The 57671-nt window shown below is 30.3% G+C and carries 52 protein-coding genes, 2 riboswitches and 2 other annotated features (1 of these 56 running past the window's edge); of the genes, 42 read left to right on the top strand and 10 right to left on the bottom strand.

Features of this window, described 5'->3' with window-relative positions:
* From IO99_RS08655 to IO99_RS08615, 9 genes are all read left to right on the top strand, one after another.
* A protein-coding gene (locus IO99_RS08655; RefSeq protein ID WP_035132471.1) for a heavy metal translocating P-type ATPase crosses the window boundary here: on the top strand, positions 1–263 show its 3' end. The gene continues 2173 nt to the left of window position 1, outside the view; the window shows 263 of its 2436 coding nt (coding positions 2174–2436); its start codon lies beyond the left edge, outside the window; it ends in the stop codon at positions 261–263.
* Between the two features lie 164 nt (positions 264–427).
* Positions 428–631: a heavy-metal-associated domain-containing protein gene (locus IO99_RS08650; protein WP_035132469.1), complete on the top strand. Its 204-nt coding sequence runs from the start codon at positions 428–430 to the stop codon at positions 629–631.
* A 286-nt stretch (positions 632–917) separates the two neighbouring features.
* Positions 918–1328, top strand: a complete 411-nt coding sequence (locus IO99_RS08645; protein WP_035132467.1) for a hypothetical protein — start codon at positions 918–920, stop codon at positions 1326–1328.
* Between the two features lie 68 nt (positions 1329–1396).
* Positions 1397–1621 (top strand) — a binding site (T-box leader).
* Between the two features lie 103 nt (positions 1622–1724).
* The gene (gene tyrS / locus IO99_RS08640; protein ID WP_035132465.1) at positions 1725–2954 is read left to right on the top strand and encodes a tyrosine--tRNA ligase; all 1230 of its coding nucleotides are present in this window, start codon (positions 1725–1727) and stop codon (positions 2952–2954) included.
* Positions 2955–3055: 101 nt separating this feature from the next.
* On the top strand, positions 3056–4693 hold the full coding sequence (locus IO99_RS08635) for a hypothetical protein (protein WP_035132463.1): 1638 nt from the start codon (positions 3056–3058) through the stop codon (positions 4691–4693).
* Positions 4694–4709: 16 nt separating this feature from the next.
* Complete coding sequence (locus tag IO99_RS08630; RefSeq protein WP_035132461.1) at positions 4710–4976, top strand: EscU/YscU/HrcU family type III secretion system export apparatus switch protein; 267 nt, start codon at positions 4710–4712, stop codon at positions 4974–4976.
* Between the two features lie 41 nt (positions 4977–5017).
* A complete protein-coding gene (locus tag IO99_RS08625; RefSeq protein ID WP_035132459.1) occupies positions 5018–5707 on the top strand; it encodes a metallophosphoesterase in 690 nt (229 codons plus the stop codon).
* 102 nt (positions 5708–5809) lie between these two features.
* Positions 5810–6598, top strand: a complete 789-nt coding sequence (gene yjbM, locus IO99_RS08620; RefSeq protein WP_035132458.1) for a GTP diphosphokinase — start codon at positions 5810–5812, stop codon at positions 6596–6598.
* 65 nt (positions 6599–6663) lie between these two features.
* Positions 6664–7074: a carboxypeptidase-like regulatory domain-containing protein gene (locus tag IO99_RS08615; protein WP_051824013.1), complete on the top strand. Its 411-nt coding sequence runs from the start codon at positions 6664–6666 to the stop codon at positions 7072–7074.
* Positions 7075–7108: 34 nt separating this feature from the next.
* Here the strand turns inward: IO99_RS08615 and leuS are convergent, their stop codons facing one another.
* The 5 genes from leuS to IO99_RS08590 form a co-directional block, all read right to left on the bottom strand.
* Complete coding sequence (gene leuS / locus IO99_RS08610) at positions 7109–9547, bottom strand: leucine--tRNA ligase (protein ID WP_035132456.1); 2439 nt, start codon at positions 9545–9547, stop codon at positions 7109–7111.
* A 65-nt stretch (positions 9548–9612) separates the two neighbouring features.
* Positions 9613–9815: a binding site (T-box leader), on the bottom strand.
* 67 nt (positions 9816–9882) lie between these two features.
* Positions 9883–10389 (bottom strand): hypothetical protein, encoded by a 507-nt coding sequence (locus IO99_RS08605; protein WP_035132454.1) that lies wholly within the window; start codon positions 10387–10389, stop codon positions 9883–9885.
* A 12-nt stretch (positions 10390–10401) separates the two neighbouring features.
* A complete protein-coding gene (locus IO99_RS08600; RefSeq protein WP_035132452.1) occupies positions 10402–11022 on the bottom strand; it encodes a J domain-containing protein in 621 nt (206 codons plus the stop codon).
* Positions 11015–11887, bottom strand: a complete 873-nt coding sequence (locus IO99_RS08595; protein ID WP_035132450.1) for a DUF5685 family protein — start codon at positions 11885–11887, stop codon at positions 11015–11017. Before IO99_RS08595 ends, IO99_RS08600 begins: the two co-directional genes overlap by 8 nt.
* On the bottom strand, positions 11887–12435 hold the full coding sequence (locus IO99_RS08590; protein WP_035132448.1) for a class IV adenylate cyclase: 549 nt from the start codon (positions 12433–12435) through the stop codon (positions 11887–11889). Before IO99_RS08590 ends, IO99_RS08595 begins: the two co-directional genes overlap by 1 nt.
* A 183-nt stretch (positions 12436–12618) precedes the next feature.
* On the opposite strand from IO99_RS08590, the gene IO99_RS08585 reads away from it, so the two are divergent.
* Positions 12619–13659 (top strand): nucleoid-associated protein, encoded by a 1041-nt coding sequence (locus IO99_RS08585; protein WP_035132446.1) that lies wholly within the window; start codon positions 12619–12621, stop codon positions 13657–13659.
* A gap of 45 nt (positions 13660–13704) precedes the next feature.
* Here the strand turns inward: IO99_RS08585 and fba are convergent, their stop codons facing one another.
* The 3 genes from fba to IO99_RS08570 form a co-directional block, all read right to left on the bottom strand.
* On the bottom strand, positions 13705–14652 hold the full coding sequence (gene fba / locus IO99_RS08580; RefSeq protein WP_035132444.1) for a class II fructose-1,6-bisphosphate aldolase: 948 nt from the start codon (positions 14650–14652) through the stop codon (positions 13705–13707).
* Positions 14653–14765: 113 nt separating this feature from the next.
* Positions 14766–15146: a DUF4363 family protein gene (locus IO99_RS08575; protein WP_035132442.1), complete on the bottom strand. Its 381-nt coding sequence runs from the start codon at positions 15144–15146 to the stop codon at positions 14766–14768.
* Positions 15147–15163: 17 nt separating this feature from the next.
* On the bottom strand, positions 15164–15874 hold the full coding sequence (locus tag IO99_RS08570; RefSeq protein ID WP_035132440.1) for a DUF421 domain-containing protein: 711 nt from the start codon (positions 15872–15874) through the stop codon (positions 15164–15166).
* A 226-nt stretch (positions 15875–16100) separates the two neighbouring features.
* On the opposite strand from IO99_RS08570, the gene IO99_RS08565 reads away from it, so the two are divergent.
* The 4 genes from IO99_RS08565 to cax all read left to right on the top strand — a co-directional run bounded on the left by IO99_RS08565 (position 16101) and on the right by cax (position 20812).
* A complete protein-coding gene (locus IO99_RS08565; RefSeq protein WP_035132438.1) occupies positions 16101–17756 on the top strand; it encodes a nucleoside kinase in 1656 nt (551 codons plus the stop codon).
* Between the two features lie 288 nt (positions 17757–18044).
* Positions 18045–18725, top strand: coding sequence for an L-serine ammonia-lyase, iron-sulfur-dependent subunit beta (gene sdaAB / locus IO99_RS08560; RefSeq protein WP_035132436.1), 681 nt, complete (start codon positions 18045–18047; stop codon positions 18723–18725).
* A gap of 5 nt (positions 18726–18730) precedes the next feature.
* Positions 18731–19609: an L-serine ammonia-lyase, iron-sulfur-dependent, subunit alpha gene (gene sdaAA, locus IO99_RS08555; RefSeq protein WP_035132434.1), complete on the top strand. Its 879-nt coding sequence runs from the start codon at positions 18731–18733 to the stop codon at positions 19607–19609.
* Between the two features lie 117 nt (positions 19610–19726).
* The gene (gene cax / locus IO99_RS08550) at positions 19727–20812 is read left to right on the top strand and encodes a calcium/proton exchanger (RefSeq protein ID WP_035132432.1); all 1086 of its coding nucleotides are present in this window, start codon (positions 19727–19729) and stop codon (positions 20810–20812) included.
* Positions 20813–20874: 62 nt separating this feature from the next.
* On the opposite strand, the gene pssA is transcribed toward cax, so the two are convergent.
* Positions 20875–21387, bottom strand: coding sequence for a CDP-diacylglycerol--serine O-phosphatidyltransferase (pssA, locus tag IO99_RS08545; protein WP_035132430.1), 513 nt, complete (start codon positions 21385–21387; stop codon positions 20875–20877).
* A 238-nt stretch (positions 21388–21625) separates the two neighbouring features.
* Between pssA and IO99_RS08540 the strand changes: the two genes are divergently transcribed.
* Positions 21626–22513 (top strand): YegS/Rv2252/BmrU family lipid kinase, encoded by an 888-nt coding sequence (locus IO99_RS08540; protein ID WP_035132428.1) that lies wholly within the window; start codon positions 21626–21628, stop codon positions 22511–22513.
* Between the two features lie 65 nt (positions 22514–22578).
* Positions 22579–23241 (top strand): hypothetical protein, encoded by a 663-nt coding sequence (locus IO99_RS08535; RefSeq protein WP_035132426.1) that lies wholly within the window; start codon positions 22579–22581, stop codon positions 23239–23241.
* An 81-nt stretch (positions 23242–23322) separates the two neighbouring features.
* On the opposite strand, the gene IO99_RS08530 is transcribed toward IO99_RS08535, so the two are convergent.
* The gene (locus IO99_RS08530; protein WP_035132424.1) at positions 23323–25254 is read right to left on the bottom strand and encodes a YgiQ family radical SAM protein; all 1932 of its coding nucleotides are present in this window, start codon (positions 25252–25254) and stop codon (positions 23323–23325) included.
* A 487-nt stretch (positions 25255–25741) separates the two neighbouring features.
* On the opposite strand from IO99_RS08530, the gene IO99_RS08525 reads away from it, so the two are divergent.
* The 26 genes from IO99_RS08525 to eno all read left to right on the top strand — a co-directional run bounded on the left by IO99_RS08525 (position 25742) and on the right by eno (position 57578).
* On the top strand, positions 25742–27004 hold the full coding sequence (locus IO99_RS08525) for a magnesium transporter MgtE N-terminal domain-containing protein (protein WP_035132423.1): 1263 nt from the start codon (positions 25742–25744) through the stop codon (positions 27002–27004).
* A 140-nt stretch (positions 27005–27144) separates the two neighbouring features.
* A complete protein-coding gene (locus tag IO99_RS08520) occupies positions 27145–28494 on the top strand; it encodes a VanW family protein (protein WP_035132422.1) in 1350 nt (449 codons plus the stop codon).
* 137 nt (positions 28495–28631) lie between these two features.
* A complete protein-coding gene (locus IO99_RS08515; protein ID WP_035132421.1) occupies positions 28632–29588 on the top strand; it encodes an AAA family ATPase in 957 nt (318 codons plus the stop codon).
* On the top strand, positions 29575–30744 hold the full coding sequence (locus tag IO99_RS08510; RefSeq protein WP_035132420.1) for a DUF58 domain-containing protein: 1170 nt from the start codon (positions 29575–29577) through the stop codon (positions 30742–30744). The genes IO99_RS08515 and IO99_RS08510 overlap by 14 nt, the downstream gene beginning before the upstream one ends.
* A gap of 4 nt (positions 30745–30748) precedes the next feature.
* Positions 30749–33151 (top strand): transglutaminase-like domain-containing protein, encoded by a 2403-nt coding sequence (locus tag IO99_RS08505; protein WP_035132419.1) that lies wholly within the window; start codon positions 30749–30751, stop codon positions 33149–33151.
* Positions 33151–33972 (top strand): Cof-type HAD-IIB family hydrolase, encoded by an 822-nt coding sequence (locus tag IO99_RS08500; RefSeq protein ID WP_035132418.1) that lies wholly within the window; start codon positions 33151–33153, stop codon positions 33970–33972. Before IO99_RS08505 ends, IO99_RS08500 begins: the two co-directional genes overlap by 1 nt.
* Positions 33973–34076: 104 nt before the next feature.
* Complete coding sequence (locus tag IO99_RS08495; RefSeq protein WP_035132416.1) at positions 34077–34544, top strand: tRNA (cytidine(34)-2'-O)-methyltransferase; 468 nt, start codon at positions 34077–34079, stop codon at positions 34542–34544.
* Between the two features lie 514 nt (positions 34545–35058).
* A riboswitch (glycine riboswitch) is annotated at positions 35059–35164 on the top strand.
* A gap of 3 nt (positions 35165–35167) precedes the next feature.
* Positions 35168–35222: riboswitch (glycine riboswitch) on the top strand.
* Positions 35223–35300: 78 nt separating this feature from the next.
* Positions 35301–35678, top strand: coding sequence for a GrdX family protein (locus IO99_RS08490; protein ID WP_035132414.1), 378 nt, complete (start codon positions 35301–35303; stop codon positions 35676–35678).
* A 15-nt stretch (positions 35679–35693) separates the two neighbouring features.
* Positions 35694–36617 (top strand): thioredoxin-disulfide reductase, encoded by a 924-nt coding sequence (gene trxB / locus IO99_RS08485; RefSeq protein ID WP_035132412.1) that lies wholly within the window; start codon positions 35694–35696, stop codon positions 36615–36617.
* A 72-nt stretch (positions 36618–36689) separates the two neighbouring features.
* A complete protein-coding gene (locus tag IO99_RS08480; protein WP_035132410.1) occupies positions 36690–37019 on the top strand; it encodes a thioredoxin family protein in 330 nt (109 codons plus the stop codon).
* A 100-nt stretch (positions 37020–37119) separates the two neighbouring features.
* Entirely contained in the window at positions 37120–38406 is a 1287-nt protein-coding gene (locus IO99_RS08475) for a glycine/sarcosine/betaine reductase component B subunit (RefSeq protein WP_035132408.1), read from the top strand.
* Positions 38407–38471: 65 nt separating this feature from the next.
* A complete protein-coding gene (gene grdA, locus IO99_RS08465) occupies positions 38472–38939 on the top strand; it encodes a glycine/sarcosine/betaine reductase complex selenoprotein A (RefSeq protein ID WP_084178130.1) in 468 nt (155 codons plus the stop codon).
* A gap of 86 nt (positions 38940–39025) precedes the next feature.
* Positions 39026–40330 (top strand): glycine reductase complex selenoprotein B, encoded by a 1305-nt coding sequence (gene grdB, locus IO99_RS08460; protein WP_084178129.1) that lies wholly within the window; start codon positions 39026–39028, stop codon positions 40328–40330.
* Positions 40331–40505: 175 nt separating this feature from the next.
* On the top strand, positions 40506–42044 hold the full coding sequence (gene grdC, locus IO99_RS08450) for a glycine/sarcosine/betaine reductase complex component C subunit beta (protein ID WP_035132397.1): 1539 nt from the start codon (positions 40506–40508) through the stop codon (positions 42042–42044).
* A gap of 100 nt (positions 42045–42144) precedes the next feature.
* The gene (gene grdD, locus IO99_RS08445) at positions 42145–43308 is read left to right on the top strand and encodes a glycine/sarcosine/betaine reductase complex component C subunit alpha (protein WP_035132395.1); all 1164 of its coding nucleotides are present in this window, start codon (positions 42145–42147) and stop codon (positions 43306–43308) included.
* A gap of 217 nt (positions 43309–43525) precedes the next feature.
* A complete protein-coding gene (locus IO99_RS08440) occupies positions 43526–44626 on the top strand; it encodes a BMP family lipoprotein (RefSeq protein ID WP_035132393.1) in 1101 nt (366 codons plus the stop codon).
* A 229-nt stretch (positions 44627–44855) separates the two neighbouring features.
* The gene (locus IO99_RS08435; protein ID WP_035132391.1) at positions 44856–46385 is read left to right on the top strand and encodes an ABC transporter ATP-binding protein; all 1530 of its coding nucleotides are present in this window, start codon (positions 44856–44858) and stop codon (positions 46383–46385) included.
* A gap of 1 nt (position 46386) precedes the next feature.
* Positions 46387–47463 (top strand): ABC transporter permease, encoded by a 1077-nt coding sequence (locus tag IO99_RS08430; protein WP_035132389.1) that lies wholly within the window; start codon positions 46387–46389, stop codon positions 47461–47463.
* Positions 47456–48397 (top strand): ABC transporter permease, encoded by a 942-nt coding sequence (locus IO99_RS08425; protein WP_035132387.1) that lies wholly within the window; start codon positions 47456–47458, stop codon positions 48395–48397. Before IO99_RS08430 ends, IO99_RS08425 begins: the two co-directional genes overlap by 8 nt.
* Positions 48398–48562: 165 nt before the next feature.
* Positions 48563–49948, top strand: coding sequence for an RNA polymerase factor sigma-54 (rpoN, locus tag IO99_RS08420; protein WP_035132385.1), 1386 nt, complete (start codon positions 48563–48565; stop codon positions 49946–49948).
* Positions 49949–50171: 223 nt separating this feature from the next.
* A complete protein-coding gene (locus tag IO99_RS08415; RefSeq protein ID WP_035132383.1) occupies positions 50172–51212 on the top strand; it encodes a sugar-binding transcriptional regulator in 1041 nt (346 codons plus the stop codon).
* 220 nt (positions 51213–51432) lie between these two features.
* A complete protein-coding gene (gene gap / locus IO99_RS08410; protein WP_035132381.1) occupies positions 51433–52440 on the top strand; it encodes a type I glyceraldehyde-3-phosphate dehydrogenase in 1008 nt (335 codons plus the stop codon).
* A 103-nt stretch (positions 52441–52543) separates the two neighbouring features.
* Positions 52544–53740 (top strand): phosphoglycerate kinase, encoded by a 1197-nt coding sequence (locus tag IO99_RS08405; protein WP_035132379.1) that lies wholly within the window; start codon positions 52544–52546, stop codon positions 53738–53740.
* Between the two features lie 182 nt (positions 53741–53922).
* Positions 53923–54669, top strand: a complete 747-nt coding sequence (gene tpiA, locus IO99_RS08400) for a triose-phosphate isomerase (RefSeq protein WP_035132377.1) — start codon at positions 53923–53925, stop codon at positions 54667–54669.
* A gap of 20 nt (positions 54670–54689) precedes the next feature.
* Positions 54690–56216, top strand: a complete 1527-nt coding sequence (gene gpmI / locus IO99_RS08395) for a 2,3-bisphosphoglycerate-independent phosphoglycerate mutase (RefSeq protein WP_035132375.1) — start codon at positions 54690–54692, stop codon at positions 56214–56216.
* Positions 56217–56282: 66 nt separating this feature from the next.
* Entirely contained in the window at positions 56283–57578 is a 1296-nt protein-coding gene (gene eno, locus IO99_RS08390) for a phosphopyruvate hydratase (protein WP_035132373.1), read from the top strand.
* The last annotated feature ends 93 nt before the right edge of the window (positions 57579–57671 follow it).

Genomic DNA, 57671 nt, shown 5'->3' with positions numbered 1-57671 from the left:
AATCAGCAGATATAGTTCTTATGAGAAGTGATTTAATGGATGTAATATCAGCAATAAAACTAAGCAAGGCAACTATTAAAAATATAAAGGAAAATTTATTCTGGGCCTTTGGTTATAATGTATTAGGAATACCGGTAGCTATGGGAGTATTACACATTTTTGGTGGGCCATTATTAAATCCTATGATAGCTGCAGGAGCTATGAGTCTAAGTTCAGTATCAGTATTATTAAATGCATTGAGACTTAGAAGATTTAAAGCTTAATATTCCTATTTATATAGGAAACTATATAAATATTAAGCTATATAAATAGGAAACTATATAAATAGTTAACTATTTGTTCTGTTTATCAGGGTTTAAAGGCATTTGATAATTTTAATGATAATATTAAATTATCATACTAATATATATTTTAGGAGGAGAAAGTAATGAAAAAGAAAATATTAATTGAAGGAATGAGCTGTAAAAACTGTGTAGCTCACGTAAAAAATGCTCTAGAAGAGTTAGCTGGAGTTTCAGAAGTAGAAGTTAATTTAGAGGGGAAATACGCTTTAGTAGAAGCTACTGAAAGTAATGATGTTTTAAAAGCTACTATAGAAGAAGAAGGATATGATGTAGTAGGCATAGAATAAAATTACCATAATGTATATAATAGAAAAATAATAAATGTCTTAAAGTGTACTAGATTTTTATGAAAGTAAACTTTAAGGCATTTTTATTACTTAAAGTTTTAAGAAGGTATATTTAAGAATAATCTATTATGTATATAAAATAATAATAATGTGATAATTATTCACATATAATTAAAATAACAGAAATATATAAGTTAATAGGAACTATTGATTAAATATTCTGAATATTATATAATATAACTATTAAAGTTAATGTATTTTATTAAAAAGTTTGGGGGCGTTTAAAATGATTCAAGTATTTTGTAAAGAAAAAGGCTCTGGGAAAACAAAAGCATTAATGAATTTAGCTAATTCAAAGGTAAGTAGCTCAAAAGGAAATCTAGTGTATATCGATGATGACACAAGAGGACTCCTACGTATTCATAAGAACATAAGGTTTATATGTTCTAAAGACTTTAATATTCATAATTATAAAGATTTTTACGGTTTTATATGTGGCATAATATCTAAAGACTATGATGTGGAAAGTATATTTATAGACGGTATTTTGAGTGACATATGTAATGATGCGGATGATTTTAGTTCAATACTAAATAAATTAGAATATTTATCAGAAAAATTTAAAGTTGACTTTTATGCCAACGTTAGTTGTGAAGAAAATAATATACCAGATACTATTAAAAAATATGTTGTTTAGAGAAAATTAGTATTTACTCTTGAAAAATGATAATAATAATAGTAATATGTATTTAAAATAGAATATAGTAAGAGACGATGAAGAAAAGAAGTAATTAAATGAATTTTAAAGAGAGCTGATGGGTGGTGTAAATCAGTAAAGGATTTTAATGAAATACATTTTAGAGTCTTAGGTCGAAGTAGTAGTAGGCTGTTACGGTTTCCTAACGTTATTAAGGAAGAGAATAATTTAAATGCTTTTAAAGATTTTAAATTATAAATTTGGGTGGTACCACGGAAATTTTCGTCCCTAGTATTTTTATACTAGGGACTTTTTTAGTTTCTTAATTATATTTGTTAAAATTGAAATCATAGCCGAAGATTAAAGTAAAAAAACTATAAGATGTTGGAGGAAGTTATGGAAAATTACAATGTATATGACGTTTTAAAGGAACGTGGATTTTTAAAACAATTAACACATGAAGAAGAAATGAAAGAAATATTTGCAAAGGAAAAGGTAACTTTTTATATAGGATTTGATCCCACAGCAGATAGTCTTCATATAGGACATTTTATTGCTATGATGTTTATGTCTCATATGCAAAAGGCAGGGCATAGACCAATAGCTTTAGTTGGTGGTGGTACTGCAATGATAGGTGATCCATCAGGTAGAACAGATATGAGAAAAATGCTAACTAAAGAGGAAATTGATCACAATATATCTTGTATAAAAGGTCAACTTTCAAGGCTAATAGACTTTAGTGATGATAAAGCAATACTAGAAAATAATGCAGACTGGCTTTTAGATTTAAATTATGTGGATTTTATAAGAGATATAGGTTCACACTTCTCAGTTAATAGAATGCTTACTGCTGAATGTTTTAAACAAAGATTAGAAAAAGGATTATCCTTCTTAGAGTTTAACTACATGTTAATGCAAGGATATGATTTCTATGTATTGAATAAAAAATATGATTGCACAATGGAATTAGGTGGAGATGACCAGTGGTCAAATATCTTAGCAGGAATGGAACTTATCAGAAGAAAAGAAGGTAAATCAGCTTATGGTATGACATGTTCACTACTTACAAATAGTGAAGGAAATAAGATGGGTAAAACAGCCAATGGAGCAGTATGGCTTGATCCTAATAAAACATCACCATTTGAATTCTACCAATACTGGAGAAACATTGATGATGCAGATGTAGAGAAGTGTCTATGCCTACTAACATTTGTTCCAATGGATGAAGTAAGAAGACTTTCAGCTTTAGAAGGAGCAGAAATTAACGAAGCTAAAAAGGTTCTTGCTTATGAGGTTACAAAACTTATCCATGGAGAAGAAGAAGCAGAGGGAGCTAAAAAGGCTGCAGAAGCTCTATTTAGTGGTGGAGTAGACATGAGCAATGTACCTACAGTAGAAATTGCTGAAGATATGAAAGCTGCTTTAATTCTTGATATAATAGCACAAACAGGTATTGTTCCATCTAAGAAAGAAGGAAGAAGACTTATAGAGCAAGGTGGACTTACTATAAATGATATAAAAATAGAAGATGTTAATGAAACATTTAATGAAAGCTACCTAGAAAAGGATGGATATGCCTTAATAAAAAGAGGAAAGAAGAAATTCTATAAATTAGTGATAGCTTAGTAAAAAAATTTATGAGTATGCCTAATGGTATACTCATTGTTTTTGTAATATACTTCACTAAACTGAAAATGATACGATTAGTTTAATAGGGGGTGAAGTCTATGTCAAATGTATGGAAAATTAATATGGTACAAAACTATACAACAAGAGATGATTTTAACAAGCTCACCTTTAAAAAAGGAGATTCATTTTCTGCTAGAATTTTAAGGTTAGAGGGAAGTACAACTGATGTTATAATAAAGTTACTTGATGGAAGAGTATTTCCGGCAAGGGTAGATGGAGATATACTTCAAGAAAATTTAGATGATTATATGTTTAAATTTCAACTAGATGGATTTGAAGGAGGAAAATTTCTTCTTAGAATATTAGAATCAAATGTTATAGATAGCCTTGGGAACAATGGTGACTCAGCTATTAAAGATCCATTAATGGAAGAATTACTTAAAAACTTAGATTTTCCAGTAGGCAAAGAGGATGTGCCTATATTAAAATCTATGCTTAAGAACAATATTCCAATTACAGAAGAAAATCTTTTAGAAATTAAGGGACTTAAGGAGTTTATAGATCAAAGCAATAATTCTCCTAAGGAGTTAAATAAATTCATTGATAAATTTATAGAAGCTAAAGGAATACAAAATAATAGTTCTGAAGCTGAACAAATAAAAGCAACTTTAGGTAGAGTTTTAAATGAAATTAAGAACTTAAAGATAGATGACGTATTTGTTATGAAAGCTCTGGATATAAAGCTAAATGAATATAATATCAAAGCTTTTTCAAAGGTTATCTCTAATGAATACAGTATTTTACCAGAGATAAAGGAAACTACCAATGTTATTAAAGAGCAGATTATTGGCAATATTAATAAAGATACACAAGGAGAAGTTATTGTTAATAGAAATTCAACTATTAGTGAAGGTGATAAATTAATATATTCTGAAAAAGATAGTTCTCAACCTATGGTATCAATAAAGGAAAGCTTAGAAAATAAAGAAGCTATATTATCTTCAGAAAAGATGGTAAACAAAGAAGGAAAGCATTCTAATGATATTATAAATGAAAGAACAATAGGAATAGTCAATGATGAAGAGGATCTACTGGGGAAAATGGCATCCCACGGCAAGGACGAAGTAGATAGCACTAATAAACTCTTTAAGCAGCTTAAATCAGATATCATGGTAGATAGAAGTATAACTAGCACTATGGTAAAGGATGAATTAAGAGAAAAGATATCCTTTATAAAAAATGATTTAATGGAATTAATTAAGTTATCCCAGAAAGAAACTAGTACTTTTAATAATGTGATTCAAAACTTAGAAACTAAGTTTCAAGAGTTTAAAATGTTTAATACAATAAATAATAATTATTATTTTCTCAATGTTCCACTGGATATGAAGGATAAGGAATATGATTGTAAGCTGATTATTAAGGATGAAAGAAGTAAAGGAAAAAAGTTAGATACTGAAAATATTAAAATAGCGGCTAGTGTAGCCACTGTAAATATGGAAAAGGTAGATGCTTATTTAACCGTGAATAAAAATTCGGCCACTATTGAAATAGAAAGTGAAGCCACATATGTAAAGATATTAGAAAGATTTAAGGGAAAGTTAATTAATGACTTAATGGATAGTAAGTATATGTTTAATATTTTTATAAAAGAGAAAAAACATGATTTTTCTTTTTCAAATTGCAGAAGTTTCTTTGAAGATGATGATTTCACTACAATTAATACTAGAGTTTAGCTAGGAGTGTGCTTATATGGAAGATAGAAAGAGAAAAAAAGCAGCAGCTTTAAAATATGAATATGGGCAGAATGCTCCAAAGGTTACAGCAGCAGGTATGGGTAATGTAGCTGATAAAATCCTTGAAGAAGCAGAAAAAAGTGATGTACCTATTGTATATAATGAAGAACTTTCAGATATGCTTACTAAAGTGGATATAGATAGTGAAATTCCTTATGAGCTTTATGATGTAGTGGCAAAGGTTATAGCCTATGTTATGGAGATAGATAATAAGTACAAATAAATTTAAATAAAAAGATTATGAAATAGATAGTAGGTGGTTAAGTGGCATTATATGCAATTTCAGATCTTCATCTAGCCTCCACAGGAGAAAAGCCTATGGATATATTTGGGGAAAAATGGAGCAATCATGATGAAAAAATAAAAGAAAATTGGATTAGAGTTGTGAAAGATGAAGATACAGTATTAGTAGCAGGAGATATTTCATGGTCTATGAATATGGAAAATGGCAAGGCTGATTTAGAATTTATAAATAATCTTCCGGGGAGAAAAATATTTGTTAGGGGAAACCATGACTATTGGTGGACTGGAATTACTAAGCTTAATTCTATGTTTCAGAGGATGGAGTTTATCCAAAATAATTTTTTCGTATATGAGGATTATGCTATATGTGGAAGTCGGGGATGGATTTTAAAGAATAATCCCAAATTTAATTCTCACAATAAAAAAATCTATGATAGAGAACTTATAAGATTAAGATTTTCCATAGATGCAGCAATAAAAAGTGGTTTTAAAAAAATAATATGTATGATTCATTATCCACCTATATTTCCTAATATGCAGGAAAATGAATTTTTAGAAATGTTTAAGGAATATAAAGTGGATAAGGTAATCTATGGACATCTTCATGGTGGAGGACTTTTAAATATTTTTGAAGGAGAAAAAGATGGGGTTGAATATATTTTAACATCCTGTGATTATATAGATTTTACTCCTATTAAGATTTTAGATTAATAAAAAATTCAATAAAAGTCATATAAAATACCATAAAAAATACCATTATATGATATAATTAAATACGGATTAATAGAATTGGTTAGTAAAGGAATGACATATATGGCAGTTATTGAGTGGAAGAGTTTTTTAATTCCATACGACCAAGCAGTAGAGGAATTAAAAGTAAAGTTTAGAAGTATAAGAAGAGAATTAAGAAAGAAAAATGAATACTCACCTATTGAATTTGTAACGGGTAGGGTTAAAGAGGTTTCCAGTATACTAGAGAAAGCTAATAAATTTGATATACCTTTAGATAGAATCCAGTATGAAATGGAAGATATTGCTGGACTGAGAATCATGTGCCAATTTGTAGATGATATAGATAAAGTAGTAAATATAATACGTGAAAGAAAAGACATGCATATAATTTATGAAAAAGATTATGTTACTAATGTAAAATCTAGTGGTTATAGAAGTTACCATATGATTATAAAGTATCCAGTAAATATGGCATCTGGAATGTGTGAAGTGCTTGCTGAATTTCAAATAAGAACTTTGGCAATGAACTTCTGGGCTACAGTGGAACATTCTTTAAATTATAAATATAAGCATGCTATACCAATAGACATTAAAGGAAAGCTTAAAAGTGCAGCAGATGCAGCCTTTAACTTAGATACAGAAATGTTAGCAATAAAAGATGAAATAAAGGATGCTCAAAAGCTATTTGAGGTAAAATCTTCTTTAGTAAGTAATATAGTGGAAAATATATTAACTATATCTTCCCTAGGGAAAACTGGAGAAGCATCAAGGTTTACAGAAGAGCTTAATAAGTTATTAGAAGTAGGAGATGTATTTGAACTTACAAGCCTATTAGAAGAAACTAAAAAGGTTCTTGAAAGGTACAAATAATTCATTGGTACAAAAGTTTTATATTCCTCATATGATGATATAAGCAATATTTCATGAGGTATAAAATGAGTGAGCAATTAATTAAATTTCAATCAACTACTTATGGAGATAAGTATGTAGATGCTAAGGTTGAAACTGGTGATGATAACAGAGGTGTTATCTATGGTAGAGTAATTGATAAAAATAATAAACCAATTAGTGATGCAGTAGTAAAGTTAATCATACTTGAAGATCCAAATGACCCATTAAGTATACTACCTATAACCCATACTTTTACAGATGAATATGGTCAATTTTTATTTGGTCCATTACCACCAAATAAGACATATCTAATAAAAATATGGCATGATGATATTTATGTTAGGCCAGTTACCATAAAAGATAAAGAAGCAAGACATAGTTGCATAACCATAAGAGAAGGTAAAAATTCTGATAATGATGAAAGAAAATTACCGATAAATCATAGTGAAAAATAAAACAGAGGAGATTTTCCTCTGTTTTTTAATTAGGTTAATTAGCTACTATATTTACAAGTCTACCTTTAATAACTATAACTTTTCTTACAGTTTTTCCTTCAAGGTTAGATTTTATCGTTTCATCATTTAAAGATGCTTCTTTTATTTCATCCTCAGAAGAAGAAGTTGCAACATTTATTTTTGCTTTAATCTTACCATTAATTTGAATAGCGATTTCTACTTCATCTTTAACTAAAGCAGCTGGATTAAATTCTGGCCATTTTTCATTAAATACTGAGTAACCCATTCCAAGGTTTTCCCATTGTTCTTCACTGAAGTGAGGAGCAAAAGGAGCTAAAAGCTTAATATAATCAACTAATACTTCTTTTAAGAAATCAGTATTTTTAACAGCTTCATTTAGATATTTATTAAGAGCATTGGTAAGCTCCATAAGTCTTGCAATGGCAGTGTTAAATTGAAGCTTTTCAGCATCTTCACTAACACCTCTAATTGCAAAGTGTCTCCAATAGTTAAGTTCTTTTTCAGGTGCTTCCATAGAATCTTTAGTAGCTTTATTACAGTTGATTTCTGAAATTGATGTATCAAGAGTTCTTTCAATTCTATCTACAAATCTACCGATAGATTTTAGTCCATCATCACTCCAAGCACCGCCATCAGTGTATCCAAATCCAAACATTAGGTACATTCTAAATACATCAGAACCATATTCTTTAATGTAGTCATCAGGAGATATTGTATTTCCTTTAGATTTACTCATTTTTTGTCCATCAGGTCCTAGGATTAAGCCTTGGTGAGTTAATGATAGGAATGGTTCATCAAAGTTTAGAAGACCCATATCTCTAAGAGCCTTAGTGATAAATCTTGCATATAGAAGGTGCATACAAGCATGTTCAGGACCGCCTACATATTTATCTACTGGAAGCATCTTATTTATTATTTCACTATCAAAAGCTTTGTCACTATTTTTATTATCTGCATATCTTAGATAATAGAAAGATGAGCATACAAAGGTATCTAAAGTATCTGCATCACGGTGTGCAGCACCTCCACACTTAGGACAAGTTACATTTATGAAGTCTTCAGATTTTGCAAGAGGAGATTTTCCGTCTGGTGCAAATTCTACGTTGTATGGCAGTTCTACAGGCAATTGAGCTTCTGGCACTGGAACAGTTCCACACTTGTCACAGTGAATCATTGGAATTGGAGCACCCCAGTATCTTTGTCTAGAAACTAGCCAGTCACGTAGTCTGTAGTTAACTTGTTTTTTACCAAGACCCATTTTTTCAAGATCTGCTACTACTGCATCCTTAGCTTCTTCTCCCTTAAGCCCATCAAACTTTCCACTATTCATCATTGGACCATATTCAGTGAATGGGAGAGTATCTCCACCTTCTATAACTCTTTCTATAGGAAGATTATATTTTTGTGCAAAAGTATAGTCACGATCATCATGAGCTGGAACCGCCATTACTGCACCTGTACCATAGGTATTAAGTACATAGTCTCCAACCCAGATTGGAATAACACGGTTGTTTATTGGGTTTATAGCATAGGATCCGGTGAATACTCCTGTTTTTTCTCTAGATATAGATTGTCTTTCTATATCAGTTTGCTTTGCGGATGCTTCTTTATAAGCTTCAACAGCAACTTTATTTTCTTCTGTAGTAAGCTTTTCAACTAATTCATTTTCAGGAGCAAGAACAACGTAACTAACTCCAAATAAAGTATCAACTCTTGTAGTAAATGTACTGAATTCAATATTAGAATCCTTAACTTTGAAAGTTACCTCAGAACCAGTTGATCTACCAATCCAGTGTTTTTGCATAGATTTAGTTTTTTCTGGCCAATCAAGATCATCAAGTTTTTCTAAAAGCTCATCTGCATAATCTGTGATTTTAAGGAACCATTGAGTTAAGTTTTTCTTTGTTACTTCACTTTCACATCTTTCACAATGACCTTCTACAACTTGCTCATTTGCAAGCACTGTGTTACAGCTAGGGCACCAGTTTACTGGAGCATTCTTTCTGTAAGCAAGATCTTTTTCATATAATTTTAGGAATAACCATTGAGTCCATTTATAATAATCTGGTCTACAAGTAACAACTTCATTTTCCCAGTTGAACATTGCTCCCATTGCTTTAAGTTGTTTTTCCATAGTTTCAATGTTTTTATCTGTGGAATCTTTAGGATGTATTCCAGTTTTAATTGCATAGTTTTCTGCTGGAAGACCAAAAGCATCAAAGCCCATTGGTTGGAATACGTTATATCCTTGCATTCTCTTCATTCTAGCCCATGAATCTACAGGTCCGTAGTTAAACCAGTGTCCTGCATGTAATTGGCTTCCTGATGGGTATGAGAACATTTCAAGGACGTATAATTTTTTATCCATATTGTTTTCATCGAATTTATATAGGTTTGTTTTTTCCCATTTTTCCTGCCATTTTTTATCTATAGCAGTTCCATATCTAGCCATAGTAATCCTCCTTGTTTGATAAACATCAAATATTATTTTAAATAAAAAAAGTCTTCATCTCTTATGAAAGAGACGAAAACTATAATTCCGCGGTACCACTCTATTTAGACCATAAAGGTCTCCCTTGATAATATAACGGTTAAATCCGTACTTGCTTTTAACAAGTAAGCTCCCAGGCAAGTTCATATAAGCTTATTACTACATTACACCAAGCTGTAGCTCTCTTTAAATAAGTAATTATATTACTACTCCTCATCACTGCAATAAATAATTAAGTTTTTAAAAATTATACATTAAGAGTGAAGTATATGTCAAGGTATTTAAATATTATGTCCTTATATTTTAAATTTTTTAGTTCTCACACTATTTATGAATACTGTAAGAACATAGTCAAATATAAAGAAGGATACATTTCCACCTATAAACATAATTATTAAAGGATATCGTAGTTCAATAGTAGGCATAAATAATTGTTTATATAAAAGAAATGATATAAGGGTTATCACATTAAAATAGACTAGTTTTAATATGATTTCTATAGGTGTATTTCTTTTTTGCTCTATAAAAAATTTTACTATGCCATAGGGACCAAAGATTAGCACATAAAAAAGACAAAGAGTTTTGTCTGGAATTATGAAATAAGCTAATACAGAGGAGCCTATATATACTAATAAAGTAGTTTTCATATCAGCAATAAGTATTCCCAGGGGAATAAGTGCTGAAGCTAAGCCTAATAAAAATAAAGTGTTAAAGGTAATAAAATTAGCGGCATACAAGATAATAAGAGTAAAAGCAATAAGCATACCGCCCTTTGCCATATTCGAAGCCTTATTTTCTTTCATAGTAACCTCCTTTTAACAACAACTAATACAATCTCCACCCATACATTCACAACAAGTATCTAACATCCAAATATTTAAGCAAGTACTGCACATATCATTAGAACTATTTCTTTGACCATAATAGGTACTTCTATAGTTATTTTGTGTATGATTTAATTGATTAAGCATTTGTCTATATTCAAAGTTATTAGGATCCATTCTACAAGCTGTATTTATTAAATTATTTGCGCTGTCATACCAACCTTTTCTAAGATGTACAACTCCCATTAAAAAGTTCCATTCAGCAGTTCTATTAGTCATTGCATTAAGTTTTGCTTCTGCGCCGCCTATATTTCCTCTATTAATATCCATTCTAACAGATTGAAGATTAGGATCATTGTAGCTGTTAGAACTTCCACCATAGCTTGAAGAAGGATTTCCATAGCTAGAAGATCCATTACTAGTATTACCTTTTTTACTCAATACGTCATAAGCTTCGTTTATCTCTCTAAGTTTTTCTTCTGCTAAATCTTTTAGCGGGTTGTTAACATACTTGTCTGGATGATATTGTTTTACTAGCTCTCTATAAGCTTTTTTGATTTCATCTTGAGAGGCATTTTCTTTAACTCCAAGTACTTCATAAGGATTATTCATGTTTCTTGTCACTCCTTGATTTTATAGTTTCTATTTTATTCATAAGTCCTAGTTGTAATATATTAAATAGTAAATCTTTATTTTTATTTATAGGAAGTTTATCTAAAGCTTCAACGGTGGTATTTGCACTCATTAATAGGTTAAATTCAATTCTATTACCTTGATTAATAATTAACTCTTCATAGGATAGGTTTTCAGTATTAAAGGCTTTATTGATAGCGTTAAATTTATGCTTTTCCATATCTTCCTTTAAATCATCAAAGGCATCTATTATATAAATCCATCTCCCTAGATTATATCCTAAATTATATAGTTCATTATAAAAGTTCTCATCTTTATAATAGTAAGATACTATAAAAGCTGTTAAAGATGCAAAAGGGTCACTGAGTTCATCAATAGATATGATTTCTCCGGATTTCTCAAGGAAGCTTAACTTCTTTATATTTTCTTCTATATTAACTAAAATTGGAGATAAGTCCTCTTTAGATTTATTTATAAATTTTTTTATGTACATGGAAATAAACTTTTTACTTAGAGAATTATCATCATTATAATCATCTAATAATTTGTAGTATACTAGAGACACGTTACAAAAGCCAGCATAATCTAAAGCTCTATTATCTATAACCTTAGGCCTTTTTTTCATAGGATGAGCTATACATTTAGTAACTACATACTTATGTTTACTGTATTCTAAACTATCCAAAAGTATACCTAAAAAAGTCATGTCATAATTTAAAGTCATTCTGCATAAATTAGAAAAATTATTTTTTATAGATATACATAACCCACAATAGTAAGCTTTGAACATTTCATAGTCTTTAATTTTTAATTCCATTTTATAGGGTGTTACATAACCAAACATTATACTCCTTTTACTGATCCTTCTCCATTTAATATTTCAAAGATTGTTTTAGAGGTGGTATCCTCCATAGTATATCCAAGTAAAGCTACAATTTCTTTTATTTCTTCCTCATCCGTTGATTCTATTTCTAAATAAGGAAAGGGACAAAAGCTCTTATCATTTATATCAATTTCAATAAGAGAATTCTTATATTTATAACTTTCTCTATGTTTTTTTATTGATTCTACTAGTTCAAGACCAAGGGAGGTGAAGATTTGACTTCCAATGGTGCTATTGTCTATAACAATTTCATTTTCTTCCATAACCTTATACTTTTCTTGGCTTAGAAGTTTTTTTGTAGTCATATAATTTATTATTATATTATTTAAATTATCTTCCACTATTCTAATTCTAGCATAACCTTTTTTACTTAGCAGTCTTCTATCAGGAAAATCATAGAGGTTATTAACTTGATTTTCATCCTTAACTTTTTCACAGCCTAGACTGTTAAGTTTAGATTTTATTTCATCTACATCTATCTTTAAGATTCTTGTTTCCATTTCTTCCAAGGATAGCACCCCTTTTTCTTTAATGATGACATTATACCTTATGTTTAAGATTATAACAAATTTTATTGATATTGTTAAAAAAAAATATATAATTATTCTTATACTGTTAAAAATCTATAGTAGACATACTAGAATAGTAAATATACATAAAGATATGTATACTAAAATTTATGGAGGTAAGTGATGGAGTATATAAATGAAATTAATATAAATGAAGCTATTATTCATATTTTAGATAACAATTCCGATGAGCCAGTTTTAAATGAGTATCCCTTAGAATTAACAGAAGAGGTGTATACTTTTATTTTTAAACACATTCAAAGATGTTTAAAGGATGAGGAACTTAAATATGCTATTTTTAATAAGGAGAGAAATATTGTAAAGGAAGTATGTCAAGAATATTTGAATGGAGAAAATAATCTAACCAATGTATCTAAGGAGTTAGCTAGTCAGATGTTTATCTTGATGAGATCAAAGGGGAGCATACCTTCCTGTGATTTGCTTACTGTATCCTTTACCACAGAGTATGGAGCATTTATAGGTATATTTAAGATGGACTATATTAAAAATTATATGCACAATGTAGAGTTTGTAGATGGAAAGATTGGAATAGATATAATACCTCAATTTACAGGACTGCCTTCAAGTAGTTCAAGGATACAAAAGTGTGCATTTATTAAGGTTATGGCTAGTGATAATCCCTATGATTTATTAGTAATTGATAAGCAAAGTAAAAGCAATAAAGAAAATAAAGAATATGGAGCTAATTATTTTATAGATAATTATTTAGGCTGTACTATAGTAGAAAATGAAAGAGATAAGACAAAGAAGTTTTTGAAAGTAGCAGAAAAATGGACTCAAAATGCCCTTAGTGAAAATGCAGAAGGACAAGAAACAGTACGTAGAGAAGTTAAGAAGAGGCTCAGAGAAGAAGATTCTATAGACTTGAATAATTTTGCAGAAGAAGTTTTTAAAGAAAATCAGTCTCTAAAAGAGAACTTTAGAACCTTTGCAATTGAAAGTGGAGTAAGTGAAACTGTAGATTTAGATAAGCAGTGGGTAGAAAAGAAATTGAAGAGAGTTAGGCTAAAAATAGATAAAGATATAGATTTATATATATCAGAAGAAGCTTATAATGATATTAATAGATTCGAAATTGAAAGAGTCGGGGATGGTAGTATTAATATGAAAATAAAACATATTATCAATTATACTGAAAAGTAGACAGAATAAAAAAACATGGAATAAAAGTTCCATGTTTTTTTTATCTTATTTCATTGAGTCTATTGAACCTAAAACCGTTGTAATTTTATCTTCTACTAATTGTTGAAGATTAGTTCTTGCTACTCCAAGATATTTTCTTGGGTCAAACTCACTTGGTTTATCTGCAAATACTTTTCTACAAGAACCTGTAACACAAAGTCTTAGGTCTGTATCCATGTTAATTTTGCAAACAGCCATAGATGAAGCTTTTCTTAGCATTTCTACAGGTACTCCCTTAGCACCTTTTATGTCTCCACCATTTTCATTACACATTTCAACATATTTTGGATCTACAGCAGAAGCACCGTGAAGAACTATTGGATATTTTTCAAAACCAACTTCTTCTAATTTTCTTGTTATTGTTTCAAGTCTTTCAAAGTCAAGTTTAGCTTCGCCTTTAAATTTGTATGCACCGTGGCTTGTTCCAATAGCTATTGCTAATGAATCAACACCAGTTCTCTTAACAAAGTCAACTGCTTGGTCTGGATCAGTGTAAGTAGCATCTTTAGCAGATACATTTACATCATCTTCAACTCCAGCAAGTTTACCTAGTTCAGCTTCTACCACAACTCCATGAGCATGAGCATATTCTACAACTTCTTTTGTAAGTCTTACGTTTTCTTCATAATCATAGTGAGAACCATCAAACATAACAGAGGTAAATCCATTGTCTATACACTCTTTACAAAGTTCAAAAGAATCGCCGTGGTCTAGGTGAAGAGCTACATCAACTCCACTTTCTTCAACAGCAGCAAGTACCATATGTCTTAAATAAGCTGGTCTCATATATTTTATAGCTCCACTAGAGCATTGAAGTATTACAGCAGAGTTTTGAGCTTTAGCTCCATCTACAATTCCCTGAATTATCTCCATATTGTTAATATTAAAAGCTCCTATAGCATATTTGCCTTCAAAAGCCTTTTTAAACATTTCTTTAGTAGTTACTAATGCCATAACATTATTCCACCCTTCTATTTATAAGATTAAGTCCATAATTTTATTATAGTTCAATCTTTAGTTAAATGCTATATAGAAAACCACATTTTGAAATCGTAACCAAAAACTTATCAAAAAATATTTCCTATTGATATAGATTCTAATTCTTTTACTTGGTTAATTAGAGTTTTTACCACATGAATAGATGAAAGAGCTTCATCTTTATTTTTGCATTTAGAATATTGACTAAGCTTTATAACTTCACTATAAATGTTATCAAAGTCTGTATGATTTAAAAATAAAGTTAAGTTTGCCACGTGTCCTTCATAGATGTTTAACAATTCAAAAGACAACATATAGCTTTCATCCCAATTATTATTTACTATGTTTTCTTCTATTTCTGATGAAACATCTAAAAGCTTATCACAAGTTAATACTATATATTTACTGGCAAAAAAAAGAATGAATATCATTAGAAAGAAGATGATGCATGTTGTTATCATGTTTTTCATTGTATAGGAACTCCTCCTTAACTCTCTTTTTCATTAGTACTAGCATTAGTAGTATGATTTTTAAGTTGAAAGTAGAATTTTTGGTTATTTGAATAAACTATTGCAATGAGCACATCTTTATAGCTTTTAATATTATTTTTAGCTAGTTTTTCTTCTAACCAATAATTATCTTTTTTAATAGACTTAAGATTGGCCTTGTTTATAACACCATCTAATATTACGGGAATGGGAAGAGGCTCATCTTCTATTTTTATATTAAAATCTTCCCTTGTAGGTGGTTCATAGTCTTTGTAAGGAACAATAGATAGAGAACCATCAGTTTCTAAAATTGCATAATGTATTTCTTGTAAATTAAAATAACCATTTTGTCTAAGCTCACCTAAAAGGTCATCAAGATTATATCTAACTTGCTTTAATTCCTTCACATTTACTAGTCCGTCTTTTATAAGTATACTAGGTTGACCGTTTAGAATAGAGCGAATGTGTTCACTTTTAAGTTCTAAAAAGGAAGTCATTACTTGAAGAAAAACTAAAGTAGTTATAGGAACTATAGCATATATTAGCGGAATTCGGTTATCACCCATAGGGAGAGTTGCAAGTTCAGAAATCATTAGTGCAACTACAAAATCTACAGGTTCTAACTGTCCAAGCTGTCTTTTACCCATAACTCGCATAATGAAAATTAAATAAACATATAGTATAACTGTTCTAATTATAAGTATAAACATAAATATCACCTATATTTCTAATATAATGCTAAATATAGTATGCACAGAATATAATAAATTATTTGTGGTTTGTTGGTTTCATATTTACAATTATGTAATATAATAAGTAATACAAATATATAATATAATTTAAGTTTAAATTTTATTAGGATTATGATTTTATTAGTTAATTAAGGGATAAGGAAATAATATATGATAACTAAATAATTATAATAGAGGTGAGGGTATGGATAAAATCAAGATAAGAATAGAAGAAAGAATCATAGAAGTTCATAGAGGAATAACGTGTTATAATTTGATAAAAAGATATGGCCATGACAATAAAGTACCTATAGTTTTGGTTAAAGCGGACGGTAAACTTAGGGAGTTATCAACTGTTCTTGAGAAGGATTGTGATATAGAGTTTGTTGATATTACAGATAAACAAGGAATGATGTGCTATATAAGAAGTTTACAATTTGTTTTAATAAAAGCTACCAAGGATTTATTTCCAGATAGTAAAATAACCATAGAACATTCTTTAAGTAAAGGATTATTTGGTGAAATATATAAAGACATACATCTAAGCATAGATGATGTATATGCCATAAAAAAGAGAATGCTTGAGATAGTAGATGCTAACATGGAAATTGAAAAGAAAAATTATAGTAAGGAAGATGCTATAGATTTATTTAGAGAAGCTGGCATGGATGATAAGGTTAGTGTTTTTAAAAATGTAAATGAGAGCAGTATAATAATTTATAAGTTGGGTGAAGAAATTGGTTATTTTTATGGACCAATGATACCTAATACAGATATACTAAAATGTTTTGATTTAATTTACTATGATCCAGGGTTTATTCTAAGATTTCCAACTCAAGAAGAGCCAACCCAAATTCCACGATTTGAAAAACATAGGAAGTTAGCAAAGATATTTTATGAAGCTGAGAAATGGGGAGATATACTAAATATAGCCCATGTAGGTGCTTTAAATGATGAGATAGAACATGGTGATATTGTGACTTTAGTACGAGTTGCAGAAGCTTTGCACGAAAAGAAAATAGCTAATATTGCTGATAAAATAAAGAAAAATCGTGATATAAAGCTAATATTAATAGCTGGACCATCATCTTCAGGAAAAACCACATTTTGTAAGAGGTTGGGAATTCAAATGAGAGTTAATGGATTAATTCCAGTACCAATATCATTAGATGACTATTTTATAGATAGAGAGCTTACTCCAAAGGATGAATTTGGAGAATATGATTTTGAAAGTATAACTGCATTGGATTTAGAGTTATTTAATGAACAACTAAAAATGCTTTTAAATGGAGAAGAAGTTGAGCTTCCAACCTTTAATTTTATAACGGGTAAAAGAGAGTGGTTAGGAAATAAAGTGAAGCTTCCAGATAGGGGAGTAATAGTAATTGAGGGAATACATGGCTTAAATGAAGTCCTAACAGCTTCAATTCCTCATAATCATAAATTTAAAGTATATATTAGTCCATTAACTCAAATAAATATGGATGCTCACAATAGAATAGCAACAACGGATGTAAGGATGATTAGAAGAATAGTTAGAGATTATTTGTCAAGAGGATATGATGTAGAATATACACTGAAAATGTGGTCTTCTATAAGACGAGGAGAAGATAAGAATATATTTCCGTATCAAGAAGATGCAGATGTAATGTTTAATTCAGCACTTATATATGAGTTAGCAGTTTTAAAGAAATATGCATTAGAAGAGCTATATAAAGTGAAACCAGAAAGTTCAGTCTACAATGAAGCAAGAAGGCTTATAGAATTTTTACATTTTTTTAAAGAAGTAGATAAGGAGGTTGTTCCAACAAATTCTTTAATTACAGAATTTATAGGGGGAAGTTGTTTTTATCAATATTAAATTTAAAATGAATATTAATTAAATAGAGCTAGGTAATAATGGTATACAAAAAAACACTATTACCGAGCTCTATTTATATCGAAAAAAAATATATATTGTCAATAAGTTTTATGGTATAAATATTATAGATATATTTTTACATAATTCTTATTTAAAAGTTACATATTTTTAATCTTTAACTAATGGTATTATATAAAATGGATATACTAAGTAATAACTATTAGTTCAGGAGTCAATGAAATAATAAATTTTAGTATATTCTATAGTGGTATTTTATAGGAGGAAATTATGAAAAGTTATAGCGTGTTTGACATTCTTGGTCCTATAATGATTGGACCTTCAAGCTCACATACAGCAGGAGCTGCAAGACTTGCAAAATTAGCTGCAAAGATTGCAGAAGATGATGTTAGGGAAGTTAAATTTTTACTTCATGGCTCCTTTGGAAAAACTTATAAAGGACATGGTACAGATAGGGCACTAGTAGCAGGAATCCTAGGTATGGATCCCTGGGATTATAGATTAAAAGAGTCTTTTACTATAGCAGAAGAAAGAGGAGTAAAATTTACCTTTGAAGAAACGGATCTAGGTGATGTACATCCTAATACAGTTAAATTTGTAATGAAGGATTCTAAAGGAATAGAAACCACTGTTACAGGTTCATCCATAGGAGGAGGAAATATAGTTATATTTGAATTAGATGGACAAAGCATCCATTTTACAGGAGAATATCCAACTATTATAATTACTCATCTCGATGTACCAGGAATGATATATAATGTTAGCAATCTTTTATTTAATGAAAATATAAATATAGCTTCAATGAATGTATATAGAAAAGCTAAGGGATTAGAAGCTTCAACGGTGGTTGAAACTGATGGGATAGTGAATCATCATGTGGTAGATAAAATAAGAAAGATAGAAAATGTGAAAAATGTAGAGGAAATATTACCACCAATGAAAGGAGAGTAGCTTTAATGTTTTTATCAAAGGCAACAGAAATAATTGAATTATGTAATAAAGAGAACATAACCATTGCAGAATATACTATAAGAGAGGAACTGGAATCTTCAGAAACTTCTAGGGAAAAATTAATTGAAATGATGAGAGAAAATCTAAAAGTTATGAAGTCTGCAACTCAAGAAGCTATGGATAAAGAGATTATATCTATAAGCGGTCTTATAGGTGGTGATGCAACTAAGATTAGAAAGTACTTCCAAGAAAAAGAAACCTTATGTGGTAATTTTATAGTTAAAGCTATGGCAAGAGCATTATCTTGTTCTGAGGTTAATGCAGCCATGGGAAGAATAGTAGCAGCACCTACTGCAGGGAGCTGTGGTATTATACCTGCAGCTATTATTACAGCAGGGGAGAAATTAAATAAAACTGATGATGAAATGATAACTGCTTTATTTACAGCTTCGGGGGTTGGGATTTTAATTGCTAAAAATGCAACTCTAGCAGGTGCTGAAGGTGGATGTCAAGCAGAATGTGGTAGTGCAGCTGCTATGGCTGCAGCTGCCATTGTAGAAATGATGGGAGGAACTCCTAAAATGGCCTTTGATGCAGGGGCTATGGTAATAAAAAATGTGGAAGGCTTAGTTTGTGATCCAATAGCGGGATTAGTTGAGATACCATGCGCTAAAAGAAATGTAGCAGGAGCGGTAAGTGCCCTTACCATGGCAGACGTGGCAATGGCAGGTGTTGAGAGTAAGATTCCTTTTGATGATACAGTCATATCTATGTACAAAATAGGAAGAGCCTTGCCTAGTGAATTAAGAGAAACTGCCTTAGGTGGTCTTGCAGTAACTCCATGTGGTCAAAAGTTAAAAGAAAAAGTATTTTCTAATAAATAAAAAACTAAAATAAAGTATTTCATTACAGTTACACCTTTAGCAAAAATATAGGTGTAACTGTTTCTTTATGAAATGAATAGAGTAAATATATATCTATGTTATATTGTGGAGGAAAATATGAAAGACTTTAAGAAAAAAGATTTTATTGGAAAAGAAGAAGTAGTAACATTAACCATAGTATTAATCTCTATTATACTGCTTTTTATAAATATAGATTCTAACATAATTAATGTTATAATGTATTCATTAGTAATGATCCCTTTAGCCATTTTATTAGGAAGAGGAACTTCAAAAATATCAGATTATATAGGTGAAAAAAGAGGCGGCCTGATTTCAGCTACAGCAGGTAATGTGCCAGAACTTATGATGGGGCTTTGGTCTATAAAGTATGGTATGATTTCCATGGCAAAGGCAGGGCTCTTAGGGGCTGTTATTACAAATATGCTACTTGGGTTAGGAATTGCAGTGTTTTGTGGTGGTATAAAATATAGGGAACAAAAATTTAATAAAATAATTGCACGTACAAATTTAAATATGTTATTTTTAGTTATGTTTACTATAATAATTATATCCGCTTTAAATAGATACTCTATTGTTGATAATGGTAGTTTTCAAAAAATAAGTTTAATCATAGGTGTTGTATTGATATGCGTATATATATTAGGGCTAATATTTTCCTTATATACCCATAGTAATTTATTTATATTAGATGAAAAAAAAATGTTACCTAAGAATGGTGATAAGAACGACACTAGAAAAGTATTTGGGTTAATTATTATTGTAACTATACTTTTATATTTTATAAGTGAAAGATTAGTTGGTGGTGTAAATGCCATTGTTGAAGAATATAAAATTTCACAAGAATTTTTAGGAATAATATTGATTCCACTTTTAGGCTCCTTTGGTGAAAATGCATCAAGCATAGTATGTGCTTTAGAAAATAAAATAGATGCTAGTCTAGAAACTGCCATAGGTTCTAGTATACAAATTACTATGTTTGTGATTCCTATATTAGTTATTTGCTCTTCCTTTATGGGGTTCCAAGTAAACCTACTGTTTTCAACTTTTCAAATAGTAACCATGTCTATAGCTATGGGAATGTCTTATTTTGTGTTTCAAGATGGTAAGACCTATTGGTTTGAAGGGGCGTTACTTATAGCAGTATATTTAGTGGTTACTCTTTCATACTATTATGTGGTTTAGAATATATTCATGAGTAATATTAAAAGCGACTATTTTTAATAGTCGCTTTTAATATTACTATTTTATTTTTTCTTAATTTGAAAATGACTAACCATAAGGTATGAAAGCAATGTCATAAATACCATTGGAATTATTGATGGTATGGGTCTTACCGTAGAAAAAATCTCAAGTACAGCTAGTAAACTACCAGCTATAGTTATAGGTATGCCAGTAAAAACATTATTAAAATCTGTACAATTATATCTAGCTAAACGAAAAGCTCCTGCCACAGGGAATAATACTAATAAAATTTTACCTAAAAGTCCAAAATTACTAAATCCATATAGGGAAAAGGCTAAAATTGATGGAGCTACACCAAAGGAAACTAAGTCCGCTAGAGAATCAAGTTCTTTTCCCAGTTCACTATGAGTGTTTAAAAAACGTGCTACAGTACCATCGTATCTATCAAGGATTCCTCCTAATAAGATTAAAATTCCAGCTGTAGTAAAATCATTATTTATAGTAAATTGTATTGATAAAACTCCACAAATTAAGTTACCCAAAGTCATAGAATTTGGGATAATAGATTTATTCACACTATCACCTCTATTTTATTATATACATTTTGGTTACCATTGTAAAATATATATGCAGTGAAAGTAAAAATTAATTGTTAAATATAAAAAAGTATGAATAAATTTTTAAATTTGAAAAAAGGTTTTTAAAATGGTAATATGATATAGATTAAGGTAAATAAAGTATTATATATAATTATAAATAATATTCATGGGCATAATTAAGTTATATTGTTTATAAATGATATAGGAGGAAATTATGAAAAGAGTTAAATTTATTTATAATCCTTACTCGGGAGAAAATTCAATAATAAACAACATAGATAAGGTAATCAAAATTCATCAACAGTATGGATATACTATAGAACCTTTTAGAATTAGTCATGATTCTGATATTAGAGATGCGCTCATTGAAATAGATGAAAGCTATAAGTATATACTAATAGCAGGTGGAGATGGGACTATTGATTCAGTAATAAATAAGATGAAGCAAAATAACGTGGATATTCCTGTAGGTTTTTTACCAGTAGGTACAGCTAATGATTTTGCTAAATACTTAGGAGTTCCTAGTGATATATCTGCTGCTTGTAAGCAAATTTTAGATGGGAAAGTCAAGCGTTTTGATCTTGGTAGAATAAATGATAAATACTTTGTAAATGTGGCTAGTGCAGGACTGTTTACAGATATATCTCAAAAAACTGATAATAGTCTTAAAAACACAATGGGAAAGCTAGCTTATTATGTAAAAGCTGCAGAAGAGGTTAAAAATCTAAAAAAAATAGATGTTAAGATTACTTCTCCAGTAGTAAATTTTGAAGGTAAAATATATACTATACTAGTATTTAATGGTCAAACAGCAGGAAATATTAAATTTGCAGATTACTCAGAAGCAGATGATGGATTATTAGATGTGGTTGTTATAAAAAAGGAAATTTTGAAAAATGCTTTTAATAATTTAATTATTATGATGAAAAAGGGTCAAGTTGCTGATATGGATGGAATACTTTATTTTAAATGTAAAGAGCTAACCATAGATTGTGATGAGAATATAGCTACAGATATTGATGGAGAAAAAGGCCCTGATTTTCCACTTGAAATCACCTGCGAACGTAGGTCTATTAAAATAATAGGATACAAAGAGGAGTAATGTTTTCATAAAACATATAAAAAAGTAATATATATAAATATAATTATTATTTTGGAGTGTGGATATTGAATATTTATATATATTTGTTTTTAATTTTAGCCATGATATTTTTGAGTTATGAGTCTATAACCTCAAGCATAAGGTATTGCCCTGTTAAAATAAAAGAAGTACTTACCATATCTTTTATCCTGATTATATTAAGAATAGTTAGCTTGCTAGTGCTTCTTCTAGCAGATAATATGAAAAGTGTATACTTAATGAAGAATTTAGTGTTTTTAAACATTATATATATTCCTATAATTATATATACTTGTTTATATATTTTTTATAGAAATACAAGGATGGATATAAAATGGTTTTATGGAATTTTTATTATAGGCATAGTTATTTATTTGATATGTATGTTTAAAGTGCCTATGGAGTATTATATATCATTATCCTATGGATATAATGTTATACTAAGTAATCTGTCACCATATAAAATATTATTGTGTATTAATGGATTATCGTTTTTTATGGGGATAAAAAGCTTTAGGTATAAGCATAGTGTAAAGTGGGGTGCAGCATTAATTGGTATAGCATCTCTAGTATTTGTAGGAACCACTGCAATAACATTACAAAGCAGTGAGAATATAGGTTATTTGCTGGTAGGTGATTTATCATGGATGTTAGTACTTTATGGAAGCATTAGAACTTTTAAACAGAGAATAGTTAAAGGCATAAGATAGATATAAAATAAAAGGCTATTTGAGATTTATGTTCAATTAAAATCTTAAATAGCCTTTATCAGTTAGATGAATGTTAATAAGTTATTTTCTATAAGAAGTTTTCTTAGATCTTTTATTTGGGGTAGTATTTTTAGATGATTTTTTTAAATTAGTGTTCTTTACATTACTTTTTTCCTTATTATTAGGAGTTTGAGAAGACTTTCTTTTTATAATAGGATTAGTTGGAATTAGACAATTCTTACCGTTACCTATTAAATCTTCTCTATGACAACTAGTTAAAGCTGATTTAACTAGATTGTGATTTTCAGGGTTCCCAAATTGTAAAAGAGCTCTTTGCATATTTTTTTCCTTTTGACTTTTGGTTACATAAACTTTTTTATTAGTAAAAGGATTTATACCAGTATAATATATGGTAGTTGATAAACTACCTGGTGTAGGATAAAAGTCTTGAACTTGTTCTGGCATATGTCCCATGGATTTTATATATTGTCCTAGCTCTATGGCAGCATTTAAATCACTACCAGGATGACTAGACATAAGATAGGGTACCACAAACTGTTTCTTTCCTAATTTTTTATTAATGGCATGATATTTTGTTATAAACTTCTCGTAAACATCTTTAGAAGGTTTACCCATTTCACAAAGTACTTTATCACTTATATGTTCAGGAGCTACTTTTAGTTGACCACTTATATGGTGTTCACATAGTTCATTAAAAAATTTTGGATTTTTATCGTATATTAGGTAATCATATCTGATACCAGAACGAATAAAAACTTTTTTTACCTTAGGTAAGGTTCTAACTTTTTTTAGAAGACTTAAATATTCAGTATGATCTACTATTAAGTTTTTACAAGGTGTAGGAAACATACACTGCCTATCCTTACAAACTCCATATTCTATTTGTTTTTTGCAAGCCCTCTGTCTAAAATTAGCTGTTGGACCACCAATATCATGTATATATCCTTTAAAATCTTTATCTTCAGTTAAAAGTTTAGCTTCCGATACTATAGAATCTTGACTCCTATTTTGAATAACTCTACCTTGATGGTAAGTTAGAGCACAAAAGGAACAACTTCCATAACAACCTCTATGACTAGTTATAGAAAACTTAACTTCTTTAAGAGCGGGTATACCACCAGCTTCTTCATAAATAGGATGATAAGTTCTAGTATAAGGTAAATTATAAACCCTATCCATTTCCCTAGTACTTAAAGGTTTTTGAGGTGGATTCTGAACTACAAATCTATCACCATAAGGCTCTACTAAGGGCTTACCCCATACGGAGTCTTGTTCTCTAGAAGAAAGAAAATAGCTGTTAGCATAAGCTTTTTTATCAGAAGTAATTTCGTCAAATGAATGCAACAATATATAGTCTTTAATGTTATCTAATTTATTGGTCACGTAGGAAGTTCCTCTAACTGAAGTAATATGATTAATTGGTTTTCCATATCTTAATAAATTGGCAATTTCAACTATAGGTTTTTCACCCATACCATATATTAAAAGATCGGCCTTGGAATCAAGAATTATACTTTTTCTAATTTTATCATCCCAATAGTCATAGTGGGCAAATCTTCTAAGACTAGCTTCTATACCACCAATAATTATAGGTGTATTTTTATATGCTTCTCTAGCTCTGTTTGAATACACTATAACAGCTCTATTTGGTCTATAACCACCCTTACCACCAGGAGAATAAAGATCATCATGTCTTTTCTTTTTAGCAACAGTATAGTGGTTTACCATAGAATCTATATTTCCGGAGTTTATAAGAAATCCATATTTAGGTTCACCAAGTTTTTTAAAGTCGTCACAAGAGTCCCAACTAGGTTGAGCTATAATTCCCACAGAAAAACCTTCACTTTCCAAAAGTCTTCCAATTATAGCAGTTCCGAAGGATGGATGATCTATATATGCATCTCCAGTAATTATTATAAAATCAAGTTGAGAAATATGATTTTTTTTCATATCTTCTCTAGAAATAGGTAAAAATTGTGTATTACTTTTCATAGGTTTTCTTATATAAGCTTACTTCGAGTAATTAAATTCTTAAAGAGAATACTAATGACAATATTAATTTCAATAATATCAGCAAGTTTATAATAAGATACCTCCTTTCTCGCACTAATTTGTACATTAAACTATATTATCATAATAAGAGACAAATATGAATAGGACTATCATAGGAAAATTTTATATAAAAGTTAGATTAACTTAGAATAAGATAGTAAATTGAATAAAAATAGAGAAAAGTCATGATATTAAATAAATATGAAGAAATTCAACCAAATTTGAATAATATAGTTACAAAATTAAAGATGTAGACTATAATAAGTAATATAAATATATTTAATTAGGTGGTGAGAAATTAATGGACGGTGGGCCTTTGTTGTGTAAGGACTGTGATGACATTTATAAATCGAATAGAAATAGAGGAGTACTGTTTATTAAGTTATAGACACTTATATACATATTCCTCTATTGAAGGAGGAATAACATGGATAGACTATCAGAATTTTATCTAAGTAGTATTTTAAACAGATGGGTTTATGATGAATTAAATTATTGTATAGGAAAGTTAGAAGATATTTATGTAACTACAGATTATGGATATCCAAGGGCTATTGGATACAAGATTAAAAATGGAAGAGAAATTGAAAACTTTGAATTTAGAAATATTGATGTGTATAAAGAAAATGGTAAATTCATTATAAAGGTTGTACAAGTTAAAGATATAATTCCAAGGAAATATTCATATCTTTTATCTCAACATTTATTAGATAAAGATATAGTAGATGTAAATGGTAAAAAAATAGTTAGAGTTGTTGATTTGAAAATGGTTAAAAGAAATGGCTATTTAACTGTGGTTGGAGTAGAGTCGGGTACTTTAGCAATTGCTAGAAAAATGAAAATTGAGAATCCAATAAAGCATGTATATGCCCTATTTAATAAAGAGCCAAAAGAAAATCTAATAAGTTGGGAGAGTGTTCAATCTTTAGAGATGGTAGATTCTTCTTTAAAGCTAACAACTCCATACAATAAGTTAAGTAAGTTACATCCAGCAGATATTGCTAAAATTCTTGAAGATTTATCATTAGAAGACAGAGTTAAAGTAATAGATGGACTAGATATAGATTTAGCTTCAGATACATTAGAAGAAGTTGACCATGATATGGTAAAGGATATTTTAAAAAATTTGAGTGAAGATAAGGCAAGGAAAATATTGGATATTATGCCCAATGATGAAATTGCTAATATGCTAGATGATATGGATGAAGAAACTACCAATCGTGTATTAGTGAATTTAGATGATGATGATGAAAATGAAATTAGAGATCTTATGAAATATGAGGATGAAGTAGTTGGTAATATAATGAATACTGATTTTATATCCTTTAATATAGATATAACTGTAAAAGAAACCATTAATATACTAAAAGAGCTTAGACCAGATGAAGAAATAGCTCATTATATATATATTGTTGACAAAGAAGAAAGGCTACAAGGAGCTGTTCCTCTAATTGATTTAGTGATATCTGATTCAGATGCTAAACTAAAGTCAATGATGAATACACAACCATTTAAAGTGGTGGACACAGATGAAATCGATGTTGCTATAGCTATAGCTGTAAAGTATGACTTATACTCTGTACCTGTTGTGGATGAAGAAGATAGGCTATGTGGGATTGCGGTGATGGGAGATATTATAGATGAAATTTTATCTCCAAGCTGGAAGCGAAGAATAAAAAGAATGTCATAGTACAATATAATATATCTTAAATAATTTTAATAGGCACTTGGATTAAGGATTTAATCTAAGTGCCTATTTTTGAAAATTTATAACTACATATTATAATGACTTACTTAGACTCATATATTTTATATATGGAGGTGAATGGTTTGAAAAAAAAGTTTATGAGAATAACTTTCCTATTACTAACAATGTTGTTTATTGTTAGTTCTTTCATATTAATAAAGGTACAAACTATTATTAGAAATCATGAAAATCTAATATATAAAGGAATTAGTATTAATAAAATAGATGTTTCACTTTTAAGTAAAGAAGAAGCTATTTTTAAAGTAGATAAAGATATAACAGATATAAATGTAAATAGAAATGTAAAAGTTCAAATTGATGAAAAGAGTTATGAAATATCTTTTAGTGAACTAGGTGTTAGTGATAATGTAAAAGAGGTTGTTGATATGGCATTACTTTGGGGAAAGGAAGGTGGTTTTATAGGTAAATACAAAAATATTAAGAAAGGTATAGACAGGGAGTTTTATACGGAAACAAGTCTAAAGGCTGATAGTTTTAACAAGTTTTTAAAGGTTATAGAAAAAGAACAAAATAAGTCACCAGTAAATGCAACAGTAGACCATGATTGGAGTGGATTTCTTATAACTCCTCATGAAATAGGTAGAAAGATAAATGGAGATGCATTAAATAAAAGTATTATAGAAGCTATAGATAATAGTGTGGATGATGGTGATATTATTGTAAATGCGGATTTTAATAAGGTGTTTCCTAAGATTATGGAAGATGACTTAAAAAGTATAAATACTAAGATAGCATCCTATACAACTAGTTTTATAAATTCTAGTTTTGGAAGGTGTAGGAATATTGAAATGGCAGCTAAGTATATAGATAATACCATAATTATGCCAGGAGATGAATTTAGTTTCAATAAAGTTGTAGGAGCAACCACCCCGGGAAAAGGTTTTGAATATGCAAAGGTAATTAAAAACGGAGCTTTTATAGATGAAATTGGAGGAGGGGTATGTCAAGTTTCTTCAACTTTATATAATGCCGTACTAAAAAGCAATTTATATATAACGGAAAGAAAAAATCATAGTAAGATAATATCATATGTGCCCATGGGACAAGATGCCATGATAGCTTATGGAGCTTCAGATTTTAAGTTTAAAAATAATTATAGCTATCCTATTTTGCTTGAAGTTATTGTCAAAAACAAAGAAATAACTTTTAATATATTTTCTAATGAAGAAGAACGGGACCCCCATTATGAAATAAGAAGTGAAATTGAAAAGGAAATAAAGCCTAAAAAAGAAATTATTTATGATTATAGTTTAGAAGAGGGCAAAATGGTGATAGAAAAAAATGGTGTAAATGGATATATAGTAAATACCTATAGAATTAGATATGAAAATGGTAAAATAGTAGAAAAGATTTTAGTTGGTGAAAGTATATATGCTAGTAAAAATACTGTTGTTAGAATAGGAAAAGATTAAAATTATTACCCAGATATAGGCATAGAATGTCTATATCTGGGTAAAATTTTTAAAAAATTCAAAAAATTAAAAGGTTTTTTTGGTCATGTTACCGAAATAGTAAGAATAAAATAAGGGACAAAATTGGGAGGATTAAAATGAAAAACAATGTAGAACTTATTGAAAATATTGTTACTAATATAGAAAAAGTTATAGTTGGAAAACAAAAGGAGATTTATGATATCATGAAAGGTATGATTTCAGGAGGTCATATTTTAATAGAAGATGTACCAGGAGTTGGAAAGACAACTTTGATAAAAGCCATAAAAGAAAGTTTGAGCTTAACATATAGTAGAATTCAATTTACACCTGACTTACTTCCATCAGATATTACTGGTATCTCAATTTACAATGCTGGTACAGGGAAGTTTACTTTTAATAAGGGACCTATATTTTCAAATATAGTGTTAGCAGATGAGATTAATAGAACATCACCAAAAACACAGTCTGCACTATTAGAAGTCATGGAAGAAATGCAAGTTTCAGAAGGAGGCATAACCTATGAGGTAGAGAAGCCGTTTTTTATAATGGCTACAGAAAATCCTATCGAATATGAGGGAACTTTTTCTCTACCTGAGGCTCAATTGGATAGATTTATGATAAAAGTACATCTTGGTTATCCAAGCAAAATGGATGAAGCTTATATTTTAAATTTGTATAGACAAGAAAATCCATTAGATAAATTAATGCCAGTGGCTTCAAAAGAAGATATAATAAATATTCAAAAACAGGTTAAGGAGATAAAGGTTAATGATGAGATTAACAAGTATATAGTAAATATTATTGATGCCACAAGAAACCATAAAGAGATAGTATTAGGTGGAAGTACAAGAGCTTCATTAGCATTACTTAGGGTTGCACAGGCTACAGCCTTAATAAAGAATAGAAATTATGTAATACCAGAAGATGTTAAAGAAAATGTTAAGTTAGTTCTTTCTCATAGGATAATATTAACCAATGGCTCTATTGCAAGGGGAATAAAGGCTGAAAATGTTTTAGAAGAAATTTTAAATGTGGTAATAGCTCCAAAGGTGAGAGTATATGTTGAAGATTAAAAAGTCCTATTTTATATTAACTATTCTGTCTTATATATTTGCTCTGTTTTCAGGCGGGAATTTACCCTATTCTATTTTTTATTGCCTTCTCTTAGTGTTAATTATTACAAGTATATATATTTATTTTGTAAGTAAAAATTTAAATATTGATGTAGTTAATGATAAAAAGGAAATAATTGCTGGTGAAAATAATAATATAATTATAAAGGTATACAATGATTCAATATTTCCAATACCATATATGGAAATTGAAAATTCCCTTTTAAAAAGAATTATGAATAAATATAGAGGAGATATTATTTCTATAAAAATAAATGGTAATAAATTCATAAAGAAAGATATAAAAATACCAATTAGAGGTGACTATAGGTTAGGTAGCACAACGAGTATAGTTAGTGATATATTTGGAGTTTTTACTTGGAAAAGTTCCTATAGCCATAAAGAAACTATAAAGGTATATCCTAGCATATACCCTTTGAAGAGCATTAAAATTAAAGGAGCTAATTTAAGAGAGTTTAATACTAAAACAATAATGCAGGAGCTAAATAAAGGACCGGAAAGCTTAGAGACTATCAAAAATATTAGAGAATATAGAATTGGAGATAGTTATAGAAGGGTAAATTGGAAGGTTACTGCAAAACATGGAAAATTATTCATAAAGGAATATGAAAGTAGTGAAAGTCCTCGTATACATGTGTTTTTAGACTTAAGAAAAGATCCTTATAGTATGGATAAAGATGGAGTAAGAGAGGAAGAACTTGTAGAGTTTTTCTTATCTCTAATAAAATATATGCAGGAGAAAAGTGCTAATTCACAAGCTATAATTATAGGAGAAAATACTGAAGTTTTTAATATTAGCAATAAGGAGCATTTAGAAGGGTTAAAAACTCATATGGTAAGTAAGTACAGTGAGGGAAGAGGTAAGTTGCCTCTTTTTATGAAGAAGTTTATGTATAATGTGAATAAGAAAAGCGCTGTTGTCATAGTAACCTATGATATGAGCAAAGAAAATATAGATTACTTTATAAATTTATCTACAGAGGGATATGAGGTTACATTATTTTATTTAGATAAAATACCGAAGGTTAGTGATGATGCTATTTCACATATGTTAAATAAAGGTATAAATTGTTATAGCATAGAAGAAATAAGGTGATGCCATGAGAGTGATTGAAGAAAAAATATTAAAATCTTTTTTAGTTATTATAAATTTTACAATAGTAATAAAGCTTATAGTAGATTGTTTTAAGATAGAGGAACTAAATTTTGTATTTTTAATTCTACTATTTGCCATGGGTATACTAATTTATCTGTTTTTTTCTAAAGTACTTAATAGTATAAGAAAAAAAATAATCTTTTTTATTATTGTTTTTATTTTATTAGGGATAATTATCTATATAACTTCTGGAATATTTGTATTGAAGGAAATTGAAGTAATATCACTTAATTTAAAAAATATAAATAATGCAGCCCTTAAGGCCAAAAATATTAACTTTGAGGAGTTTATTCATATATTTTCAATAGGAATTCCTTTACTTATAGCTGTGCTTATATCTATAACTCAGAAATTCATATATACTCCTTTGTTTTTTTCAATAGGTGTTTTTGTGATTTTCTGGTATCAAATATTCTATAAAAATGTTATTCCTAACATTCCTTATTTTTTAGCAGCTGTTATTATAACATTAGGAACAGGAGAATATATTAAAAAATGCAGAGAATATAGAGGAAGAGAAGTTAAAATAGATATTAATATAACATATATGATTACGTTAATACTAATACTTGCTTTACTAATTCCTGGATTAGTATTGATACTACCTCAAGAATACAAAGGGAAAACTGTAGACAATTTTACTACTTTTTTTAGAAATGAATTTGCAAGAAAAAAAGAAAAGGAAAAAAATCCTTCTTTAGAAGCTTTGAAGGGAAGCTTTTCAATGAAGCAAAGTGGATATAGTGATTCATCTACAATTTTAGGAGGATCAATAGCATTAAATCGTAGAGAGGTGTTTAAAGTAATATCAGATAAGCCTTTTTATTTAAGAGGAAAGGCTATGGATTATTATACAGGAAGATCATGGATAAAATCTGAAGATAAAGTAATGAGAAAGGTTGAGATTAGTGAAGCTTCCAATATGCCCATGCATAAACTTATGCAACCAACAAAAGATGAAAGTTTTCAGACTGAAGAAAAAATATTAACTATAATTCCAGGAAAAAACTTTAAAACTACTTCTTATTTTACTCCTAACAATAGTAATAATATTATTAATGATAGTAAGGATCTGTTTGTAGATTTAATTCCGATATTTATGAGTGATGTAGAGATAAAGGAACCTTACAAGGTTAGTTATATATCTTATGGTGATTTTGATAATTATCTTGAAGGAATTCAAAATTCTATGTATAAAAAAACTCCATTGAATGAAAATTATATAATGCCTCAAAGGGAGTTTGGAGTTGATGATTATTCTTATAGAGAAAATTTAATGTCATCAATAGATACATCTAAAGGTATGGAGTATGTAAACAAAGAAAGTTCCTTTTTAAATAACTTTATGCTACATTACATGAATTATCTTCAGCTTGATGCTCCGATTAATGATGAAGTATATAAAATAGTTGATGATATATTAATTGGTGAAGCACAAGCAAAAGAAAAGACTGTGGAGGAACTAACCACTCACGAAAAAGCCTTAGCTATAAGAAGTTATTTGATGAAAAATTATAAGTATGTTACTAATGTTGGAGATAATGATGAATATAACGATTTTGTAAGCAATTTTATACTGTTAGATAAGAAAGGATATTGTACTTATTTTGCGTCTGCAACAGTAATGATGTGTAGAATTGCAGGTGTTCCAGCTAGATATGTAGAAGGATTTAAGATGTCAGATGATAAAGGAGAAGATGGTAGCTATAAGGTAACTAATGCTGACGCTCATGCATGGGCGGAAATACTTATAAACCCTTATAGGAATCAATGGGCCATAGTAGACTCAGCACCAACTCCTACTGAACATGAAGAAGCTCAAGAAGAAATTGAATTAGAAAATACAGCAACAGAAAGTAATCCCAATAATGAATCCAATAATAAAATTAATAAAAATAAGCCAGGATTTAATGAAGAGGAAAGTGAAATAGGAGAAGATGATAAATTTAATAGATATATAGGAATATATGTAACTACAGGAGCATTAGCTGTAATGATAGCTATATTTGCTGGACTGTATGAGATTAATAAGATGAGAATTGTTAATAATAAAAGCATGATACCTTTATATAATTATTATTTAAAAAGACTAAAAACTCAAGGCATAGTAAAAAGTAAAAGTAGTGGAGATCTAGAATTTGTAGATTCTATAAGGGATAGAGATCTACAAAATAGATTAAGAGATATTGTAAATTTGGTCTATGATGAGTTTTATGGAGAAATATTATCAAGTACCTTTGAAAAAAAAGAATATTTCATGTATATTGAGAATTATATTAAGGAAAGAGAAAAATGGTATAAATACATTATTAATAAGTATTTTGTATTTAATCTATGGAGGGACTAATGAAATATAAATTAATTTGTGTTGATATGGATGGCACATTATTAAATAGTAAAAAGAAAATATCTGAAAGAAATTTAAATGCAATCAATGAAGCTCATAATAAAGGGGTTAAATTTGTAGTTGCAACAGGAAGAATATTTGTATCAGCCAATTATTATGGGGATATAATAGGGGTAAAAACCCCTATTATAGCTTCAAATGGAGCTTATATTAGAGAAAAAGATTTAGATAAAGCTATATATGAAGAGTATCTAAATAAGGAAGAGTGTAGAGTCATTTTAAAATTATTAAAAAAGTATGATATTATGCCTCAATTTTATAGTGCTGACACAATATATACAGAAGAGATAAAGCATTCGGCATTAATATATAGTAAAGCAAATGCAACCTTACCTAAAAATAGACAGGTAGCCATAAGAATTATAAATGAATGGGAAAAATTATTTGAAGAAAGTGGAAATTTAATTAAGGTTATGGTAGTACATGAGGATAAAGAGAGAGTTATAGCAGCAAAGGAAGAATTTTTAAATCTAAAAAGCTTTGAAGTAGTAAGTTCTATGGAGAGTAGCTTTGAGATTATGAAAAAGGGGACATCCAAGGGAGAAGCAGTAAAGAAAATATGTCAGTATTATGGAATTCATAGAGAGGAAGTAATTTGTATGGGAGATAACGAAAACGACATTTCTATGATCAAGTTTGCTGGGATAGGTGTAGCTATGGGAAATGCTGAAGAATTTGTAAAAAAACAAGCAGATTATGTGACTCTTAGTAATGAAGATGATGGAGTTGCTCATGTCATTGAAGAGTTTATATTAAAATAGAATGTTAAAAAAGTTTTTAAAGTTATAAACTTTACATAGAAATAGAAATGAAGTATTATATCTTTATCAAGCCTGAATAGGCTTATTTTTAGGAGGACGTAATAGTGAACTTAAACATAGTATTATTTCAACCAGAGATTCCTCAAAATACTGGGAATATAGGGAGAACTTGTGTACTTACTAATTGTAAGCTGCATTTAATAAAACCTTTAGGATTTAGCTTAGATGAAAAAGCAGTAAGAAGGGCTGGACTTGACTATTGGCCACAGTTAGAGTTAGAAATTCATGAAAGTTATGAAGCTTTAAGGGAAAAATATAAGAATGGAACATTTTATTTTTGTACTACTAAAGGAACTAAATATTATAATGAACCCAATTTTAAAGAAGGTGATTTTTTAGTATTTGGTAGAGAATCTAAAGGATTACCTGATTATATAAGAGAAGAAAATAAAGATAATCTTATAAAGGTGCCTATGGTAGATACTACAACTAGATCTCTTAACCTTTCCAATACGGTTGCTATAATTGCTTATGAGGGATTGAGACAAATAGGATTTAAAAATATGAAGTAGTATATTAAAAAGGATATGATTTAAGGTCATGTCCTTTCATATTATTATAAACAGAATAAAAATTTATAATTTAAATTATAATATACAAATAAATTTATTATACATTGGGCTGTTCAAAGAGTTTTTAATAACAATAAAGTACAGAAATTGATTTATAGAAAAAATAATAACCATATTTAAAAAGTTAAAAAAATATCAATATGTTTTTACGTTTATAAGTATAGGTATTTGAATATATCATAAGTAAATTCATTTTAAAATTATTTCTGAAAATGAAAAAATAGGTATATGAGTATGCTCTAGAGGTTGGTATGCAACGAATTTCTCCATATTAATAAAGGATATATATGAAGGATATAATGATATATATAATTGACAGAATATTTTTATTAAAAAAAACTTTATAGAAACTATAGAAAAATCAAATAATAAAACAATAAAAATATGTAGAATATTAGACAAATATATTATATACTGATATTAAAGATAGAAAGTAAAGAAAATAATAATTTGGATGATATTTTCGGGAGAGAATCTATTAAATTAGGTAGCCGAAGAAGCAAGTATTTATTTTGCCAAATAAATATGAAACTCTCAGGCAAAAGGACCGAAAATGGACAAAACTCTGGAAAGCGTATATGCACCGAAGGAGCAAAACTCTCAGGTTAAAATACAGAGGCATAGGGCAAAATATATTAATATTTTGCGCTATGCTTTTTTATATGCACCTATATGCACCTAATAGGAGGAATTTAAATGATAGAACCATTATTTATTGTAACTAACAATCCTATGTCAAAAGAAAAATTTGAAGAAAAGTTTAAAGTTGAGTTTATAGATGTGCCCCAGTTGGATATACTAAAAAAAGTAAGAAATTATATTCATAAAGGCAATAGAATACTTACTCATCCATTGATGGGAAGTGTAAAGCCGAATGAAACTCCTTACAGAACTGTTTGTGTTTCAACGGAGGTTGTCAATGGAGTTGATTTGCAGTCTTTAGAAATTATAGAAAATGCTATAGGTACAACAGAAAAATTTTTAAGAGATTTTAACACTCCAAAATGGAGTGAAAAAATATTAACAGATTTTCAAGTAATAGATTCAGACTTAATAGATCATGCTATTAACTAAGGGAGGTATATTGATATGTCACAAATTTATGACACTATAATAATTGGAGGAGGACCTGCAGGATTATCAGCAGGACTATATGCTTCAAGATCACGAATGAAAACGTTAATCATTGAGAGAGCAAAATATGGTGGTCAGGCAACAACAACTGACGAATTAGAGAATTATCCAGGTTCAATTGAAGAATGTACTGGAACAACATTAAGTCAAAGAATGAGACAACAAGCAGAAGATTTTGGTACTGAGTTTGTTAAAGACGAAGTAGTTGAAACTGTTTTAGAAGGTGATATTAAAGTTATTAAATGTAGAAAAAGTGAATATCAAGCTAAAACAATAATAATTGCAACTGGAGCAACTCCAAGACTTGGTGGATTTAAAAATGAGATAGAGTTAAGAGGTAGAGGAGTTTCTTATTGTGCTACATGTGATGCAGATTTCTTTACTGAACTTGATATTGCTGTAATTGGCGGCGGTGACTCAGCTATTACTGAAGCTATATATCTTGCTAAATTTGGTGAAACTGTTACCGTAATTCATAGAAGAGATTCATTAAGAGCAGCTAAATCACTACAAGAAAAAGCTTTTGCAAATCCTAAAATCAAATTTATTTGGGACTCTGTTGTAGAAGAAGCTAACGGAGATGAAATTCTAGAAAGCTTAACTATAAAAAATAGAAAAACTGGTGAAGTTAGCACTTTAGAAGTTAATGGTTGCTTTGTATTTGTTGGATATTTACCAATATCAGAACTGTTTAAAGGCAAAGTAAACATGACTGAAAGAGGAGATATAATAACTGATGAAGAAATGAGAACTAACATACCAGGAGTATTTGCAGCTGGAGATGTTAGAGAAAAATCATTAAGACAAGTTATTACAGCGGCAGCAGATGGGGCTATTGCGGCTACTAATGCAGAGCATTATATAGAAAATTCACATTAGAATATAATTTATTTACTTTAGGTAAATTATATATTAATAAATATTTATAATCTGAAAGGTAGGTAAAATACAATGATAGAATTAAACAAAGATAATTTTGAGTCAGAAGTTTTAAACAGTGATAAACCAGTTTTCGTAGATTTTTGGGGAGATAAATGTGAAATATGTATAGCTTTAATGCCAGGTGTTCACGATTTAGAACCTAAGTATGAAGATAAAATAAAATTTGCTAGCTTAAACATAGGTGGAGCAAGAAGAGTTGCTATAGGACAAAAAGTTCTAGGACTTCCAACTATGAAAATTTACAATGGTGGAGCTTGTGTAGCTACAATAACTCCAGATAAAATTGCTACACTAGATGATATCGAAGGATTTATTAAAGAATACTACGAAACATTATAATTTCAATTTTCAAGGTTTAAAAGGTTATTAGATGAGGAGGATTACCTCCCATCTTCTAATAAATAAAAAGTGACCTATATATTTTTAGGAGGTGAAGGTTTTGCGTCTAGAGATTGGAAAGATATTTATTAAGGATCTTCAATTTGGACCAGAAACAAAAGTTGAGAACGGAGTTCTTTATGTAAACAAAGAGGAGTTATTAAACGAGGTATCTGGTGACGAAAGAATTGCAAGTATCGATTTTGATATTGCAAGACCAGGTGAGGAAGTTAGAATAATACCTGTAAAAGACGTAGTTGAACCAAGAGTTAAAGTAGAAGGAAATGGTGGAATATTTCCAGGTTTCATTAGTAAGGTAGATACAGTAGGTTCTGGAAGAACACATGTTTTAAAAGGAGCTGCAGTTGTAACTACTGGTAAAATAGTTGGGTTCCAAGAAGGTATAGTTGATATGAGTGGAGAAGGTGCTAAATATACACCGTTCTCAAAAACAAATAACCTTGTGATTATATGTGAACCAAAAGAAGGAATTTTACAACACGATCATGAAGAAGCAGTAAGAACTATAGGATTTAAAGCAGCTACATACCTTGGAAAAGCAGGTAAGAATGTGGAACCTGATGAAGTGAAATCTTATGAGACATTACCACTTCTACAACAAGTTCAACAATATCCAGAGTTACCTAAGGTAGTATATGTATATATGCTTCAAACACAAGGATTATTACATGATACTTATGTATATGGTGTAGATGCTAAGAAAATAATTCCTACATTTATTTATCCAACAGAAGTATTTGACGGAGCTATCGTAAGTGGAAACTGTGTATCTGCTTGTGATAAGAACCCTTCTTATGTTCATATGAATCATCCAATAATAGAAGATTTATATGAGAGACATGGCAAGGACTTTAACTTCTTAGGTTGCGTTATAACAAATGAAAACGTATATCTAGCTGATAAAGAGAGATCATCAAATATGGTTGCTAAGTTAGTAGAATTCTTAGGAGCAGATGCTGCTATAATTTCTGAAGAAGGATTTGGAAACCCAGATGCGGACTTAGTTATGAACTGTAATAAGGTTACAGCTAAAGGCGTTAAAACTGTTCTAGTTACAGATGAGTATGCTGGTCAAGATGGTATGTCTCAATCATTAGCAGACTCAACTCCAAAGGGTGATGCTGTAGTAACTGGAGGTAATGCTAACGAAGTTGTTATTTTACCACCTATGAAAAGAGTAATTGGTCATGTAGATGCTGCAAATACTATTGCTGGTGGACACATGGGAAGCTTAAGAGAAGATGGATCAATTGAAGCTGAAATCCAAGTTATTACTGGAGCAACTAGCGAAGTAGGATTTAACTATTTAACAGCAAAAGGATATTAATTTTAAAATATAACTAAAAAGTTTAGTTTAATGATTATGAGTACATTGAAAAGGAGATAGATACTATGTTACAAGGAAAAAAAGCTATCTGTATAGGAGATAGAGACGGAATACCAGGACCAGCTATAGAGGCTTGTGTTAAATCAGCAGGAGCAGAAGTTGTTTTTGCATCAACAGAGTGCTTTGTCTGAACAGCTGCAGGTGCAATGGATCTGGAGATCCAACAAAGAGTTAAAGATTTAACTGAAAAATATGGTGCAGAAAACATGGTGGTAGTAATCGGAGGAGCAGAAGCAGAAGCATCTGGATTATCTGCTGAAACAGTTGCTGCTGGAGACCCAACATTTGCAGGGCCTTTAGCAGGAGTTGATCTTGGATTATCTGTTTTCCACGTTGTAGAGCCAGAAATAAAAGCAGAGTGTGATGAAGCTATTTATGACGAACAATGCGGAATGATGGAAATGGTTCTTGATGTTGATGCTATTATAGAAGAAGTTAAAAATGTAAGAGACCAATTCTGTAAATATCTTTAATAAATAATTTTAATAGAAAATGTTAAATTAATTGACCTAAGAAATAGAATTTCTAGAGGGCAAGTCCCATGAAAGGGGGAAAACCTATGTTAAAAGTTGTTCATTATATAAACCAATTCTACGCAGGAATAGGCGGAGAAGAAAAAGCTGATATTAAACCTGAGGTTCGTGAAGGGTTTGTAGGACCTGGACTTGGATTAAATGGGTTATTAAAGAAAGAAGACGTTGAGATAGTTGCTACAGTTATTTGTGGAGATTCTTATTATGCTGAGAATACAAAAGAAGCACAAGCTGAAATTATCGAAATGGTAAAAAAATATAATCCAGATTTATTTATAGCTGGACCTGCATTTAACGCTGGAAGATATGGTGTTGCATGTGGAGATGTATGTAAGGCAGTTAAAGAAGAGTTGAATATACCTGTATTATCTGGAATGTACATTGAAAATCCAGGTGCAGACATGTATAAAAAAGATTTATACCTTATCTCTACAAGAAATAGTGCTGTAGGTATGAGAGATGCATTACCTAAAATGGCTAAATTAGCTATTAAATTAGCTAAGGGAGAAGAAATAGGTTCTCCAGTAGAAGAGAATTACATTGAAAGAGGCATAAGAAAGAACTATTTTGCAACTGAAAGAGGATCTAAGAGAGCAGTTGATATGCTTGTTAAAAAATTGAAAGGTGAAGAATTCGTTACAGAATTTAAAATGCCTGACTTTGATAGAGTTGATCCAATGCCAGCAATAAAAGATATAACTAAAGCTAAAATTGCTATAGTTACATCTGGTGGTATAGTTCCAAAAGGAAACCCAGATCACATAGAGTCATCTTCAGCTTCTAAAATTGGTAAATATGATATAGAAGGAATTAATGATTTAACTGGAGAAACTTTTGAAACAGCACACGGTGGTCATGATCCAGTGTATGCTAATGAAGATCCAGATAGAGTTATCCCAGTAGATGTTCTAAGAGATCTTGAAAAAGAAGGGAAAATAGGAGCATTACACAGATACTTCTATTCTACAGTTGGAAATGGTACAGCTGTTGCATCTTCTAAAAAATATGGTGAGTTTGCAGCTAAAGAATTAATAGCTGACGGCGTAGATGCAGTTGTATTAACTTCTACGTGAGGAACTTGTACACGTTGCGGTGCAACGCTTGTTAAAGAAATAGAAAGAGCTGGACTTCCAGTAGTTCACATGTGTACTATTACTCCAGTATCTTTAACTGTTGGAGCTAACAGAATAATTCCTACAGTAGCTATTCCTCATCCACTTGGAAATCCAAACTTAACAAAAGAGGATGAATATACATTAAGAAGAAAACTAGTTGAAAAGGCTTTAAAAGCTCTTGAAACAGAAGTTGATGGACAAAAAATATTTGAATAATTAAAATTAATGATTTAGTAATTAGGGGATTACCCCTAATTACTAAATATATTAATAAGAAGATGTCTAGTTTGCACAATGTACAATGAATAGTTTTTACCTATTTATTATAGATTGTGCAAATTACAAAATAAATTATTATAAAGGCACATTATTAAGGGAGGTTGAATTAAAAATGAATTTTCCAGTTATAAAGAAAGCATCTTATATTTTAGTGAATACTCCAGATATGGTAATACATAATGGAACTACACAAACATTAGAAAAACAAACAAATCCAGATTCAGAATATTTAAAGGCTATAAAAAGTAATTTAAGAAGTTTTGAGGATGTTGTAGCTTATGCACCAAATCAAACTTATATAGGAAACATTACACCAGAAGAGTTAGGCGAAATGCCAAGACCATGGGTTGGAAAGAATGTAGAAAATGCTAATAGATTTGGTAAATACGGCGAAATAATGCCACAAGATGAATTCTATGGATTAATGAAGATATCTGATGTATTTGACTTAGTTTTATTAGAAGAATCTTTTGTTGAATCTATAAAAGAAAAATTAGCTAAACATCCATTACTAAAAGAAAAAGCAGGAAAAATTATTGGGGATGAAATGGCTAAAATTGAAGAGTTAGTTAATAATGCTGGAGCAGAAGGATTATATGTAGATGGGAAACTTGTTGGTTGTGTAAGAAGAGCACATGAGTTTGATCCAAACCTTTCAGCACACTATATGCTTGAAAATTTAGCAGTTAAATCATCAGGAGTACTTGCTGGGATGCATCTAGTTGACAATTTAGATATTCCTGTAGAAGAAATAGGTTATATAATAGAATGTTCAGAAGAAGCAATAGGAGATATGAACCAAAGAGGTGGCGGAAACGTTGCCAAATCAATAGGTGAGGTTGTAGGTCTTTCTGGAGCTACTGGTTCAGATATGAGAGGATTCTGTGCAGGACCTACTCATGCATTAATAAATGCAGCATCACTTGTTAAGAGTGGAATATTCAAAAATGTATTAGTTATTGCAGGTGGAGCTACTGCTAAGCTTGGAATGAATGGTAAGGATCACATAAAAAAAGAATTACCAGTACTTGAAGACTGTTTAGGAGGATTTGCTATTCTTGTTTCAGAAAATGATGGAGTAAGTCCAATTTTAAGAACTGACATAATTGGAAGACATACAATTGGTCATGGTGCTTCTCCACAAGCTGTGCTTGAAGCATTAGTACTTGATCCATTAACAGCAGCTGGATTAAAAGTGACAGATGTAGATAAGTATGCACCAGAAATGCAAACTCCAGATATAACTGAACCTGCAGGAGCTGGAGATGTTCCAACTCAAAACTATAAAATGATTGGTGCTTTAGCTGTTAAGAAGGGTCAATTAGATAGAAAAGAATTACCAGGCTTTATAAAAGAACATGGATATCAAGGTTACGCTCCAACTCAAGGACATATCCCATCTGGAGTGCCAATAGTGGGACATGGAATAGATCACATTAAAGATGGCATTTTAAATAACTTTATGATCGTAGGAAAAGGAAGTTTATTCTTAGGAAGAATGACTAACTTATTTGATGGAGTTTCTATACTAGTTGAAAAGAATACTGGAAAACTAGACAATGAGTCAGGGGTAAGTAAAGAAGAAGTTAAATCAATGGTAGCAGATGCTATGAAGGACTTTGCAAGCTTTTTAATGAACTCTGATAAATAGAGCCTTAAAACTCAGAAGGAGAATTGCTCCTACTGAATCTTAACAATTACTAATTTATCTCTTTAAATATAAGAGGTTATTAAAGAAACGGGGTGTAGAAATGAGTCAAAATGCTACTAAAGCAATGATTGCTGAAGTATTTAATGATATAGCAACAGGAATAAAAAGCGGACAATTCAAGAAAAAAGTTAGAATAGGTTTAACTATACTAGGTTCTGAACATGGAGTCGAAGAGATGGTTAAAGCTGCTGAACTTGCAAAACTAAAATACGGCGATTTTGATATAGTTTTAATTGGACCTAAAGTAGATGCTGATTTTCAAGTAATAGAAGTAGAATCAGCTGAGGAAGGTCATAAAAAAATGACATCTATGTTGGAATGTGGAGAATTAGATGGTTGTGTTACACAACACTTTGATTTTCCAATAGGAGTTTCTACAGTGGGTAAAGTTATGACTCCTGGAAAAGGAAAAGAAATGATAATAGCTACAACTACAGGAACTACTTCTACAAATAGGGTTGAGGGTATGGTTAAAAATGCTATATCTGGGATATCTGTAGCTAAAGCTAGTGGCATTAAAAATCCAAAAGTTGGAATACTAAATCTTGATGGCGCTAGACAAGTAGAGAGAATTCTAAGAGAAACTCAAGAAGGTGGATATGACATATCCTTTACTGAATCATTAAGAGCTGATGGCGGAGCTGTAATGAGAGGAAATGACCTTTTGGCAGGGACTCCAGATGTTATGGTTTGTGATTCATTAACAGGAAACCTATTAGTTAAAATATTTTCTTCATTTACTACAGGTGGAAATTATGAAACTGTAGGAGCTGGGTATGGTCCTGGAATTGGAGAAAACTATGATAAATTGGTTAATATAGTTTCAAGAGCATCAGGAGCTCCTCTTATTGCAGAAGCTTTAAGATTCTGTGCAACCTGTGCAGAAAATAAGGTTTTGGATATAGCTAGGGATGAGTTTAAGTCAGCTAATGTAGCTGGATTAAAAGAATTTATAGATAAGACTACAAAAAAAGCTAACAAACCTCAAGAAGAGGAAGAAGTAAAAATGCCACCTAAAAAGGTAGTAACTTTCTCTATAGCAGGTATAGATATACTAGAGCTTGAAAATGCATGCAAAGCACTTTGGAAAGAGGGTATATACTCAGAGAGTGGAATGGGTTGTACTGGGCCAATAGTACTTGTAGCTGATGAAGACGGTGAGAAAGCTCAAGAGGTATTAAAGAATGCAGAGTTTGTATCTTAAAATATAAATAATAAAAATAAAATTGACTGTAGTCTTACAGTCAATTTTATTTGATTTTTACGGATAATTATGGTATATTCAGCATATAAATATATGAAATTAAATAATACTGAATATATTTATTTACATGATAAAAATTTTTTATTAGGTTATAATACATACTATAATAAAAATTTTTATATATTTATATTACTTATTTATTTCAGGAGGGTTTAAGATGAAAATGAAAAAAATAGTTGCTCTTATGGCAACGGTTGCTATGACTGCATCCCTACTTGTAGGTTGCGCTGGTAACGGAAACGATGACAAAGGCACAGCAAGTGAAGGCAAAGATACTCCTAAATCAGAAGTATCAGTAGGTCTTTCAACAGATGAAGGTGGATTAAATGACAAATCATTTAACCAATCAGCTGATGAAGGAGTTAAAAAAGCAGTAAAAGAGTTTGGAGTTAAATACACTTCAGTTGAAGCTCAAAAGAAAGAAGACTATGAACCAAACCTACAAGCTTTAATAGATGGTGGTTCTGATTTAACTCTTGCTATTGGTTTCCAATTAGCAGATGCAGTTAAAAATATAGCTAAAATCAACCCAGACTCAAAACTTTGTATTATAGACTCTGTAGTTGAAGCTAATAACGTAATGTCAGTAACTTTCAAAGAAGAAGAAGGTTCTTTTTTAATGGGAGTTATAGCTGGATTAACTACTAAAACTAACAAAATTGGATTTATAGGTGGAAAAGACTTCGATACAATTAATAAATTTGAAGCTGGATTTGCTGCTGGTGTTAAAGCTGTTAACCCAAAGGCTGCTGAAGGTCTTTTAAGTGCAGATGGTAAAAATCCAGGAACAACTGTTAAATATGCAGATTCTTTTGCTGATACAAATAAAGGTAAGGAGCTTGCTACATCATTATATGGAGCTGGATGTGACGTAATTTATCATGCAGCTGGTGGATGTGGTATTGGTTTATTCCAAAGAGCACAAGAATTAAAGAAAGAAGGAAAAGAAGTTTGGGCTATTGGTGTTGATATGGACCAAGCGGTTTCTCTTCCAAAATTTAAAGATGTTATTCTTTCTTCTATGATGAAGAGAGTTGATAATGCCACTTACGATGCAACAAAAGCAGTTATAGATGGAACATTCAAAGCAGGTCATGTTGAGCTAGGTATTGCTGAAGGTGGAGTAGGTATGGCTGCAACAACTAAAGACAATACTGCTGCTGATGTAATTAAGAAAGCAGAAGAGTTTGAAGCTAAAATTAAAGAAGGTAAAATTAAAGTACCTGCTACAAGACAAGAAGCTATTGATTATAAATAAGCAAGAAGATCGTAAGAAAAAAGCTAGATTTTACATCTAGCTTTTTTTTATTAGTTTTGTTAATATGTTTTTATTAGAATGAAGTTGTATGAAAAAAAAAATATTCAATAAAATATTTTTATGGTATAATGGGAGATGGATTCTATAAAGTACATATAGGTATTTTAACTAATATTGAGCATTTTAATGTAGTATGTAAACGTAGGTAATATTATAAGGAGGAAGGGAAATGGAAAAAGTAATTGAAATGAAAGGTATAACTAAAGTTTTCCCTGGTACCATCGCAAACGACAGTGTGGACTTTGATTTATTGCAAGGAGAAACACACGTATTGTTGGGTGAAAATGGTGCAGGAAAAACTACCTTAATGAATATACTTTATGGCTTGTATCAGCAAGAAAAAGGTGATATTTATGTTAATGGAAATTTAGTTAAAATTAACAACCCTAGTGAAGCGATAAAGCTTGGAATAGGAATGGTTCACCAACACTTTATGTTAGTTCACAACTTTACAGTAGCTGAAAATATTGTACTTGGATGTGAACCCAATAAAGGGGTATGCCTAGACAGAAAAAAAGCCTATAATGATGTGAAAGAATTGTCAGATAAATATGGATTTTCCATAGATCCAAATGCTGTGATTGAAGATATATCTGTAGGGCAACAGCAAAAGGTGGAAATTCTTAAGGCTCTTTATAGAGGGGCAAAGATATTAATTCTTGATGAACCAACAGCGGTTTTAACTCCACAAGAAATAGAGGAGTTAGGCAAAATATTAGATAATTTGAAAAAAGAAGGAAAGTCTGTTATTCTTATAACTCATAAATTGAAAGAAGTTATGAGTATGAGTGATAGGGTTACTATAATTAGAAGAGGTAAGGTTACTGGTATCGTTAATACTGTTGATACTAGTATTGATGAATTAGCTGAGTTGATGGTTGGAAGAAAGGTAAATTTAGTGGTAGAAAAAAGAGAATCTGAATTAACAGGAGAAGTTCTTAAGGTTGAAAATCTATCTGCAAATGATCAAAGAGGGATTCCGGCTGTGAAAAATGTTTCCTTTACTGTTAACGGAGGCGAAATTTTAGGGGTTGCAGGAGTAGATGGGAATGGACAAACAGAACTACTAGAAGTACTTACAGGTCTTAGAAAAGGTCATAACGGAAAAATATTATTAAATGGAAAAGATTTATATGGAAAATCTCCTAGAGAAATTATTGACTCGGGTATTGGACATATTCCTGAAGATAGACATAAAAGAGGACTTATACTAAAATATTCATTATTTGAAAACTCTATTCTTGGAATTCATAAAAACAAAGAATTTAATAAAGGCATTATGATGGACTATAAAGCTATCAAAAAACATTGTGATACACTTATAGAAGAATTTGATGTAAGAACACCGAGTAATGAAGTAAATGCTTCTGCTTTATCTGGAGGTAATCAACAAAAGTTAATTGCAGCTAGAGAAATTTCTAAAGACCCAACATTATTAATTGCAGCTCAGCCTACAAGAGGTATAGATGTAGGTGCTATTGAATATATTCATAGTAGACTTGTAGATGAGAGAGATAAAGGAAAAGCGGTACTTTTAGTATCTTTAGAATTAGATGAAATTTTAGCTCTTTCAGACAGAATTGCTGTTATGTATGATGGTGAAATAGTAGATATTTTAGACAGAAAAGATGCAGATGAGCAAAAACTGGGTATATTAATGGCTGGTGGAAGCTTAGATAAGAAAGGGGAAGAGAAATAAAATGAGTAGTAAAGTTAAGGATACAATAAAGGCTATACTCTTTCCTGTAGTAGCAGTTATACTTTCTTTATTTATATCAGTATTTTTTGTTATGTGGGCAAAAGGGTATTCAATAACTCAGTATTTTACAGCTTTGACTGATTTAGTTTCAACTATATGGACTGGTAGTTTTGGAACACAAAGAAATACCATGGCTACACTAGCGGAAGTGACACCTTTAATTTTTACTGGTGTAGCTAATGCTGTAGCTTTTAGATGTGGACTATTTAATATTGGTGTAGGTGGTCAATTTGTACTAGGTATGGTAGCAGCTGCTATAGTAGGAACCATACCAGGATTAAGTCCTATAGTACACATTCCATTAATAATTGTAAGTGGTATAGTTGCTGGAGGAATTTGGGGAGGAATACCAGGGTTTCTTAAAGCAAAATTTGGAACTAGTGAAGTTATAAATACAATTATGATGAACTATATTTCTATCGCTTTAGCCAACTATATTATACTTAGAACGGCCTTCGGAGTTCCAGGAAAAGCTGCAACTCCAATGATACAAGAAAGTGCAAAACTTGCAAGGTTTGTTCAAGGAAGCTCAGCTAATATAAGTTTATTTATAGGTATTATAACAGCTATTATTATGGCATTTATATTATGGAAAACTACCATTGGATATGAAATAAGAGCCGTTGGTATAAATCCTCATGGTGCAGAATATGGTGGAGTAAATGTTGCTAAGAATGCAGTTTTAGCTATGGTTTTATCAGGAGCTATAGCTGGACTTGGCGGAGCTACACATGTAGCTGGTGTGAAACATTTAATTCAAGATTTTATGGTAGTTCCTAGCTATGGGTTTGATGGTATAGCAGTAGCATTGTTAGCTAAGAAAAATCCAGTAGCATGTATTTTATCAGCCATATTGTTCGGGGCTTTAAATAGTAGTTCAAGAGCTCTTCAAATTAGTGGAATACCAAAAGAAATAGTATTTTTAATTCAATCAGTAATTATTATATTTGTAGCAACAGATTACATTGTGACTTACTTTGGAAATAAGAAAAAGAAAGGGGAGATAATGAATGGATAATATAATTGTTGTTAGTATCATTTCATTAATAACAGCTACTTTAAGAATAGCTACACCTCTTATCTTCACATCCTTAGGAGGAGTGTTTTCTGAGCGTTCAGGAGTAGTAAATATAGGTCTTGAAGGTATGATGACCATAGGAGCATTTTTTGCTGTATATGGAACATATATAACAGGTAGTCCTGTAGTAGGAATAGTGTTTGCTTTAGTAGCGGGTGGATTACTTGCATTAATTCATGCAGTTCTTAGTATCCACTTAAAATCAGACCAGGTTATTTCTGGTACAGCTATTAACTTGTTTGCTACAGCTCTAGCTAGTTTCTTGATATATATATTATTCAATGGAAAGGGAGGTCAAACAGACTTGGTAACCCTTCTTCCTTACAACTTACCAAAATTCATTGTGAATATACCTATTATTGGTGATATTTTATCTGGATTAAATTGGTTTGTAATAATGGCAATAGTATTGGTATTTGTAGCTCATTTTGTACTTTATAAAACTTCTATTGGACTTAGAATTAGATCTGTAGGAGAACATCCAAAAGCTGCAGATACACTAGGAATAAATGTATACTTAGTAAGATACATTTGCGTAATATTATCAGGAATGTTAGCTGGTCTTGGTGGAGCTGCTTTATCAATTGGTATTACACCGATATATAGAGAAGGAATGATAGCGGGTAGAGGATTCATTGCTTTAGCAGCTGTAATCTTTGGTAACTGGACACCTATTGGTTCCTTTGGAGCATGTCTGTTATTTGCTTTTGGTGAATCATTCCAGATATTTGCCCAAGGGCTTGGATGGTCACTACCATCTGAAGTATTTACAATTATACCATATCTATTAACTATGTTAGCACTTGCTGGCTTTGTAGGAAAAACAAATGCTCCAGCTGCTTCAGGAGAGGCATATGAAAAGAATGGTAGATAATATTTAAATTAATTTAAATTGTAATATAGTTTAGAGAGTTAGTTTGTTATAGGCTAACTCTCTTTTTATAAATTATTGTCGGGGAAATATGGATTTGGCTCTATTTAGTTAGAAATATCATATGTTTTATGGTATGATTAGGTAAGATGAGTAGGAGGGATATTTATGAATTTAGGCTTTGATTTAAGGCTATCACAGGATCAAAAATTGATTATGACAATGGAGATGCAACAATCAATAAAGTTATTACAAATGTCATCCTATGAACTTTTACAACATATTGATAAGGAATTACAAGAAAATGTAGTTTTGGAAGTAGAAAATAATTTAGAAACAGCTAAAGAAGAAATAGTTGATAATGAGTTGAGAGAGTATAGAGAATTAATTAGAGACATGGCCATGGATAATTATAATGATAGATCATACTACAAACATGAAGAAGATGATTTGGTATCACCTTTCAATTTTATAAGTAGCAAATCTACTATTAAGGATTATTTAAGAGAACAAGTTATGCATAGTAATTTAGATAGACAAGATGAGTGTATTTGTAGATATATTGTAGATAATATTGATCATAGAGGATATTTAGATGAAAAGATTATAGATAATTTAATGGAAGAACTCAGTATTTCAAAAGATTCTGCTATGAGATGTGTAGATATAGTTCAGGGACTTGAACCGCCTGGAATATGTGCTAGGTCACTGAGTGAATGTTTAATACTTCAACTACATAGGAAAAATATAATGAATAATTATGTCGAGGAAATAATAAATAATTATTTATATGAGTTATCAAAAGGAAAATATCAATTAATAGGGAAAAAAATTGGAGTTGCGGCTAAAATAGTTCAAGAATGTGAAGATATAATAAAAAAATTGGAACCTAAACCTACCAGGGGATTTTTTACTGGTGAAGAGATTGGATATTTGATTCCAGATGTTTATATAAAAAAAATAAGTGGTGATTATGTAGTTTTAATGAATGATAATTTATTACCTAAATTAATAATTAATAATACATATAAAGATGTAATTAAAAGCAGTAATGATTCGGAAGCTATAGATTATGTAAAAGACAAAATAAGTAGTGCGATGTTTTTGATTAAAAGTATACAAAATAGAAAAAATACTTTGTGTAAAGTCATGGAGGAAATAGTTAAAAATCAAGAGGAGTATCTAGATAAGGGTAATAATTATATAAAACCTATGACTATTAAATATATAGCTAATAGTTTAAACATGCATGAATCTACAGTTGGTAGAGCTATTAGAGATAAATATGTAGCTCTTCATACAGGGGAAATTAAGAGAATAAAGGATTTGTTTACTAATAGTGTAAACATTTTAAGTCAAGATATATCATCTGTTAGTGTAAAAGATATGATAAAGAATATAATAGAATCTGAAGACAAGTCAAAACCACTATCTGACTCAGTTATATGTAAAATTGTTAATGAAAAAGGCATAGATATATCTAGACGTACTATAGCCAAATATCGAGAGGAGTTAGGAATAAAATCCTCATCTCAACGAAAAAGATTAATATAGATTTTGATATTCCATATGAAACATTAATTTATTATTATGATTTATATGGAATTAATTTTTTGTATAAATTGTAGATGAATGTAGAAATATAACTTATATAAAACTAAAATTAACATAAGTACTTCACAAACAATGAATATTGTCATATAATATAAACAGGGATTTAAAATGTTTATGGGACAAATTGTGTCCATAGGGACATGTTTTGTCAATGAGGTGAAAGATGGAGAAGTTATTGAAATTACAACAGAAAGTAGTGCCGGAATTGCTAGAAGTTTTAGATATGCGATATACCATATTAAAAAATATAAAGTATAGAGAACCCATAGGCAGAAGGTTGCTGTCAACCATAGTAAATTTAAGTGAAAGGGTTGTAAGAAGCGAAACAAATCTATTGAAAACTCAAGGATTAATTGATATTAAGTCCTCTGGTATGTACATTACTGAAGAAGGTGATGAAGTTTTTATTGGACTTAAGGCTTTTATGAAGGAATTAAGTGGTTTAAATCACTTAGAAGAGGAATTGAAGAAAATTCTTAAAGTTAGAGAAGTAATAGTTATTAACGGAAATGTAACAGAAGATAATTCATTATATACTGAACTTGGTAGGGTGGCGGCTAATTATTTAAAAAGTATTATTAAAGATGATATTACAATATCCCTTACAGGAGGACGCACAATTAAGGAGTTAGTTTACAATTTCCTTCCAATGACTAAATATAAAAATATAAAGGTTTTACCTGGAAGAGGTGGTATGGGAAAGGAAACAGAAATACAATCTAATACCTTAGTAGAGATTTTAGCAAATAAGTTAGATGCTACTTATGAATTATTACATATTCCAGATAACATAAGTAGTGATTCTTTTAAAGCGTTGATTAAGGAATCAGATATTAAGGAAACTTTTGAACATATAGAAAAATCAAATATTCTTATCCATGGTATAGGGCTGGCTAAAGATATGTGTGATAAGAGAAGTTTAGGTAAGGACGTAAAGGAAAGAATATTAGAATTAGGAGCTATAGGAGAAGCTTATGGACATTATTTTAATAGCAAAGGTGAGGTTGTATATTCCATGCCTTCAATTGGAATAACTAAAGATAGAATTGAAAATATCCCTAATGTAATAGCTGTAGCAGCAGGCGTTGAAAAGGCAGAAGCTATCATGGCTATACAAATGGATAAATTAAATTCAACATTAGTTACTGATGAAGCTACGGCAAAAGAAATTTTAAAACTATTTTTAAATAAAGTTGGTTGTTAATACTTAATGATTTTATCCTAGAGTTACTTATTAAAGTACTTATATGTTTTTAAAATTAATATATTATGATTATTCAGCTTCTATGCTTTAGAATCAATATGTATATAAGGAAATGTATCTCTAGATAAGGATTTTTAGGATTAAATCTCCTAAAAATCTGTTTATATCAATTAAGTTTAAATATAAAAATTATTAAATTAAATGTTGGAGGTATTTTATAATGGTTAAAGTTGGAATTAATGGATTCGGTAGAATTGGAAGAAATGTATTTAAGGTTTTGGTAGATAAATATGGAAATGACATAGAAGTTGTAGCAATTAATGATTTAACAGATCCTGAGACACTAGCACATCTTTTGAAGTATGATACCCTTTATGGAAAATTCAATGGAACAGTTGAAGCTACTGAGAATTCAATTATAGTTAATGAAAAGGAAATAAGAATATTTGCAGAAAGAGATCCTAAAAATATACCATGGGGACTTCAAGGTGCAGATATTGTAATAGAATCTACAGGATTATTTACAGATGCTACAAAAGCAAAGACTCATATAGAAGCTGGAGCTAAAAAAGTGTTAATTTCCGCACCAGCAAAAAATGAAGATATAACAATTGTACTAGGAGTAAATGAAGATAAATATGATGCTAAAAATCATAATATTATTTCAAATGCTTCATGTACAACTAACTGTTTAGCTCCTTTTGCAAAAGTTTTAGATGAAAAGTTTGGTATAGTACAAGGGCTTATGACTACAATACACTCATATACTAATGATCAAAAAATATTGGATGCTCCACATAAAGATTTAAGAAGAGCTAGAGCTGCAGGAGAATCAATGATTCCAACAACTACAGGAGCGGCAAAAGCGGTTGCATTAGTTTTACCACAGCTTAAAGGAAAATTAAATGGTATGGCAGTAAGGGTTCCAACACCAACAGTTTCAATGACTGATTTAGTATGTGAACTTGGTAAGTCAGTGAGCGTAGAGGAGGTTAATGGAGCTTTAAGAGAAGCGGCAGAAGGAAAACTTAATGGGATTTTAGGATTCTCTGAGGAACCATTAATTTCAATGGACTTTAGAGGTGATGAGAGATCTTCAATTGTAGATGCATTATCAACTATGGTTATGGGAGATAATTTAGTTAAAGTAGTAGCTTGGTATGATAATGAGTGGGGTTACTCAAATAGGCTAGCAGATTTAACAAAATATGTTGCAGATAGATTATAATCTTCAAAATGTGTTAAAATAGGTATGTAATAAAAATCTAGTTCTATGATTTATGATTGAACTAGATTTTTATTACAATAAGTTTAAAAAAGGAGATTTTAATATGTCATTTAACAAGAAATCATTAGAAGACATCAATGTGAAAGGTAAAAAGGTTTTAGTAAGGTGTGATTTTAATGTACCTATAGTAGAGGGTAAAATTACTGATGAAAATAGACTTCTAGGAGCAATACCTACTATAGAGTACTTAGTTAACAATAATGCAAAGGTTATATTATGTTCACATTTAGGAAAACCAAAGGGGGAGCCGAAACCAGAGCTTTCGCTATCACCAGTAGCAGCAAGATTAAGTGAACTATTAAATAAGAAGATAATTTTTGCAGCGGATGATAATGTAGTGGGAGATAAAGCAAAGTCAGCTATTTCAGATATGAATGATGGAGATATAGTACTATTACAAAATACTAGATTTAGAAAAGAAGAAACTAAAAATGAAGAAAATTATTCTAAGGAATTAGCTTCTCTTTGTGATCTATTCGTAAATGATGCTTTTGGAACAGCACATAGAGCTCATTGTTCTACAGTAGGAGTAACTGAGTTTGTAGAAGAGTCAGTTTGCGGATATTTAATTCAGAAAGAGCTTAAGTTTTTAGGAGAAGCTATAGAAAATGCTGAGAAACCATTTACTGCTATTTTAGGAGGTTCTAAAGTATCAGATAAAATTAATGTAATAAATAATCTTTTAGAGAAAGTAGACAATCTTCTTATAGGAGGAGCTATGGCATATACTTTCCTAAAAGCTAAAGATTATAAAATGGGTATATCAAGGGTAGAAGAAGATAAAATTGATTATGCACTAGAGATGATGGATAAGGCTAAAGAAAAAGGAGTAAAATTATATTTACCGATAGACCACGTAGTAGCTACAGAATTCGATAAAAATGCAAATCCAGTAATAACAGAAGATGAAAATATTCAAGATGGATATATGGCTTTAGATATAGGACCAAAAACAAGAGAATTATATGCAGAAGTGATAGCAAAATCTAAAACTATTATTTGGAATGGTCCAATGGGAGTTTTTGAATTTGAAAACTTTAATAAGGGAACAATAGCAGTAGGAGAAGCTATGGCTAATTGTGATGGAATTACAATAATTGGTGGAGGAGATAGTGCTGCGGCTGTTAATATATTTGGTCTAGGAGATAAAATGACACATATTTCAACAGGTGGTGGAGCTTCTTTAGAATTTTTAGAAGGAAAAGAACTTCCAGGAATTGTTGCTTTAAATGATAAATAAATGTAAAATCTATAAAGAAAGTAATAAACAAGATAAAATCTTGTTTATTTACTTTCCTTTTCGAGAGTAATATATTATATTTGATTTAGAGAAAAAAATGTAATATGTCTCTTAAGGAAAAAACTTGAATATCTTAGCATTATTAAAGATGTGTTGCAAAGTTATTAATAGGAGGATTAATCATGAGAAAAGCAATAATAGCAGGAAACTGGAAGATGAATAATACAATAGAAGAAGCAGTAAATTTAGTTAAGGAATTAAAGCCTTTAGTAAATGATGCTAGCTGTGATGTAGTAGTTTGTCCCACTTTTTTAAGTTTACCAGCAATAGTTGAAGAATGTAAGGGAAGCAATATTATGGTTGGGGCTCAAAACATGCATTTTGAAGAATCAGGTGCTTTTACAGGAGAAGTTTCTCCATTAATGCTTAAAGAACTAGGAGTAAAATTTGTTATAATTGGACATAGTGAAAGAAGACAGTATTTTAATGAAACTGATGAAGCTATTAATAAAAAATTAAGGACTGCTTTTCATCACAAGATTACACCTATATTATGTATAGGTGAAAGTTTACAGCAAAGAGAATTAGGAATAACTGAAGAAGTATTAGGTGCTCAAATAAAGCAAGATTTAATAGGAATAAAAAAAGAGCAAGTTGAAAATATGGTTATAGCCTATGAACCTATTTGGGCAATAGGGACAGGAAAAACTGCAACTGCTGATGATGCTAATAATACAATAGGATTTATTAGAGGAGTTATATGCAAGTTATACGGAGAAGAAGTTGCAGATAAAGTTAGAATTCAATATGGCGGATCAGTTAAGCCATCAACTATAAAAGAGCAAATGTCAAAGGAACATATAGATGGAGGATTAATAGGTGGAGCTAGTCTTAAAGCTTCAGATTTTGCAGCTATTGTAAATTACTAATAAAAGGATGGTCAAATATTATGAATAAAAAACCAGTAATGCTAATGATATTAGATGGTTTTGGAATAAGCGACAATGTGGATGGAAATGCAGTTAGAGAGGCCAATAAGCCTAACTACGATGGATTAAAGGCTAAATATCCTCACACCACATTATCGGCTTCTGGTCTAGATGTAGGGCTTCCTGAGGGGCAGATGGGTAACTCAGAAGTAGGACACTTAAATATAGGTGCGGGAAGAATAATATATCAAGAATTGACTAGAATAACAAAATCAATTAAAGATGGCGATTTCTTTGAAAATAAAGCTTTTAATATTGCCATTGATGAGGCGTTAAAAAATAATTCAGCTGTTCACTTAATAGGATTATTATCAGATGGAGGAGTTCATTCTCATATAAATCATGTAAAAGCTCTTATAACTCTTTGTAAGAGAAGGGCTGTAAAAAAAGTTTTTGTTCATTGCTTTTTAGATGGAAGAGATGTATCACCAACATCTTCAAAAATATTTATAGAAGAGTTACAAAACCATATGGATAGTGAGGGAATAGGAGAAATTGCAACTATTTCTGGTAGATATTATGCTATGGATAGAGATAATAGATGGGAAAGAGTACAATTGGCCTATAATGCAATGGTAAAAGGTGAAGGAAATACTAGTACTTCCCCATTTGCAGTTGTAGACGATGCTTATCATGATAATAAAACAGATGAGTTTGTAATTCCGAGTGTAATTGTGAAGGATGGTAAACCGGTAGCTACTATAAAAAATAAAGATTCCATAATATTTTTTAACTTTAGACCAGATAGGGCAAGAGAGATCACTAGAGCTTTAAAAGATAAGGATTTTAAAGGTTTTGAAAGAGAAAGTTTAGATGTAACCTATGTATGTATGACTCAATATGATAAAACTATTGAGGATGTACAAATAGCTTATAAACCTGAGAGTTATGAGAATACATTAGGTGAATATGTTAGTAGCAAAGGACTAAAGCAGCTTAGAATTGCAGAAACAGAAAAATATGCTCATGTAACTTTCTTCTTTAATGGTGGAGTAGAGGAACCTAATAAGGGTGAAGATAGGGTATTGATTCCATCACCTAAAGTAGCAACCTATGACTTAAAACCAGAAATGAGTGCCTATGAAGTTACTGATGCAGTATTAAAAAGTATTGAAAAAGATGAATATGATTTAATTATATTAAATTATGCTAACCCAGACATGGTTGGACACACTGGGGTTATTGAAGCAGCAGTAAAGGCTATTGAAGTTGTAGATTATTGCTTAGGCAAGGTTGTAAATAAAGTACTAGACCATAATGGTACAGTGTTTATCACAGCAGACCATGGTAATGCGGAGTCTATGATTGATTACTCTACAGGCAAACCAATGACTGCACATACTACTAATCTGGTTCCATTTACATACGTAAGTAAAGAAGTAGGAACACTTAGAGGTGGAGGAATACTTGCAGATATTGCTCCAACTATCTTAACAAAGATGGAATTAGATATTCCAAGTGAAATGAGTGGAAAATCATTAATTTAAGTTGTTAAGTTAAAATATTTAGCCATGCTAAATTTATTATAAACATAATATGAAGGAGGAAAAAAAATGAAACAATATGTTGAAATTATTGATGTCTATGCAAGACAAATATTAGATTCAAGAGCGTTCCCAACAGTAGAGGTTGAAGTTGTTCTAGAAGATGGTACAGTAGGGGTAGCGGCAGTACCTTCAGGAGCATCAACAGGTCAATTTGAAGCTGTTGAATTAAGAGATGGAGATAAATCTCTATACAATGGAAAAGGTGTATTAAAAGCTGTTGATAATGTAAACAACATAATAGCAGAAGAATTAATAGGAATGAATATATTCGATCAAGTTGCTATAGATAAGACTATGATAGAATTAGATGGAACTCATAATAAAGAAAAATTAGGTGCTAATGCTACTTTAGGAGTGTCCCTTGCTTGTGCAAAAGCTGCAGCTAATTACTTAGGACTTGGTTTATACCAATATATTGGTGGAGTTAATGCTAAAGTTTTACCAGTACCTATGATGAATATCTTAAATGGTGGAAAACATGCTGATAATAATGTGGACTTACAAGAGTTTATGGTTATGCCAGCAGGAGCTACATCTTTTAGCGAAGCTTTAAGAATGGGAGCAGAAGTTTATCATGCATTAAAAGGAATCTTAAAAGCTAAAGGACTTGGAACAGGTGTAGGTGATGAAGGTGGATTTGCTCCAGATTTATCATCAAATGAAGAAGCAATAAAAGTTATAATCGAAGCAATAGAAAAAGCTGGATATGTTCCAGGAAAAGATGCTTTCATAGCACTTGACCCAGCATCTTCTGAATTCTTTGAAGATGGAAAATATAATCTTGCTGGAGAAGGAAGAATGTTAACTCCTCATGAGATGGCAGATTACTATGTAGAATTATGTGAAAAATATCCAATAATATCTATTGAAGATGGTATGGCTGAAGAAGATTGGGAAGGATGGAAGTACTTAACTGATAAAATAGGTAAAAAAATTCAATTAGTTGGAGATGACTTATTTGTAACTAATACTTCTAGACTTGGAATGGGAATTGAAAGAGAAACTGCAAACTCAATTCTTATAAAATTAAACCAAATAGGAACTTTAACTGAAACTTTAAATGCTATAGAAATGGCTGCAAGAGCTGGTTATACTGCAGTAGTTTCTCACAGATCTGGAGAAACAGAAGATACTACAATAGCTGACTTAGTAGTAGCTACAAATGCAGGTCAAATTAAAACTGGAGCTCCTGCAAGAAGTGAGAGAGTTGCTAAATACAACCAGTTATTAAGAATCGAAGAAGAACTTGGTGACATGGCTGAATTTAGAGGATTAAAATCTTTCTTTAACATAAAAAGATAACTAATTTCTATAATAAAAACATCGAACAAATGTAAAATTTGTTCGATGTTTTATTTATATATTAGAAGTATATATTAATTTAATATATATATT

Origin of the sequence: Clostridium sulfidigenes, assembly GCF_000732635.1 — a bacterium.
Classification (GTDB): Bacteria; Bacillota; Clostridia; order Clostridiales; family Clostridiaceae; genus Clostridium_J; species Clostridium_J sulfidigenes.
The sequence above is the reverse complement of the archived record's forward strand: the minus strand, read 5'-3'. Positions and strand labels throughout refer to the sequence as shown.

What these genes read in the sequence shown, in the direction of transcription:
- IO99_RS08405 (WP_035132379.1), top strand. Translation starts at nt 52,544, where the DNA reads ATGTCATTTAACAAGAAATCATTAGAAGACATCAATGTGAAAGGTAAA.
- IO99_RS08415 (WP_035132383.1), top strand. Translation starts at nt 50,172, where the DNA reads ATGGAGAAGTTATTGAAATTACAACAGAAAGTAGTGCCGGAATTGCTA.
- sdaAA (WP_035132434.1), top strand. Translation starts at nt 18,731, where the DNA reads ATGTTTTTATCAAAGGCAACAGAAATAATTGAATTATGTAATAAAGAG.
- IO99_RS08480 (WP_035132410.1), top strand. Translation starts at nt 36,690, where the DNA reads ATGATAGAATTAAACAAAGATAATTTTGAGTCAGAAGTTTTAAACAGT.
- sdaAB (WP_035132436.1), top strand. Translation starts at nt 18,045, where the DNA reads ATGAAAAGTTATAGCGTGTTTGACATTCTTGGTCCTATAATGATTGGA.
- IO99_RS08435 (WP_035132391.1), top strand. Translation starts at nt 44,856, where the DNA reads ATGGAAAAAGTAATTGAAATGAAAGGTATAACTAAAGTTTTCCCTGGT.
- IO99_RS08530 (WP_035132424.1), bottom strand. Translation starts at nt 25,254, where the DNA reads ATGAAAAGTAATACACAATTTTTACCTATTTCTAGAGAAGATATGAAA.
- IO99_RS08565 (WP_035132438.1), top strand. Translation starts at nt 16,101, where the DNA reads ATGGATAAAATCAAGATAAGAATAGAAGAAAGAATCATAGAAGTTCAT.
- IO99_RS08505 (WP_035132419.1), top strand. Translation starts at nt 30,749, where the DNA reads ATGAGAGTGATTGAAGAAAAAATATTAAAATCTTTTTTAGTTATTATA.
- IO99_RS08635 (WP_035132463.1), top strand. Translation starts at nt 3,056, where the DNA reads ATGTCAAATGTATGGAAAATTAATATGGTACAAAACTATACAACAAGA.
- IO99_RS08645 (WP_035132467.1), top strand. Translation starts at nt 918, where the DNA reads ATGATTCAAGTATTTTGTAAAGAAAAAGGCTCTGGGAAAACAAAAGCA.
- leuS (WP_035132456.1), bottom strand. Translation starts at nt 9,547, where the DNA reads ATGGCTAGATATGGAACTGCTATAGATAAAAAATGGCAGGAAAAATGG.
- IO99_RS08630 (WP_035132461.1), top strand. Translation starts at nt 4,710, where the DNA reads ATGGAAGATAGAAAGAGAAAAAAAGCAGCAGCTTTAAAATATGAATAT.
- gap (WP_035132381.1), top strand. Translation starts at nt 51,433, where the DNA reads ATGGTTAAAGTTGGAATTAATGGATTCGGTAGAATTGGAAGAAATGTA.
- grdD (WP_035132395.1), top strand. Translation starts at nt 42,145, where the DNA reads ATGAGTCAAAATGCTACTAAAGCAATGATTGCTGAAGTATTTAATGAT.
- IO99_RS08500 (WP_035132418.1), top strand. Translation starts at nt 33,151, where the DNA reads ATGAAATATAAATTAATTTGTGTTGATATGGATGGCACATTATTAAAT.
- IO99_RS08595 (WP_035132450.1), bottom strand. Translation starts at nt 11,887, where the DNA reads ATGTTTGGTTATGTAACACCCTATAAAATGGAATTAAAAATTAAAGAC.
- rpoN (WP_035132385.1), top strand. Translation starts at nt 48,563, where the DNA reads ATGAATTTAGGCTTTGATTTAAGGCTATCACAGGATCAAAAATTGATT.
- IO99_RS08490 (WP_035132414.1), top strand. Translation starts at nt 35,301, where the DNA reads ATGATAGAACCATTATTTATTGTAACTAACAATCCTATGTCAAAAGAA.
- yjbM (WP_035132458.1), top strand. Translation starts at nt 5,810, where the DNA reads ATGGCAGTTATTGAGTGGAAGAGTTTTTTAATTCCATACGACCAAGCA.
- tpiA (WP_035132377.1), top strand. Translation starts at nt 53,923, where the DNA reads ATGAGAAAAGCAATAATAGCAGGAAACTGGAAGATGAATAATACAATA.
- IO99_RS08585 (WP_035132446.1), top strand. Translation starts at nt 12,619, where the DNA reads ATGGAGTATATAAATGAAATTAATATAAATGAAGCTATTATTCATATT.
- IO99_RS08575 (WP_035132442.1), bottom strand. Translation starts at nt 15,146, where the DNA reads ATGAAAAACATGATAACAACATGCATCATCTTCTTTCTAATGATATTC.
- IO99_RS08515 (WP_035132421.1), top strand. Translation starts at nt 28,632, where the DNA reads ATGAAAAACAATGTAGAACTTATTGAAAATATTGTTACTAATATAGAA.
- gpmI (WP_035132375.1), top strand. Translation starts at nt 54,690, where the DNA reads ATGAATAAAAAACCAGTAATGCTAATGATATTAGATGGTTTTGGAATA.
- IO99_RS08615 (WP_051824013.1), top strand. Translation starts at nt 6,664, where the DNA reads ATGAGTGAGCAATTAATTAAATTTCAATCAACTACTTATGGAGATAAG.
- grdC (WP_035132397.1), top strand. Translation starts at nt 40,506, where the DNA reads ATGAATTTTCCAGTTATAAAGAAAGCATCTTATATTTTAGTGAATACT.
- tyrS (WP_035132465.1), top strand. Translation starts at nt 1,725, where the DNA reads ATGGAAAATTACAATGTATATGACGTTTTAAAGGAACGTGGATTTTTA.
- IO99_RS08570 (WP_035132440.1), bottom strand. Translation starts at nt 15,874, where the DNA reads ATGTTTATACTTATAATTAGAACAGTTATACTATATGTTTATTTAATT.
- IO99_RS08540 (WP_035132428.1), top strand. Translation starts at nt 21,626, where the DNA reads ATGAAAAGAGTTAAATTTATTTATAATCCTTACTCGGGAGAAAATTCA.
- IO99_RS08430 (WP_035132389.1), top strand. Translation starts at nt 46,387, where the DNA reads ATGAGTAGTAAAGTTAAGGATACAATAAAGGCTATACTCTTTCCTGTA.
- eno (WP_035132373.1), top strand. Translation starts at nt 56,283, where the DNA reads ATGAAACAATATGTTGAAATTATTGATGTCTATGCAAGACAAATATTA.
- fba (WP_035132444.1), bottom strand. Translation starts at nt 14,652, where the DNA reads ATGGCATTAGTAACTACTAAAGAAATGTTTAAAAAGGCTTTTGAAGGC.
- cax (WP_035132432.1), top strand. Translation starts at nt 19,727, where the DNA reads ATGAAAGACTTTAAGAAAAAAGATTTTATTGGAAAAGAAGAAGTAGTA.
- IO99_RS08510 (WP_035132420.1), top strand. Translation starts at nt 29,575, where the DNA reads ATGTTGAAGATTAAAAAGTCCTATTTTATATTAACTATTCTGTCTTAT.
- IO99_RS08605 (WP_035132454.1), bottom strand. Translation starts at nt 10,389, where the DNA reads ATGAAAGAAAATAAGGCTTCGAATATGGCAAAGGGCGGTATGCTTATT.
- IO99_RS08650 (WP_035132469.1), top strand. Translation starts at nt 428, where the DNA reads ATGAAAAAGAAAATATTAATTGAAGGAATGAGCTGTAAAAACTGTGTA.
- IO99_RS08525 (WP_035132423.1), top strand. Translation starts at nt 25,742, where the DNA reads ATGGATAGACTATCAGAATTTTATCTAAGTAGTATTTTAAACAGATGG.
- IO99_RS08425 (WP_035132387.1), top strand. Translation starts at nt 47,456, where the DNA reads ATGGATAATATAATTGTTGTTAGTATCATTTCATTAATAACAGCTACT.
- IO99_RS08440 (WP_035132393.1), top strand. Translation starts at nt 43,526, where the DNA reads ATGAAAATGAAAAAAATAGTTGCTCTTATGGCAACGGTTGCTATGACT.
- trxB (WP_035132412.1), top strand. Translation starts at nt 35,694, where the DNA reads ATGTCACAAATTTATGACACTATAATAATTGGAGGAGGACCTGCAGGA.
- IO99_RS08600 (WP_035132452.1), bottom strand. Translation starts at nt 11,022, where the DNA reads ATGAATAATCCTTATGAAGTACTTGGAGTTAAAGAAAATGCCTCTCAA.